This window comes from Streptomyces sp. NPDC107522, assembly GCF_055657525.1.
Genome location: NZ_JBVKAU010000030.1, coordinates 1 through 55,279 on the forward strand (window position 1 = coordinate 1; position 55,279 = coordinate 55,279).

Annotated in this window: 50 protein-coding genes and 11 pseudogenes (1 of these 61 cut by a window edge); 30 read left to right on the forward strand and 31 right to left on the reverse strand. The window is 68.5% G+C overall.

The genetic code is table 11. The features are described from left to right. Positions 1-97: 97 nt before the first annotated feature. From ACZ7L6_RS42310 to ACZ7L6_RS42325, 4 genes and pseudogenes are all read right to left on the reverse strand, one after another. Positions 98-314 (reverse strand): annotated as a pseudogene (locus ACZ7L6_RS42310) (helix-turn-helix domain-containing protein); the annotation flags it as partial. 131 nt (positions 315-445) lie between these two features. Then, the gene (locus ACZ7L6_RS42315; RefSeq protein WP_471933685.1) at positions 446-1,216 is read right to left on the reverse strand and encodes a methyltransferase domain-containing protein; all 771 of its coding nucleotides are present in this window, start codon (positions 1,214-1,216) and stop codon (positions 446-448) included. A gap of 505 nt (positions 1,217-1,721) precedes the next feature. Next, the gene (locus ACZ7L6_RS42320; RefSeq protein WP_471933687.1) at positions 1,722-2,201 is read right to left on the reverse strand and encodes an SRPBCC family protein; all 480 of its coding nucleotides are present in this window, start codon (positions 2,199-2,201) and stop codon (positions 1,722-1,724) included. A gap of 782 nt (positions 2,202-2,983) precedes the next feature. After that, complete coding sequence (locus ACZ7L6_RS42325; RefSeq protein ID WP_471933785.1) at positions 2,984-3,379, reverse strand: RidA family protein; 396 nt, start codon at positions 3,377-3,379, stop codon at positions 2,984-2,986. Positions 3,380-3,513: 134 nt separating this feature from the next. Here ACZ7L6_RS42325 and ACZ7L6_RS42330 point away from each other — a divergent pair. Further along, a pseudogene (locus tag ACZ7L6_RS42330) lies at positions 3,514-4,458 on the forward strand (helix-turn-helix transcriptional regulator); the annotation flags it as partial. Between the two features lie 229 nt (positions 4,459-4,687). Here ACZ7L6_RS42330 and ACZ7L6_RS42335 read toward each other — a convergent pair. Together ACZ7L6_RS42335 and ACZ7L6_RS42340 are read right to left on the reverse strand one after the other, a co-directional pair. Next, positions 4,688-4,873, reverse strand: coding sequence for a Mu transposase domain-containing protein (locus ACZ7L6_RS42335; RefSeq protein ID WP_471933689.1), 186 nt, complete (start codon positions 4,871-4,873; stop codon positions 4,688-4,690). A gap of 451 nt (positions 4,874-5,324) precedes the next feature. Continuing rightward, positions 5,325-5,595, reverse strand: a pseudogene (locus ACZ7L6_RS42340) (transposase); the annotation flags it as partial. A gap of 84 nt (positions 5,596-5,679) precedes the next feature. Between ACZ7L6_RS42340 and ACZ7L6_RS42345 the strand changes: the two are divergent. Beyond that, positions 5,680-5,803 (forward strand): annotated as a pseudogene (locus ACZ7L6_RS42345) (IS5/IS1182 family transposase); the annotation flags it as partial. Here ACZ7L6_RS42345 and ACZ7L6_RS42350 read toward each other — a convergent pair. Both ACZ7L6_RS42350 and ACZ7L6_RS42355 read right to left on the reverse strand, forming a co-directional pair. After that, positions 5,804-5,944 (reverse strand): annotated as a pseudogene (locus tag ACZ7L6_RS42350) (nickel-binding protein); the annotation flags it as partial. Positions 5,945-5,951: 7 nt separating this feature from the next. Continuing rightward, positions 5,952-6,785: a PIG-L family deacetylase gene (locus tag ACZ7L6_RS42355; RefSeq protein ID WP_471933691.1), complete on the reverse strand. Its 834-nt coding sequence runs from the start codon at positions 6,783-6,785 to the stop codon at positions 5,952-5,954. Between the two features lie 711 nt (positions 6,786-7,496). On the opposite strand from ACZ7L6_RS42355, the gene ACZ7L6_RS42360 reads away from it, so the two are divergent. The 3 genes from ACZ7L6_RS42360 to ACZ7L6_RS42370 all read left to right on the forward strand — a co-directional run bounded on the left by ACZ7L6_RS42360 (position 7,497) and on the right by ACZ7L6_RS42370 (position 8,871). After that, positions 7,497-7,955: a hypothetical protein gene (locus ACZ7L6_RS42360; RefSeq protein WP_471933693.1), complete on the forward strand. Its 459-nt coding sequence runs from the start codon at positions 7,497-7,499 to the stop codon at positions 7,953-7,955. A gap of 100 nt (positions 7,956-8,055) precedes the next feature. Further along, entirely contained in the window at positions 8,056-8,577 is a 522-nt protein-coding gene (locus ACZ7L6_RS42365) for a tyrosine-type recombinase/integrase (RefSeq protein ID WP_471933695.1), read from the forward strand. A gap of 120 nt (positions 8,578-8,697) precedes the next feature. Beyond that, a complete protein-coding gene (locus ACZ7L6_RS42370; RefSeq protein WP_471933697.1) occupies positions 8,698-8,871 on the forward strand; it encodes a hypothetical protein in 174 nt (57 codons plus the stop codon). A gap of 50 nt (positions 8,872-8,921) precedes the next feature. Here the strand turns inward: ACZ7L6_RS42370 and ACZ7L6_RS42375 are convergent, their stop codons facing one another. The 3 genes from ACZ7L6_RS42375 to ACZ7L6_RS42385 all read right to left on the reverse strand — a co-directional run bounded on the left by ACZ7L6_RS42375 (position 8,922) and on the right by ACZ7L6_RS42385 (position 11,482). Continuing rightward, a complete protein-coding gene (locus tag ACZ7L6_RS42375) occupies positions 8,922-9,470 on the reverse strand; it encodes a TetR/AcrR family transcriptional regulator (RefSeq protein ID WP_471933699.1) in 549 nt (182 codons plus the stop codon). Positions 9,471-9,495: 25 nt separating this feature from the next. Next, complete coding sequence (locus tag ACZ7L6_RS42380) at positions 9,496-9,969, reverse strand: nuclear transport factor 2 family protein (RefSeq protein WP_471933701.1); 474 nt, start codon at positions 9,967-9,969, stop codon at positions 9,496-9,498. Between the two features lie 922 nt (positions 9,970-10,891). After that, positions 10,892-11,482 carry a DUF4240 domain-containing protein gene (locus ACZ7L6_RS42385; protein WP_471933703.1) on the reverse strand — a complete coding sequence of 197 codons (591 nt, stop codon included), beginning with the start codon at positions 11,480-11,482 and terminating at the stop codon, positions 10,892-10,894. A 233-nt stretch (positions 11,483-11,715) separates the two neighbouring features. On the opposite strand from ACZ7L6_RS42385, the gene ACZ7L6_RS42390 reads away from it, so the two are divergent. Next, positions 11,716-12,408, forward strand: coding sequence for a hypothetical protein (locus ACZ7L6_RS42390; RefSeq protein ID WP_471933705.1), 693 nt, complete (start codon positions 11,716-11,718; stop codon positions 12,406-12,408). A 395-nt stretch (positions 12,409-12,803) separates the two neighbouring features. Here ACZ7L6_RS42390 and ACZ7L6_RS42395 read toward each other — a convergent pair whose 3' ends face one another. Beyond that, on the reverse strand, positions 12,804-13,298 hold the full coding sequence (locus ACZ7L6_RS42395) for a PaaI family thioesterase (protein ID WP_471933707.1): 495 nt from the start codon (positions 13,296-13,298) through the stop codon (positions 12,804-12,806). A gap of 90 nt (positions 13,299-13,388) precedes the next feature. Here ACZ7L6_RS42395 and ACZ7L6_RS42400 point away from each other — a divergent pair, with 90 nt between their 5' ends. Both ACZ7L6_RS42400 and ACZ7L6_RS42405 read left to right on the forward strand, forming a co-directional pair. Then, positions 13,389-13,859, forward strand: a complete 471-nt coding sequence (locus ACZ7L6_RS42400) for a winged helix-turn-helix transcriptional regulator (RefSeq protein ID WP_471933709.1) — start codon at positions 13,389-13,391, stop codon at positions 13,857-13,859. 341 nt (positions 13,860-14,200) lie between these two features. Then, positions 14,201-14,635, forward strand: coding sequence for a hypothetical protein (locus ACZ7L6_RS42405; RefSeq protein WP_471933711.1), 435 nt, complete (start codon positions 14,201-14,203; stop codon positions 14,633-14,635). Positions 14,636-14,824: 189 nt separating this feature from the next. Here the strand turns inward: ACZ7L6_RS42405 and ACZ7L6_RS42410 are convergent, their stop codons facing one another. Beyond that, positions 14,825-15,127, reverse strand: coding sequence for a hypothetical protein (locus tag ACZ7L6_RS42410; protein ID WP_471933713.1), 303 nt, complete (start codon positions 15,125-15,127; stop codon positions 14,825-14,827). Positions 15,128-15,832: 705 nt separating this feature from the next. On the opposite strand from ACZ7L6_RS42410, the gene ACZ7L6_RS42415 reads away from it, so the two are divergent. Both ACZ7L6_RS42415 and ACZ7L6_RS42420 read left to right on the forward strand, forming a co-directional pair. After that, the gene (locus ACZ7L6_RS42415; RefSeq protein ID WP_471933715.1) at positions 15,833-16,912 is read left to right on the forward strand and encodes a carboxylate-amine ligase; all 1,080 of its coding nucleotides are present in this window, start codon (positions 15,833-15,835) and stop codon (positions 16,910-16,912) included. Positions 16,913-17,437: 525 nt separating this feature from the next. Further along, positions 17,438-18,604 (forward strand): NAD(P)/FAD-dependent oxidoreductase, encoded by a 1,167-nt coding sequence (locus ACZ7L6_RS42420; RefSeq protein WP_471933717.1) that lies wholly within the window; start codon positions 17,438-17,440, stop codon positions 18,602-18,604. Between the two features lie 559 nt (positions 18,605-19,163). On the opposite strand, the gene ACZ7L6_RS42425 is transcribed toward ACZ7L6_RS42420, so the two are convergent. Next, positions 19,164-19,295 (reverse strand): hypothetical protein, encoded by a 132-nt coding sequence (locus ACZ7L6_RS42425; protein WP_471933719.1) that lies wholly within the window; start codon positions 19,293-19,295, stop codon positions 19,164-19,166. 733 nt (positions 19,296-20,028) lie between these two features. After that, a complete protein-coding gene (locus tag ACZ7L6_RS42430; RefSeq protein WP_471933721.1) occupies positions 20,029-20,748 on the reverse strand; it encodes a hypothetical protein in 720 nt (239 codons plus the stop codon). A gap of 92 nt (positions 20,749-20,840) precedes the next feature. Here ACZ7L6_RS42430 and ACZ7L6_RS42435 point away from each other — a divergent pair, with 92 nt between their 5' ends. Beyond that, a complete protein-coding gene (locus ACZ7L6_RS42435; RefSeq protein ID WP_471933723.1) occupies positions 20,841-21,413 on the forward strand; it encodes an ArsR/SmtB family transcription factor in 573 nt (190 codons plus the stop codon). Between the two features lie 310 nt (positions 21,414-21,723). Then, positions 21,724-22,766 (forward strand): annotated as a pseudogene (locus ACZ7L6_RS42440) (LLM class flavin-dependent oxidoreductase). Between the two features lie 256 nt (positions 22,767-23,022). Here the strand turns inward: ACZ7L6_RS42440 and ACZ7L6_RS42445 are convergent. Beyond that, complete coding sequence (locus tag ACZ7L6_RS42445) at positions 23,023-23,652, reverse strand: class I SAM-dependent methyltransferase (RefSeq protein ID WP_471933787.1); 630 nt, start codon at positions 23,650-23,652, stop codon at positions 23,023-23,025. Positions 23,653-23,828: 176 nt separating this feature from the next. Between ACZ7L6_RS42445 and ACZ7L6_RS42450 the strand changes: the two genes are divergently transcribed. Further along, positions 23,829-25,277, forward strand: a complete 1,449-nt coding sequence (locus ACZ7L6_RS42450) for a restriction endonuclease (RefSeq protein ID WP_471933725.1) — start codon at positions 23,829-23,831, stop codon at positions 25,275-25,277. A gap of 594 nt (positions 25,278-25,871) precedes the next feature. Here ACZ7L6_RS42450 and ACZ7L6_RS42455 read toward each other — a convergent pair. Both ACZ7L6_RS42455 and ACZ7L6_RS42460 read right to left on the reverse strand, forming a co-directional pair. Next, the gene (locus tag ACZ7L6_RS42455) at positions 25,872-26,540 is read right to left on the reverse strand and encodes a recombinase family protein (RefSeq protein WP_471933727.1); all 669 of its coding nucleotides are present in this window, start codon (positions 26,538-26,540) and stop codon (positions 25,872-25,874) included. A 177-nt stretch (positions 26,541-26,717) separates the two neighbouring features. After that, positions 26,718-27,185 (reverse strand): MarR family winged helix-turn-helix transcriptional regulator, encoded by a 468-nt coding sequence (locus ACZ7L6_RS42460; RefSeq protein WP_471933729.1) that lies wholly within the window; start codon positions 27,183-27,185, stop codon positions 26,718-26,720. An 88-nt stretch (positions 27,186-27,273) separates the two neighbouring features. On the opposite strand from ACZ7L6_RS42460, the gene ACZ7L6_RS42465 reads away from it, so the two are divergent. Then, positions 27,274-27,735, forward strand: coding sequence for an ester cyclase (locus ACZ7L6_RS42465; RefSeq protein ID WP_471933731.1), 462 nt, complete (start codon positions 27,274-27,276; stop codon positions 27,733-27,735). 12 nt (positions 27,736-27,747) lie between these two features. Here ACZ7L6_RS42465 and ACZ7L6_RS42470 read toward each other — a convergent pair. From ACZ7L6_RS42470 to ACZ7L6_RS42480, 3 genes and pseudogenes are all read right to left on the reverse strand, one after another. Further along, positions 27,748-28,472: pseudogene (locus ACZ7L6_RS42470) on the reverse strand (DUF4158 domain-containing protein); the annotation flags it as partial. 645 nt (positions 28,473-29,117) lie between these two features. Further along, positions 29,118-30,509 (reverse strand): amidohydrolase family protein, encoded by a 1,392-nt coding sequence (locus tag ACZ7L6_RS42475; RefSeq protein WP_471933733.1) that lies wholly within the window; start codon positions 30,507-30,509, stop codon positions 29,118-29,120. A 248-nt stretch (positions 30,510-30,757) separates the two neighbouring features. Further along, positions 30,758-31,513 carry an Atu4866 domain-containing protein gene (locus ACZ7L6_RS42480; RefSeq protein ID WP_471933735.1) on the reverse strand — a complete coding sequence of 252 codons (756 nt, stop codon included), beginning with the start codon at positions 31,511-31,513 and terminating at the stop codon, positions 30,758-30,760. Between the two features lie 460 nt (positions 31,514-31,973). On the opposite strand from ACZ7L6_RS42480, the gene ACZ7L6_RS42485 reads away from it, so the two are divergent. Further along, complete coding sequence (locus ACZ7L6_RS42485; RefSeq protein ID WP_471933737.1) at positions 31,974-32,276, forward strand: Atu4866 domain-containing protein; 303 nt, start codon at positions 31,974-31,976, stop codon at positions 32,274-32,276. A gap of 395 nt (positions 32,277-32,671) precedes the next feature. On the opposite strand, the gene ACZ7L6_RS42490 is transcribed toward ACZ7L6_RS42485, so the two are convergent. Both ACZ7L6_RS42490 and ACZ7L6_RS42495 read right to left on the reverse strand, forming a co-directional pair. After that, positions 32,672-33,547, reverse strand: coding sequence for a helix-turn-helix transcriptional regulator (locus ACZ7L6_RS42490; RefSeq protein WP_471933739.1), 876 nt, complete (start codon positions 33,545-33,547; stop codon positions 32,672-32,674). Positions 33,548-33,896: 349 nt separating this feature from the next. After that, a complete protein-coding gene (locus ACZ7L6_RS42495; RefSeq protein WP_471933741.1) occupies positions 33,897-34,097 on the reverse strand; it encodes a hypothetical protein in 201 nt (66 codons plus the stop codon). Between ACZ7L6_RS42495 and ACZ7L6_RS42500 the strand changes: the two are divergent. Continuing rightward, a pseudogene (locus ACZ7L6_RS42500) lies at positions 34,089-34,184 on the forward strand (IS5/IS1182 family transposase); the annotation flags it as partial. The gene ACZ7L6_RS42495 and the pseudogene ACZ7L6_RS42500 overlap by 9 nt on opposite strands. Here the strand turns inward: ACZ7L6_RS42500 and ACZ7L6_RS42505 are convergent. Then, positions 34,174-35,229, reverse strand: coding sequence for an SDR family oxidoreductase (locus ACZ7L6_RS42505; protein WP_471933743.1), 1,056 nt, complete (start codon positions 35,227-35,229; stop codon positions 34,174-34,176). The pseudogene ACZ7L6_RS42500 and the gene ACZ7L6_RS42505 overlap by 11 nt on opposite strands. A 336-nt stretch (positions 35,230-35,565) precedes the next feature. Here ACZ7L6_RS42505 and ACZ7L6_RS42510 point away from each other — a divergent pair, with 336 nt between their 5' ends. Further along, positions 35,566-35,979: a hypothetical protein gene (locus ACZ7L6_RS42510; RefSeq protein ID WP_471933745.1), complete on the forward strand. Its 414-nt coding sequence runs from the start codon at positions 35,566-35,568 to the stop codon at positions 35,977-35,979. A 17-nt stretch (positions 35,980-35,996) separates the two neighbouring features. On the opposite strand, the pseudogene ACZ7L6_RS42515 reads toward ACZ7L6_RS42510, so the two are convergent. Both ACZ7L6_RS42515 and ACZ7L6_RS42520 read right to left on the reverse strand, forming a co-directional pair. Then, positions 35,997-36,473: pseudogene (locus ACZ7L6_RS42515) on the reverse strand (transposase); the annotation flags it as partial. A gap of 63 nt (positions 36,474-36,536) precedes the next feature. Further along, the gene (locus ACZ7L6_RS42520) at positions 36,537-37,211 is read right to left on the reverse strand and encodes a TetR/AcrR family transcriptional regulator (protein WP_471933747.1); all 675 of its coding nucleotides are present in this window, start codon (positions 37,209-37,211) and stop codon (positions 36,537-36,539) included. 72 nt (positions 37,212-37,283) lie between these two features. On the opposite strand from ACZ7L6_RS42520, the gene ACZ7L6_RS42525 reads away from it, so the two are divergent. From ACZ7L6_RS42525 to ACZ7L6_RS42535, 3 genes are all read left to right on the forward strand, one after another. Next, positions 37,284-37,748 carry an ester cyclase gene (locus tag ACZ7L6_RS42525; RefSeq protein ID WP_471933749.1) on the forward strand — a complete coding sequence of 155 codons (465 nt, stop codon included), beginning with the start codon at positions 37,284-37,286 and terminating at the stop codon, positions 37,746-37,748. Further along, entirely contained in the window at positions 37,745-38,239 is a 495-nt protein-coding gene (locus tag ACZ7L6_RS42530; protein ID WP_471933751.1) for a DUF3237 domain-containing protein, read from the forward strand. The genes ACZ7L6_RS42525 and ACZ7L6_RS42530 overlap by 4 nt, the downstream gene beginning before the upstream one ends. 1,053 nt (positions 38,240-39,292) lie before the next feature. Further along, entirely contained in the window at positions 39,293-42,208 is a 2,916-nt protein-coding gene (locus tag ACZ7L6_RS42535) for a type 1 periplasmic-binding domain-containing protein (RefSeq protein WP_471933753.1), read from the forward strand. Positions 42,209-43,017: 809 nt separating this feature from the next. Here the strand turns inward: ACZ7L6_RS42535 and ACZ7L6_RS42540 are convergent. Both ACZ7L6_RS42540 and ACZ7L6_RS42545 read right to left on the reverse strand, forming a co-directional pair. Then, positions 43,018-43,224: a hypothetical protein gene (locus ACZ7L6_RS42540; protein ID WP_471933755.1), complete on the reverse strand. Its 207-nt coding sequence runs from the start codon at positions 43,222-43,224 to the stop codon at positions 43,018-43,020. Between the two features lie 23 nt (positions 43,225-43,247). After that, positions 43,248-43,976: an ANTAR domain-containing protein gene (locus ACZ7L6_RS42545; protein WP_471933757.1), complete on the reverse strand. Its 729-nt coding sequence runs from the start codon at positions 43,974-43,976 to the stop codon at positions 43,248-43,250. A 387-nt stretch (positions 43,977-44,363) separates the two neighbouring features. Here ACZ7L6_RS42545 and ACZ7L6_RS42550 point away from each other — a divergent pair, with 387 nt between their 5' ends. The 3 genes from ACZ7L6_RS42550 to ACZ7L6_RS42560 all read left to right on the forward strand — a co-directional run bounded on the left by ACZ7L6_RS42550 (position 44,364) and on the right by ACZ7L6_RS42560 (position 46,090). Next, entirely contained in the window at positions 44,364-44,726 is a 363-nt protein-coding gene (locus ACZ7L6_RS42550; RefSeq protein ID WP_471933759.1) for an STAS domain-containing protein, read from the forward strand. Continuing rightward, positions 44,723-45,655: an anti-sigma factor RsbA family regulatory protein gene (locus tag ACZ7L6_RS42555; RefSeq protein ID WP_471933761.1), complete on the forward strand. Its 933-nt coding sequence runs from the start codon at positions 44,723-44,725 to the stop codon at positions 45,653-45,655. The genes ACZ7L6_RS42550 and ACZ7L6_RS42555 overlap by 4 nt, the downstream gene beginning before the upstream one ends. A 210-nt stretch (positions 45,656-45,865) precedes the next feature. Beyond that, on the forward strand, positions 45,866-46,090 hold the full coding sequence (locus ACZ7L6_RS42560) for a hypothetical protein (protein ID WP_471933763.1): 225 nt from the start codon (positions 45,866-45,868) through the stop codon (positions 46,088-46,090). On the opposite strand, the gene ACZ7L6_RS42565 is transcribed toward ACZ7L6_RS42560, so the two are convergent. After that, positions 46,062-46,313, reverse strand: coding sequence for a hypothetical protein (locus tag ACZ7L6_RS42565; protein ID WP_471933765.1), 252 nt, complete (start codon positions 46,311-46,313; stop codon positions 46,062-46,064). The two genes, ACZ7L6_RS42560 and ACZ7L6_RS42565, sit on opposite strands and share 29 nt — an antisense overlap. Here ACZ7L6_RS42565 and ACZ7L6_RS42570 point away from each other — a divergent pair. From ACZ7L6_RS42570 to ACZ7L6_RS42580, 3 genes and pseudogenes are all read left to right on the forward strand, one after another. Next, positions 46,313-46,540, forward strand: a pseudogene (locus tag ACZ7L6_RS42570) (IS5/IS1182 family transposase); the annotation flags it as partial. The gene ACZ7L6_RS42565 and the pseudogene ACZ7L6_RS42570 overlap by 1 nt on opposite strands. 277 nt (positions 46,541-46,817) lie before the next feature. Beyond that, a complete protein-coding gene (locus ACZ7L6_RS42575; protein WP_471933767.1) occupies positions 46,818-47,771 on the forward strand; it encodes an alpha/beta fold hydrolase in 954 nt (317 codons plus the stop codon). A gap of 96 nt (positions 47,772-47,867) precedes the next feature. Further along, entirely contained in the window at positions 47,868-49,424 is a 1,557-nt protein-coding gene (locus tag ACZ7L6_RS42580) for a GMC family oxidoreductase (protein WP_471933769.1), read from the forward strand. A gap of 202 nt (positions 49,425-49,626) precedes the next feature. On the opposite strand, the gene ACZ7L6_RS42585 is transcribed toward ACZ7L6_RS42580, so the two are convergent. Both ACZ7L6_RS42585 and ACZ7L6_RS42590 read right to left on the reverse strand, forming a co-directional pair. Then, entirely contained in the window at positions 49,627-51,108 is a 1,482-nt protein-coding gene (locus ACZ7L6_RS42585; RefSeq protein WP_471933771.1) for a flavin-containing monooxygenase, read from the reverse strand. Beyond that, positions 51,105-52,055: a patatin-like phospholipase family protein gene (locus tag ACZ7L6_RS42590; protein WP_471933773.1), complete on the reverse strand. Its 951-nt coding sequence runs from the start codon at positions 52,053-52,055 to the stop codon at positions 51,105-51,107. Before ACZ7L6_RS42590 ends, ACZ7L6_RS42585 begins: the two co-directional genes overlap by 4 nt. Before the next feature lie 58 nt (positions 52,056-52,113). Here ACZ7L6_RS42590 and ACZ7L6_RS42595 point away from each other — a divergent pair, with 58 nt between their 5' ends. The 4 genes and pseudogenes from ACZ7L6_RS42595 to ACZ7L6_RS42610 form a co-directional block, all read left to right on the forward strand. After that, positions 52,114-52,707 (forward strand): TetR/AcrR family transcriptional regulator, encoded by a 594-nt coding sequence (locus ACZ7L6_RS42595; protein WP_471933775.1) that lies wholly within the window; start codon positions 52,114-52,116, stop codon positions 52,705-52,707. A gap of 315 nt (positions 52,708-53,022) precedes the next feature. Next, positions 53,023-53,637: pseudogene (locus ACZ7L6_RS42600) on the forward strand (integrase core domain-containing protein); the annotation flags it as partial. A 370-nt stretch (positions 53,638-54,007) separates the two neighbouring features. After that, the gene (locus ACZ7L6_RS42605; protein ID WP_471933777.1) at positions 54,008-54,976 is read left to right on the forward strand and encodes a hypothetical protein; all 969 of its coding nucleotides are present in this window, start codon (positions 54,008-54,010) and stop codon (positions 54,974-54,976) included. Next, on the forward strand, positions 54,973-55,279 hold the 5' portion of the coding sequence (locus ACZ7L6_RS42610; protein ID WP_471933779.1) for a hypothetical protein. 542 nt of this gene lie beyond the right edge of the window; 307 of the gene's 849 nt are visible here — the first part of the coding sequence; its start codon is at positions 54,973-54,975; its stop codon lies off the right edge, out of view. Before ACZ7L6_RS42605 ends, ACZ7L6_RS42610 begins: the two co-directional genes overlap by 4 nt.

A 55,279-nucleotide genomic window follows, 5' to 3' on the forward strand; every position in this document is an offset into this window, starting at 1 on the left:
TGGACTGGTACAACTACCACCGACCCCACACCGGCATCGGCGGCCACACCCCAGCCAGCCGCGTCACCAACCTGTCCGGTCAGCACACCTAGGCCTCTGCAGTGGGGACGGGGTAGAGCTCTGCGAGCTGCTTGAGCCTCGCGCTCCGGGCCGCGCGGCTCGGTCGGCTTCTTGACCGACTCCCAGCCGGACACCGTGGCCCGGCGCACCTTCAGTGCGCCGGCCACGTCGTCCAGCGTCAGGCCGTGTGCCTGCCGCAGCCGCTTGCGCTCCTCCGGGAGCGGCGAGCGGGACGCGACCAGCGCGTCGAACACCCCGGGCGGCCATGCACCAAACGGCTCGATCAAGTGGTCGTCGAGGTCGGCGAACCAACCCTCCCGGCGCCGTGGTGTGAGATCGGTGCGACCCCCAGCCCGCCGATTGGCAAGCGGAAGCCTTCTGAGGGTCAAGCCGCCTTTGCGAAGACAAGCACCTCCGTGAAGGCGACACCCATGGGCGCGAGGAAGCTGGCCTCCAGGCTGCAGCCGAAGGTCGCGAAGAGGTCCACGCATGTCCGGCGAGGCATGGCGGCCGGGTAGGAGTCGTGCCCCGCCCCACCCTGCGTCGCCCAGGCGCGTACCGCGGCCGGCTCCAGGCAGGCCTCAGTCATCACATCGAAGACAATCCGGCCACCGGGGCGCGTGACCCGCGCCATCTCGAAGAAGTAGCGGCAGGCACACAGGAAGGTCACGGTGTTGAAGACCTTATGGGCCTGGACGAGGTCGATGCTGCCATCGGGCGTCGGAGCGAGACTGCTTCCTGCAGTCGGCCGGGCGACCACGCCGAATGTATCCACCAGATAGTCGGCCCAGGACGCTGCCGTCTCGTAGACCTCGTAGCGCTCTGGTGAACACTCCTTCAGCGTCTTCTCCAGATACCGGCCCGACCCGGGCCCGATCTCCAGCACCGTGTCCGGTTCTGCCGCGAACACCCCGAGAGCACCTAGCTCATCGATGGTGAACTGGGTTGCGCCCGGCGTCCCGTTCATGACCTCGTCGATGTAGTCACCGACCGACAGACCGGCCGCCCGTGCAGCCCGCATCGTCGCCTCGAACGGCAGGAAGTCATCGACGCCACCCAGGTTGTTGGTGCTGCGCACGATGTCGAAACCAGCACGCCCCAAGAGCCCCTTGACACCCGACTTAAACAGGGACGTTCCCCTGCCTACTGCGCTCATCAGACATACCCCCCCAAGTCGTCTCCAGCCTCAGCATAGGATCACGGACACGGACGCGCAGGCAGACACCGAATCCGCCCCAATAAGTCCGCAAGTCGATCCAAACTGCCCGGCGCCAGAGCCACGGCCGGCAAGTAGGCCACCGACGCCCGCGCCCCTCCAACCACGCCCTCCCCCGCGACCAGTACCGCCTGCACCCGCTCGGACACCTCGTGCAGCCGCGCGACCTCCTCATGAACGAGTCGGACGGCTACCAGAGTTCGCGGCCCTGCGCTGGGACGAAGAGGGTTTCTGCCATGTTCGTCGTCTACTCGCGATGATGCCTGGTGACCAGCAAGACGCTTGTGTCGACAGCGCAGCCGAAGCCGAAGCCGTTCCCTGTTGACGCTCCGTAAGGGCTCCCCAAGATCCGTGACAGAGCCTCGATTTGGACCACCGGGCTGACGGGGCCGGGGCCTGTCCGGCCGATGATGCAACCGATCTCCTGGTGGACGTCGGCCACAGGTCAGGACGATGGCGTTGCTGCCCGCGCGATCCGGGTGAGGGTTGTGCGCATGCCGTGGCGGTTCACGGCGATGCGGCGCTCCGGGGTGGTGCCGGCGAAGACGACGCCGAGGAGGTCGGCAAGGCGCGCGCCGGGACCAGTGCGCAGGTCCTGCCAGGTCTCGGTCACGCGGGTGCCCGTCCCTTCGGCGGCGAAGCGATAGCCCCAGCGGGCGATCGGCAGCCCGAAGACCCCGACGTCGAACGTGAACTCCTCACCCACCCGCGCCGCCGAGACCCGGCCCGTTGTGAACCAGACGAAGGGCCCGCGCCGGTTGAAGCCGACGAAGCGCGTTCCTGTGCGCACGGGCGGGCGCAGCACCCAGACCCGGCGGCACTCGGGACTCCAGCGGCCCATGTCGGGCAGGTGCGCCACCAGCTGATAGACGGCCTCCGGCACGGCGTCCACCACGACGGACTCCTCAAGATTGCGCTGACGCACCGTCGGCGACCTCCCTGTCACTGCACACGAGGACCTTACCGGCGAGTAGGGTAGCCGACCTCGATCCCCAGGCATGTGACGTGTCACTCGACGCTGCCGGGCTCGGCGCCCGCAGGTGTCGAGTCGGCGATCTGCCTGCGGGGAGTCGCCGCGCTGCCCAGCCGTGCTCACGATGGCCATCGGCTTCTGCCGCTACTCGACCGCCAGATGCAGCTTGGCGGTCAGCCCGCCGCGCGAGGGTCCGAGTGCGTGGCCGGCCGACTCGACGGCGACCCCAGCGGGCCCTTTTTGGAGATCCCCCCTGTTTCCTCGCGCCGACGGCGTGTTGGTGGGCCCGGCAGATGGTGGAGTAGACGCTGATGTCCCAGGTGATCAAACTCTCGGCGTCCGGTCGGGCCTGCAGCGCGGTGACGATCCGCTGCCAGCGTCGGAACAGGGCGTCTGAGCGCACCCACGGCGCGAACCTTTCTCGGGCATGTCCTGCCAGGGGATGCCGATTGCGGACCCGCAAGCGTATGCCGCCGGTCAGCCCGCCGACGCGTCCATATCGGCGACCGGCCGGGCGTGTTGCCCATGGGCAACAGCTGTTCCAGCACCACCCACTGTTCGTCCGTCAGATCTCGGCGTGACACGAAGCAAGATCATTACAGAATATAGATCCACTTCCTGGGGCTTGACGCGGTGCTGCTCGGCCGATCGCCGGACGGTCAGCGAGCGGTGGCATGCTTGCGGGTCGCGCTCGGCACCGGCAATCACCCGAGCGGGCAGGCAGCGAGGTCGCGTCAGGCGACGGCGGTCCCCTCGACCTCAACCATCTGACCGGGGATCGCCAGCCGTGTCACCCCGAGCATCGTGGTGGCCGGTGCCACCCCGGCGGCACCCAACCTCGACGCCAGCACGCCGTAGTGCGGCAACAGCAGATCGACGTCTGTGGTGTAGACATTGAGCCGGACGAGGTTCGCGAGGGACATGCCGGCCTCGCCGAGCACGGCCTCCAGGTTGTCGAGGCTCAGCGCCAGCTGTGCGGCCATGTCACCGTCATGCTGCGGCTTGCCTTCGCCGCTCATCGCGGTCTGTCCGGAGCAGTACAGGGTCCGGGTGTGCCCGGAGACGATCTCACCCTGGTTGAACCCCATCTCCACGGACCAGGACACCGGATTGACTGCCGTTCGTTCCACTGCCACATCAGCTCCATGCGATTCGTTGGGAGTTACACATCCATCGGCGCGTCGGTCGCCATCGATGACGCCGATGCCCCGAGCCTCCCAAGAAAAGATGACACCCTTGGTCATGTATTCGATAAGGTCCTCGTATGCGCGCCGATCGGCTGGTCTCGCTGGTGCTGCTGCTCCGTCAGCGCGGTCGGCTGACCGCGGACACGCTGGCCCGCGAGCTTGAGGTGTCCACCCGTACCGTGCTGCGCGACATCGAGGCGCTGTCCGCAGCCGGCGTCCCGGTCTACGCCGAACGCGGTCGGCACGGCGGGTTCGCGCTGATGCCCGGTTTCCGGACCGAGCTCACCGGACTGAACCAAGACGAGGCCCTTGCCTTGCTGACCGCCGGATCGGGGCGTGGCGAGCAGGCATTCGGCCTCGGCTCAGCGCTCGCTTCGGCCATGCGCAAGGTGGTTGACGCGCTACCCGAAAGCCATCAGGCCCCGGCGAACGACGCGGCCCAGCGATTTCTCGTCGAGCCCGAGACCGACCTGCTCTCACGCCAGCCGGTCACCGAGGAAGTGCCCCGCACGACAATGATCGAGATCCGGCGCTCGGTGCTCGCCGGACACAAACTGCGCATCCACTACGCAGCCACGGACCAGGCACCACAGTGGCGCACGGTGGACCCGATCGGCCTGGTCACGGTACGCGACCGGGGTTACCTGCTCGCCACGAGATCCGGCGCGGACCGCACCTACCGGCTGTCACGGGTGCTCGCCGCCGAGGAACTCCCCGAACCGGCACAGCGACCGAACACGGTTGATCTGGACCGGATCTGGCGAGAACGCTGCGCACAGTTTCTGTCCGGCGACCATATCGCCGTGCTGGTACGGGTGAACCCCACGCGGCGGGAGGACCTGCTGAACACTGTGGTGGCCGTCCGCGCCGCAGAACCCGACACAGACGGCTGGCTGCGGCTGGAGGTGACGTTCCAGGACCTGCGACACGCCGAGTGGGCGCTGTGGCAGCTCAGCACGGACGCGGAAGCCTTGGCCCCGGCGTCACTGCGCACTGCCCTTCGCAACCGCGCCGCCACGATGCCACCCGCTACGAGGCCACAAACCTCGACACGACCCTCAACGAGTCGCTGTGACAAGCACATCCGAAACACGCCCTCGCAGGCCGCAGCCCACCACACATCGTGGACCGGGGTGAACATCCCTGCGGGTTTGGCCTGTTCGAGAGCGGTCGCACCCGGCAGGCCGCCCGGCTTGCGCACCAGGGCCTCCAGGCAGTAGTCCGGAGCCAGCCATTCCCCGCCTTTGGCGATCAGCGTTCGTGCCGGGCAATCTCCGTGCTGCCGTCGTAGACGGCGAGATCATTGGCATGCAGCACGGCTCGCACCCGGCGGCCGCTGTAACGGACCGGCATTGAACAGCTGTCGGTGCGAACCGAGATGCCGCTGCGCCGATCCACCAACAGCGCAAAAGTGCGGCTGGCGTCGAACGGCTCCACCGGCGGCCTCAGCAGAGGCTGCGCGACAGCAAAGTGACCAGGCGACTCACCTGGAAGGGGGCCGCCCCCAGCCGGGCCGGGGAAACCCGTGCTGGCCGACAACCGACCGGTGGAGGCCAGCTGGACGAAAGAAGCCTCAGCCCCCCCAACTTTTGCAGCGCCCCATCAGGCCTGGCCATGCGCCAGCAGGGCGGCGTGAGGCGAGATCAGTACACCGCCCGGACTTGTGAACTCCGCACACAACGACTCAAAGTGGTTTCTGATCTCGTCAATGACCAGCGGGTTCTGACTCGTCACGATCTGGCCGATCGTCGCCACTCCGGCGGCTGGTCCCCTCCACCACTCCTCAGGCGTCGTCTGGTGGCCCCAGGTCAGCGTGTCGCAGACAACCTCCGTCAGACCCGCCTCATCGAGCAACGCGGCGAAGCCTTGTTCAGCAGGAAGAAAGTCGCAGCACGGCCTCGTGCAGCCGCCCCCACACCAGTTCTGGACCAAATCAGGAACCGGCGGTGAGCGGTCGACTTCGATATCCCGAAGCACGGGGGCACAGCCCGCCAGGCACAACCACTGACCAACACGTAGACAGTCGCAGCGAACAGCGTCTCATCAGGCGTGTCCTGCGTCTCGCCGCCCTGCGGGCGCACCCACGATGGTGGGATCAGCGGCTTCGCGATCTGCCACAGCCCGTCCGGAACGATCCAACTCCATGTTCCCCGCCCCACACCGGAGTCAACGTCCGCCTCACCACGTAGGACGCGGTCTTAGGCGCCACTTCAGTTGGTGTGATCTTGCGACAGTCTGGGGCGATGACTGCTGCGCTTGTCGAGCGGATGGCGCCGGAGGACCTGTGGGAGCTGTTTCAGCGGGCGGTTCCGCCGGCGCCGGAAAAGACCGCAGGGCGGGGGACGGCGCCGGCAAGGTGACCCTGAGGATGCGCTGGACCGCGTCGGCCGAGGGGGCCTCGGAGAGGCAGTAGACGATGCCCGACTCGGGGTCGGCCCATGCCCGCTCGAAGTGCACGCGCTCGATCACGCGTGCGACCGATGAACTTGCCCGAGCTCCGCTCCGGATGGGTGGATCAGCGCAGTCCGGCAAAGAGATCGTTCTCGGGTACGGCCGCGCCGGTAGCGTCCCGGACACGTACGAAGGTCTCCATGCCCATCAACTCGCCGAACCTCTCCTTGCCCATCTTGAGGAAGAAGATGTTCTCGCTCTGACTGGCGTGTGCGGCCAGCGCGTCGAACTTCTGACCGCTGAACGCGGTGGTGTCCACCCACGTGGTGATCTCGTCGTCGGGGAGGCCGATTTCGGCCATCGCGGCGGCCTCGGCAGGATCCGGCTCGGGCATGTCCGGATGGAACTCGCGCATGATCTCCCCGAACCGCTGCATCCCCGAGCGGGGCATCGTGGTCCAGTACACCTTCGGTGTCAGCGCAGTCATCTCCAGCGCCGCCATCGTGATGCGGTGGGCCTGGATGTGATCGGGATGGCCGTAGAAACCGTTCTCGTCGTAGGTGACGACCACATCAGGTCGGTAATGCCGCATGAGTTCCGCGAGCCGGGCCGCGCCTTCCTCCACGGGGGTCTGCCAGAAGGATCCGGGAACGTCGTTGCTCGGCCAGCCCATCATCCCGGAATCGGCATAGCCGAGCATCTCCAGATCGCTGACCTTCAGGACGTCACAGCTCGCCTCGAGTTCTTGACGGCGCATCAAGGCGATGGCCGCCGGATCGTGTCCAGGATCGCCCGGCTTGACACCCCCCGGTCCGTCACCGCAACCGCCGTCGGTACACGTCACGAGAACCGTGCGGATGCCTTCCGCCGCGTGCCGCGCGAGGATCCCGCCGGTTCCGGTGGCCTCGTCGTCGGGGTGGGCGTGTACGGCCATGAGCGTCAAAGGCCGGTCAGTCATGAAACAGTCCTCCTGCAGAAATACGTCTTGGTCCGACCGCGCGGCGGGGTACCGCTCCTGGGACTCGGACCCTGGTGAGGCGGACGACCCTCTGGCCTCCGAAATTCCCCGCCCGTGCGGCGCCGGTCCCTCAGTCGATGCAACCGTGCTGGCAGGGCCGCCTGTTCCCGGCGCGGCCGCTTGGCCTTCCAGGCGTCGGCGTTTCACGGAAGTCTCGTCCGCGATGGATGGAGCACCGCCAAAATCGCTTGTTCGAGTCCCAGCCCCTCCTGGGCCGGCTCAACGGACCGGACGTCGTGGACGATCGGCCAGGCCGCTTCATTCCCCGGGGGCAGGTCCGCTCCTGCGGCAAGCCTTCCGCGTACCGGTCCCATTCCGCGTCGGTGAGCCCCTGCCCCGTCACTGCGCAGGCCGCCCTGATCGGGTCATCGACGACGGCCACCGCCTGCCGTATGTCCCAGTGGACGAGCTGCGCCGGGCGCACCTTCTCCCCTGCCCCGGACGAGTCGAGCTCGGTCGTCGCTTCACCTGCGGTGATCAGCCTGCGACGGTCGGGGGTGAAGAGAACGAGTTCCCCCATCGTCTCCCAGTCGCCCGCCACCGAGGCGAGGGTGAGCGGGCGAGCGGCGTCGGTGCAGTCCCATAGCAGGCCCGAGCCCTCTTGGGTATCGCCAGCTCCTCCGATTTGCTGGGATTCGACACAAGGGGCCGATGGCAAACGACACCGATGTCCTGCTTGAGCTGTTAAAGATCCAAAGAGAGGAGGCACGCCACACGGAGAACCAGCGAGCAACGCAGACCAACATCGTGATCGTGGCTACCGCGGCGGGCCTCGGGTTCCTCGCGCAGCAGGGAAGTCTCCGGACGTCCTGGCTTGGCGTGACACTGCCAATGCTCGGCCTCGGGGCGTTCGGGGCCGTCGCCTGCTGGAAATACGGAGAGCGGTTGAACAGCTACTACTCGCAAGTTCCGCCCGTCCTCCAGGCCATCGGACAGCGGCACGACTCGCTGGACTTGCCGACTCTTCAGCGCAGCGGCCTGGCCGAGCATCACACGCGGTTCCGGCACATCATGCCCGTGAAAATCTGGTGGCTCTGGGTGGCTCTCCACGCCGGAATCGCCGCCGGAGGGCTACTCCTGAGCCTCTGGATCCTGGCGGCCAATCCCTGACGAAACGCACAACCCTCAGGCTTCGATGGCGTGCGCTCAACGACGGCCAGGGACAGCGCCACACGGGGTCGTCAGCAGGCGCCGGGCGGGCCAGACTCGAATGTGCACGCCTGTCGCCGACGACTCAACTCGGGAACCGCTGCTCGAACAGGCGATCACCGCTTGGCAAGCAGTCCGCCCGAACCAGCCGAAGCAGACCGACAGGCAGACCGGAGAACAGGTCAGCTTCCTGTTCTCCCTCCGGGCCCGCGCCGTCTCCAGCGGCTACATCAACAGCACCATCATCCCGATGCTCTGCCGCAAGGCCGGCGCTCCGCCAACCGACCTCCGCGGCAGCATCACCAGCCACCGAGCCCGCTCTACCATCGCCAGCCAGCTGTACAACGCCAAGGGGCCCATGACCCTGTTCGAACTACAGGCCTGGCTCGGGCACCGCTCACCAGAATCCACGCAGCGCTACGTGAAGATCAGCCCCAGCACGCTGACCAAAGCGTACAAAGACGCTGGGTACTTGGCACGCAATGTCCGCACCATTGAAGTCCTCGTCGACCGCGAGGCAGTCGAATCGGGCGCGGCCACAGCTGGTGAACCGTGGCAGCACTACGACCTTGGCCACGGCTAGTGAACGTACACGTTCTTCGAACAGCGTCTGCCCCGCCTGGCCTGCGCGCGCTGCGACCTCCACACGCCGAAGGACTCCAGCAAAGGCCAGCCTCTCGAAGCGAAGGACAACCTCCAGCGCATGCTGGCCACGATCCCATTGACCGACGACGAACGGGCCGCTGTCGACGACGGCCAGACCGCACTCGACCAGCTCCTGGAACGTCTCGTGGACGCGCCTACTCCCTCAGGCCCCAAGCCGCGGGAGCTGCTGCCGATCGTCGAGGTCCGGCGGGACGCCGACGGTGGCCGGTGAAACGATCGCGTCTGACAGCGAGCACGGGGAAGCGTATCCCCGGGGGCGGGTCATCTGGCCGTGAGAACGTGCGCCCACGGCTCGTCGATGTCGGCCAGACCCAGCACGGCGACCACGTTGTCGAGCATTCCGGCGCCGAACCAGCGCCGCACGGCGTCGTCGTCGCCCAGCAGCTGCCGAACGGTGTCAACCTGCTTGGCGTAGCACCGGCGCACGGCCTGTGCCACCAGCGGCTCGCCGACGGCACAGTTCGCGTGCATGAGGAAACGCAGGATGTTCCGGTCCGCGACGAGCGCGGCGTAGGCGCCGCGTGCGGCATCCAACCTCGCCTCGGGCGAGAAGCCGGCCCCGCCCGACGCCGGCGAGTGAGCGACCAGCGTGTCGGTCATGACGACCGATACGTGGTCGACCGCCGCCGCGAACAGCGCTTCTTTGTTCGGGTACAGGCGGTAGAGGTACGGCTGAGAGACGCCGACCCACGCTGCGATCTCGTGCGTCGTCGTACCGTAGAAACCCTTTTGCGCGAAGCAGTCGACCGCGGCGGCCATGATGGCCCGGCGTCGTTCGTCGCTCTTCGTGCTGGTACCGGCGGCAGGCATGGGCGTCAGTCAAGCACGGCTCCCCTCAGCCCCCAAACGTCACGCTGAGGTCGGAGTCGGACGGCACGTCGTCGGGCGTGAGCGCCTCGATCGCCACCAGCGGGTTCCAGTAGTCCAGGTAGTGGGTGATGCGCCCGTCGTCATCGGTCCGCACGACGGAGATGCACGTCTGCTCGTACGGCTTGCCGGTCGGCAGCGCCGTGCCCTTCGAGCGGAATTCGGCGATCACCAGACTCGGATCGACCGTGTCGTGGAAGACGAGGTCGACGAAATCCACGTCGAAGGTCTCGGGAAAGTTGCTCATGTGCGCGACCAGTGCGTCGCGCCCGGTCACCCGCTGGGGCACGCCGGCCGGCGCGTACGGGAACTCGAGCACCGCGTCCGGGGCGAACAGCTCCACCCATTCCTCGACGCGCCCGGCGGCGGTGAGGCGCAGGTGCTCGGCCAGGGCGTGCTGAGCAGCGGCACGCCGTGCGGCGTCGCTTTCCTTGACTGTCATCTCAACTCCTACGTTAGTGGTCGACCTATAACCTACCACGTCGGCAACCGCTTGGGACGTGCAGGAGGTGACGCCAGCAGCCCGATCCGGTTCTTTCACGTAGAGGGGCCGTCCAGAAACCGCCCCCAGGCCGCAGGCGGCGGTCCGGCTCACGGCCCATAGCAGTGATCGTGACCGTCAGGTGGTGTCGGGTTGGGGGGTTGAGTGGGCCGGCCGCCGCTCTTCCGCCTTGAGGGCGGTCGGGGCGCGCGAGGCGCCGCTTCCTCCTCGGGGGAGGTCTCAGGACCTGTCGCCCACGGGCGCGGCGGTCCTCGCGACCGGAGGAAGCCCCAGTTCAGGACGTCATCTCCGCATCGGTCCCCGACGGGCCTTGGCGTCCGCGGCTCAGGTCGTCTGTCGGGACCTGTGCGGCAGGGAATCCCGACAACTCCGTACAGCCGCGGGACCCTGAGCCGCAGTGCAACGGCTCCGCCCCATAGGAGGTGTCCGCACTGCTCGACCGCGGCCTTCGCGTGTTCCAGACACAGAGGTGGCTGAGCCGTGAGGTATCCCTCCCAGCCGTCCGCCGTTAGATTCGGTCTGAAGCCTGGCGAGCAACAGGTGCTTCAGCGCGGTGCGGCTGGCTTGCTGCACACACATGGCACCGCAACTCCTCCCTGCACTCCCGCCGCCGTGAAGGGTGCACGTCCCGCCACCGCGGTCCTCCGACGATCGCGTTGCCGAAACCGGACCGGGAACATCGAGCCCAAAGCACACCGCGCTCGTCTCGGTCGCCCGGCCTTGGTCCACTTGAACAAGCCCTTGCCGCCGGGCCGTAGACGCAAATTCGAGACGGCTGACCTGCACACGCTTCCGCGAAAGCCATCCCGTTGACAACGCCAAAGTCTCGGCGTTCTCCATCGACAACGCTGCCCGTCGCGCCTCATGCATCGACACTGAGCGGGAACATGACGCTCAATCTTGGCAGCCTGCGAGCCGCCTCGTCTTCATCCCGAACATTCCAGCGCTGCCCCGCCAGGCCCTGACTGACCGCGTGCTCACCCCGCCGGGTCTCCACAGCCGCATAGAAAGCATCCCCGCACTCGTCGAGATCCCCAGTCACAAGCCCATGGGCTTCCAATGCCACATAGTCGAGCGATTCCCACCCGGGCCAGTCGTCACCCCATGTCCTCCAAGTTCGCCCCGCCAGGCGCAGGACCTCAGGAGTGTCGGCCAGAGCATCAGGGTCAAACACGGCTCGCCCGAATGCGTCTTGGCCCAGCCCGACCATCCAGAGGCCGAAGTAGCAGAAGTCGTCATCCGAACACCGGCCGCCGAAGATCCGCTCCGCCGCAGCCACCAGCTCCCAGGTGAAAGCCTGACGGGTCACCTGGTCCAGGCACATCTGGAACTCAACGATCTCCGCCAGCGACCTGCGCGACAAATCGGAACGAAGCCACGCAAGTCGCGCATCCCTGCCATCTGCCTGTCGGCGACACGTCTCTACAAGTTCCCAGAACTTCTCAAGGTTCACGAAGAGCACCCTCCCAGGCGCCACTGACAAGGACGAGCCACCTGGCGCCATCACCACTTCGGCGAAAGTCAGACCATTTGAGAACGTCACAAGCCCCACTCCCAGAACCTTTGGCACCTATGCAATTCAGCGTCACGTCAACTGCCGTATTGGCTGCGACAGGGCAGCAACCCAGCGGTGGGCACCGACACCCTGTGCGGACGCTTGTCGTACAGGGAAGACACAATCGGCGCATGTCTGAGACCTTCGTCGACCTGGGAACTGTCGATGCGCCGTCTGGTGTGCTGGTGCTTGGCATGGCCGGAGGGATCGACCAGTGGCGAGAACTGGGTCAGCCCCTGTCCGAGCGCGCAAGGACGGCTGCGGCAAACGGAGGGGGCCACCTTCGTGAGTGGTTGTGCGAGGCGGTTGCGGTCCCGGCAGCGGCCGACCGGCCTTTGAGAGTGCGGGCGAGTACCTCGCCGTCTCCGTTCGACGGGGAGCCGACGATCGCGACCTTGGAGATCAGCCTCGGTCTTCTCTGGCCCGAGACGACAAACCGGTCGATACCGGTCCGGCTCGGGGACCTGCCCGTCGACCGGTGTGGCATGGTGGTCGGCGACGCCGCAGGGCTGGACGCGTGGACGGGAATGGACGACGAGCCGGCCGACGGGCTCGCCGATGTCTTCTACTGGGGCCTGTACGCGGACGACGCGCATGCGCAGTTCGGTGGTGAGCGGATCGCACAGTACGGCGTCGACGGGCCACACGGGTGGCTGGACCTACCGGTGGCTGAGGCGGCCGCACGTGCCGTAGAACTCACCGCCTGGCGTGACCGCCTCGATGGCAAGGGCCTCACGGTCTCGGTCGACGAGCACACCGATATCCACCGCTTCCAGCGGGCCGGGTGGGACCATCCGCTCCACGTCGGCGCGATCGCGAGGTGATCGCGCGCGAGATCCCCGGGGCACGGCTGCTCGTCCTCGAGGGGGCCGCCACCGCGATCCCCGATGCGGCGGTCGGCGAGGTCACCGAGGCGATGCTCACGCTCGGCCAGAGGACGGCGGGTGCCCCGCGGGTCTGGCCTCCCCGCAGCAGTGGACGCCGGAGGAACGGCCAGAACCCCGCGGCGGCGTCCGCAGGTGCACCGCGTCGCACCCCGCCTGCCCCCCGGGTGCGGCTACGCCCCGCTCGGATCCGGCCCACCTGACGGCCATCGACGGCATCCCGTTCGTCAAGGACGTTGCGCAGGGCTGGTGAGCTACGGCGCGTACGGCGGCGGTCGTCATGGACGGTTCACCTGGAGTCGGGCGACGAACACGCGGTCGTGCTGTTGCCGCTGTCAGCTCGGCGGGATGGGGAAGAGCAGGCAACTGCTCGTGGCATGGGCGAGCAAGCGGTCCTCGGAGTCGAGCAGTTCGGCTTGTGCCAGGGCCGTGCGGCGGCCGTGGTTGAGAACGGTACCGACGGCACGGACCTTGCCGGTGTCGACGGTGACCTGGCGCAGGAACTTCACGCTCAGGTCGAGCGAGGTGTACCCCATGGCGACCGGAAGCACCGACTGCACCGCACAGCCCGCGGCCGAGTCGAGGAGGGTGGCGTAGACGCCGCCGTGGACGCTGCCGATGGGGTTGTAGTGCTCCTCCCCCGGCTCCAGGGCGAAGACGGCGTGACCGAACTCGACTTGCTCCAGCGTGAATCCGAGCGTAGCGGCGATGGGCGGGGCGGGCAGACGTCCGCTCAGCACGCCGCGCAGGAAGTCGAGGCCACTCTCCAGGCCGACGTCGGCCGCGGAGATGCTCGGATCCTGCCACTCGATCGTGCGTGACCTCGCCATGTGTCTCTTCCTCTCCAGCTGGCTTCAATATTCGAAGTTAGTGGTGTGAACAGCTGGCTGTCAATGTCGAAGTCAGCCTACGATGACGACATGACCTGGCTGGAGACGAGCACCGAGAACTGCACGGTGCAGCGCACCCTCGATCTGATCGGCGAGAAGTGGTCGCTGCTCGTGTTGCGCGACGCCATGAACGGCGTGCGCCGCTTCGACGACTTCCGCCGGCATGTGGGACTGTCGGAGGCGGTGCTGGCGGACCGGCTGCGCAAACTGGTCGCCGCCGGGGTCCTGGATACGGTCCCGTACCGCGAGCCGGGCCACCGCACCCGTCACGAGTACCGGCTCACCCGAAAGGGCTGGGATTTGTGGCCGGTGATGCTCGCCCTGAAGCAGTGGGGCGACCGCTACACGGCGGATCCGGAGGGGCCGCCCCTGGAAGTCCGTCACCGTGACTGTGGTGAACCGCTGGAGACGGTCGTCGTCTGCGCGGGCGACCACGGGCCTCTCGCCCCGCGGCAGGCTTACACGCGGCCTGGTGCCGCGGCGCACGTGACCACACGGTGAGGACGGTGCCGGGCGCCGCATGGGTGGGGATGAGTGCGGTCGGCGCGCTGCGCGGGTGGTGGTCTGTGATGTCGGCGCCGTGCCGTGTATGAGGTACGGCCCGGCCGGCGGCAGGCAGCGTGTGTGGTGGCTGGGCCGGGGCATGCAGATTGCCGGGTGGTCCACATTGCCGGGAGGTCCACATGGACACGAGTGCGTTGGCACGAACCGGTCGGGCTTGGGGCCCGGCGGGCGGCGCAGGGCTCGGTCACGGAGAAGGCTGGTGCTCTTCGATGTGTTCTCTTTCGCAATGGACCGCTGGCAACGGGTCTGAACCGCGTCCTACGGGAAACCCGAAGGGGATGAACGACTCCGAGATTCCATATGGCGACGGCCGGCCCGTGGACGTGTACCTGGACCTCCTCCGCTTGCAGATGGACGCGGAGGACTACAGCCGTCTGCTGCGCGCGGTGGCACCTGTGCTGAAGGCGATCGAAGAGGAGCGCCTCTTCAGGGTCGACCTCACGATCGACCCAGGGTCCGACGACGAACTGCCCCAAGAGGTGCGAGACGAGGCCGCCCTCGTCATCGCCACCGCAGTGACCGGCCGACTGGACAACGAACTGGTCGAGATCGACGTCGACGAGGCCGACCCGATCAGGATCGTCACGGACGCGAACACCGCTGCCGACCCGGTCCGCCTCGGCGAAATCGCCGACTACGTCAAGGAACAGCACAGGGAGAACCAGGAGCTGCGGGGCATCGCCGAGGCGAGCGGTCTGCCGACGGACTTCTGAGCGGCAGCGGCCTCCCGGCCGTGGCCCACAGGTCTCTGTGACGCGACCGCGTTGACCTCGGCAGTGAAGTCACCGGTCGTCATGATGGCGCCGCGCACCCGAGTGGCAAGCACCGTTCGGCAGCCGTCGCTCATCAACGGCGCGATCCGGCCGCGCCGCGCGGTTGCCCGCCCCGTGGGCCCCCTGTGGTCAGCGGCGTTCCTCGCACCGGAGCACACGAAGAGTGACGTCGTCCGTGCGCTGCGCGGTGGTGGCGGTCTTACTCAGCAGCGTGTCGATGAGGTGACCCAGGTCCTGGTCGATGTCAGGCAGGGGTGGGCGAGGCCGTGAGCGCCCAAGGTGGGCGTGATCTGGTCGGCGCGCAGGGTCGACGACGTCCTGGACCCCCGCGACCTCGGTCAGGCCGACGGCGAGATGCGTGAGGTGGTCCATTCCCGACCGGCGCAAGCCGGTGTGACGGTGCTGGTAGGTGAAGCGTTCCTCCAGGTCCACGGCACAGCCGCCGCCGGGCAGCCGCTCGACGAAGTCGGCGGCGGCCGACTGCCGGCCCGCCGCCCGTCGGCCGGTTCCGGCGCAGACAGCACGTGGCTGTTCACGGCTGACCGCGGCGCCCCGCTCGACGGTTCCCTCCAGCAGACGAGCCGGCCGTCAGCAACCGGAATTCGGGTTGCCGCACTCCCGCTTGGTCATGAACAGCCGGGCGCCTGGCCGGCTGGATCAGCACCAGGGAACCCCACGACCGCACGCCGGTCACCGGCGCGGCCACCAGCGCCGACGGGTACGGGAGGGCCACCGCGGTGCGCGCAGAGGAGCGAGCCATCTCCTCCTGGCTGCCGACCCACACCGGCCGGTCCTCGCGGACGGCGTCGGCCACGCGTGCGGGGAAGGCCGGCGGAACCTCGCCCGTGGTTCGGCAAACGCGGCATCCAGTGCGCCGACGTCAATGGTCGGAGCGTTCCTCGTCGCGCCGCCTTCTCCCGTGGCGGTCGTGTCAACCACTCCTTTCAGTGAGGTGCGGACGGCATGTGGTGGGCGGTGAGCACGACGGGATCCGAAATGCGGGTCAGCGAGACCGGTTTCTCCTGCGGTGATCGAGGCACTCGGTGCACCGGTGAGCGCGCACCCGTCGGGGGTGAGCAGGTGACCAGCACGGTGAGATCAGGACTCCGGCGACGGGGGCGGAACAGAAGGCGGCCGATGACGACGATCGGTGTGGAAGAGGAGTACCTGTTGCTCGACCCGGTCACGGGGCTGCCTGTGCCGCTCGCCGACAAGGTGCGCGCCACGGCCGGGCTCGCGCCGTTCGTGGCCGATGAGGAGGTGCAGAGCGAGCTGCTGCAGGCTCAGGTCGAAGTGGCCACCCCGGTGTGCGAGTCCCTGGAGGAGGTCAGGGGGCATCTGCTGCGGTTGCGGAACGCCGTCGGGACGGCTGCCGAACGGCACGGCTGCAGGCTCGCACCCTGCGGAACCTCCCCGCTGCGGCACAGGCGCCCCGTGGCCGTCACCGACAAGGACCGTTACCGCGCCATGCGCGCGCAGGCGCCGCAGCTGGTGGCCGACCAGCTGGTCAACGGCATGCACGTCCATGTCGCGGTGCCCAGCCGCGAAGAAGGGCTGCAGCTCATGAACCGGCTCCGGGTGTGGCTGCCGACGCTCACGGCCATGTCGGCGAACTCACCCCTCTGGGACGCCCATGACACCGGCTTCGCCAGCTGGCGCACGGTGATCTTCGGCCGTTGGCCGGTCAGCGGCATGCCCCCGCACTTCCACGACGTGGCCGACTACGACCGGCGCGTGCAACGGCTGCTGAAGAGCGGGCTGATCTCGGACATCGGGCAGTTGTACTGGCTGGCCCGTCTCTCGGCCCCGTATCCCACCCTGGAGGTGCGGTGCCTGGACGTCCAGTTGCGTGTCGATGACGCGGTGAAGCTCGCGGGCGTGGTGCGGGCCCTCGTCCAGACGGAACTCGACGCGGTCTCGGCCGACGCCCCCGCCCCCGAGTGCGCCCCTGAGCTGCTACGCGCGAGCCTGTGGCACGCCGCCCGTCATGGTCTGAGCGACACCCTCGTCGACCTGGACGGCAACACCCGCCCAGCCGGCGAAGTACTGCGCCAACTCCTCTTCCACATCACCCCCGCCCTCGACGCCTCCGGCGACACCCGGCAGGTGACATCCCTGATCGACCACCTCCTACAGCACGGAACCGGCGCGGACCGACAACGCACCGCCCTCACCGAGGGCGGCATCCGAGCGGTGACCGACCTCATCACCAGGTAGAACACGACGCCGCGCCTGCCCCGTTGCCCCTCGCAGTAGGCGAGGCTCCGGGCGTCGTGGAACTCGACGGGCCATCAACGCCCAAGCTGGGCGGGCATATTCGGACGCCATGCTCCGGGCGTGCTACCGCTGCTTAGTCGAAAGAAGGCGCGACGACGCCAAGCTCCATGGCGGCTCCACCACTCCAGCCAACGTAGAAGGCCCTCCCGGCAGGAGACCTCAAACGGGCGTCACCGGACAGCGGGCGACCTGGTGACCGCCGTTTCCCGTGCCCCTCATGAGACTCCGCTCCCGGGCGCGCTTGTCCATTTGCCGTGTTCGGTTCCATGCTGCCGCTATGGCAACGACGGTCGGTCAGGACGAAGTCCTCGACGTCGAGGCGCGCGCAGGAAGTTGCGTGCCAGTGACGGAAGCACAGTCGAGGTGGTCACGGCCCTCGTCCGTCCTGGGACCGCCGAGTAATTCGTGGAGCTCCCGTCCCGCTCTCTGAGCGGCCTGCCTTCGCCAGAAGGGAATACGCAGCCAATGAAGGTCATCGTCATCGGTGCCGGTGTGTTGGGGTTATGCGTAGCGAGGCAACTTGCCGTCGTCGGCGAGGAAGTTCTCCTGCTGGATCAGTGGGGAGCCGGCACCGGCACCACCGCGACCACCTTTGCCTGGACCAACTCAAGCCGGAAGCTCGACCCCGCTTACCACAGGCTGAACCTCGCGGGGATGGAGGAACACACCAGGCTCGCAGAGCAACTGCGTGGCGCGCCGTCGTACTTCCTCAGCGGAGCACTGCAGTGGGCGGACGTCTCGAACGAACAATGGCTCGCCGGCAACGTGGAGCGACTGCAGTCCCTCGGCTACCCCGCGCACTGGGTCACGCCCGAGGAGGCAACGCGGATCGCAGGCGCCGTCCGGATCCCGGTGCCCATCACGTCCATCGCCTACTTCCCCAGCGAGGGATACGTTCTGCCGGAAGTCTTCGTGGAGAACCTTCTGACAGAGGCCGAGCAGCACGGAGCCAGGTTGGTGTTGGGAGAGGCCGTCGCCATCGATGAAGGGCCTGACGCAGTGTCCGTCACCCTGGCCGGAGGCGAAATCCTCAGAGGCGATCGAGTCGTCCTGGCGGCAGGCCGATGGACCCAACAACTCGCCGCACGGACCGGCATCGACGTTCCCATGGTGACGGATACCAGTCGCGGATCGCAGACCGTGGGCCTGCTGGGGTACGCCAAGTCCCCGGAACTCGGCCTGCGCTGTGTGATCCATAGCCCTGGCCTCAACCTGCGCCCTGCGGCCGGCGGGCAGACCGTCGTGCAGGCTCTTGATCTGAATACGGAGGTCGATCCGGCAGCTCCTCCGTCCACGGACGGTGACCTTGCACGCACCATCGCTCGGCGATTCTCCGCACTGCTGACCGATCCCAGCCGTGCACCGGTGATCGACCTGCGCATCGGCTTCCGGTCACTGCCCGCGGACGGCCACACCGTCGCCGGCTACGCTTCGGGGCCGTCCCGCGTCTACTGCCTCGTCTCGCACAGCGGGATCACCCTGGCGCCGATTCTGGGACGGCTGGCCGCGACCGAGATCACTACCGATCAGGAGCAGGACCTCCTCCGGCCTTTCCGACCCACACGATTCATTGGCGTACGGCGCTCGGACGTCGAAGTCGACCAAAGCGCCACCACGCTGGGTGAGCAGTAGCAGACAGCCCCAGCCGCGATTCCGTTTTCCGAGAGCGCTTAGGCGTCAGCCGAATCCGATTCGATGGGCCAGCCCAGTTGGCTTCGGGGCTCCCGGCCCGTAGGAGCGCCTCTCGTAACCATCGCAGAGGACACCGACGCCTGAGCTGCCTCCACCATGCGATCAACATCTGTATGTGCCCACCCGAGCGCGATCCAGGCCAGCGCCTCCGGCCGATCGGAGTCCGCCAAGCCCTGTGCTAGCGATTGTGCTTGTTCGAGCAGGCTGAGGTGACGCTCTTCGGACTCGGCGGACGCGGTGGCCAGCCGGGCAAGTGTCTGAACTCGGTCGGTAGGTTCAGGAATCCCATCGACCATGCGGTCCGCGTCGGCTGGCTGGTCGACCATCTCGTATTCCAGGGCCAGGCCCTGTAGCGCCTCCACGCGAAGGGATTCATCGGACACTTCGGCGAGGCAGCGCTCGGCCTTCTCATCCTCTTGCGCCTCGCGCTCTATCCCTGCGCCAGCGGCCGCCAGGCCCGGCTGTCGGATGACGAACCTATCGCCTCTACCGCCTTGTCCTACTGACCTGACTGGACCACGGACCGGATGATCTCCAACCACGCACGGCCCCGGACTCCGTTGTCGGCGATCTGAGCCGACAGCTGCTCTGCCTCCTTCACCCGCCCCTCGCCCGCCAGGAACTCCGTCATCTCGCGGAGATTCCAGTGCCGGTAGTGGCGCTGACCATGAAGCGGCTCGGTGCGGCCCAGTTGTAGCGGTCGTCAGGGATCGCGGCAGCCTGCTCCTGCCTGCTCCAGCTGGACTTGCCCGCGTGGATCGCCTACTTCGAGCATTGTTTGGCCCAGCAGGGCACTCCGGTGGGTAGGAGGATGCCGTCCACCGCTTCCGCTGCAGCATCAAAGATGTCCCTTGAGTGGGAGTCCTCCGCCGCTGTCTCTCTACGGACGCCCCCGCACGGCGCCTTGTCGGCACCCGCTGCCACATGAGGTCCCCTGAGCCACATCATCACGATGACCACCGCCAACCAGAACCGCGTCGTGTCCTACCTGCAAGGCGAACTCGACGCGACCCACCAGCGCCTGCTCCGCGATCACTTACGCAAGGACGCCCACACGGACCAGCTCAGCCTCGAACGCCAAGGCATCGTTCCCGGTCGCCGCGTAGCCGCCCCACCTCACGCCGCTGCGCGGCCCGGGCCGCGAGCCCGCCGATGCAACCAACGTCGGCCTCGGCGCCTGGATCAACAACGTGTGCGCCGGCAAGCCAGCCACCCCCACGACTTGAAGGACACGCTCACCGCGCTGGGCATGCGCTGGTAGGGAGCCGACCGTGGTCATCTTTCAGGTGAAGCGGCATCCGGTCGTCACTTGCCCGCCGAAGGCCCCCGACCCAAGGGTATGGACAGTCACTCACCGAGCCGATCTACATGTAGGGCCGGATGGCCACTGTGACATCCATGTCGAAGGCATTCGCCCCCGCCGCGGACGGCAGGCCCAGGGCCCGGTCGAGCACGCGACTCAGCCGGCCGCAGCCACGAGTGCCCGGGGCAGCGAACTCCGCGTCCTGCGCGCCGAAGGCGACGACCAGGGGGTCCCTGGATATCACCCGGGTGGGATCGGTGTCCTTCAGCACCAGGTGCACCGCGTCCTCATCGCTGCCCACCGAGCAGCCCGACGACGGCCGGGCCGCCGGCCCGTGCGCCGAGCCGATGGCGAACTTGATGTCGAACTCGCCGCGCCGGGTGTCGTCGGACAGGAAGTCCGCGTAGCCGCCGTACTGCGGAGTCAGGGTCAACGGGGTGCCTCCCACCCGGATCGGCGCAGCGGTCATCTCCCCGAAGACCTGGCGGAATTCACCGTCCACACGGCCTTCCGCAAAGGTGATCTTCATTGACTCGGTGAGCGGCTCGTCGACGGCGCCCATGCGCAGATGCCCGGTGGCGTGCATGACCTCGCAGCGCCAGGTCCCGGGGTCCGCCCCTGCGGGCAGCTCATCGACGGTCGGACAGGCGGAGAAGTCGAACTCGGGCAGGTCCGCGGCCGGTTCGGTTCCATGCGCGGGTGCGGCACCCAGGGCGAGTCCGGCAAGGAGAGCCCCCGCGACAGCACTTGTGAAGCGGCGGACTGTGTGATTCAGGGTCACGCGGTTCGGCATCATACACGACAGTATTGCAGAGATTTCTCTGCAGAGAAAGCCCTGCAGAGAAAATGCTGCTCTCCGGCTAGACTGCCGCCATGACGAAAGAGCGCAGAGCGGCGGCCGCAGGGCGGCGCACCGTCGACAGCCCCGAGGTACTCAAAGCCCTCTCGCATCCCCTGCGCCTGCGTATCCTGCGCCAGCTCGGCGCAGCGGGCCCGGCCACCTCAACCACCCTGTCCGCCGCCCTCGGCGAGAACACCGGCACGCTCAGCTACCACCTGCGCATGCTGGAGCGCAGTGGTCTCATCGAGGACATCCCCGAGCGCTCCACCGGGCGGGAACGCTGGTGGCGCGGAGTGCGCGGCCTCGACATCCGCAGACCGCCGCAGGACGAGCTGACGGAGGCCGAGCGCGCCATGTCGGCCGAGCTGGACCGGATGAGGATGGAGGAGGACGTCGAGCTCGCCCGGCAGTTCACCGCCGGACAAGCGCACTCCGAAGGCTGGATGCGGGGTTCACGTAGCCTCATCCACCTCACGAAGGACGAGCTGGACGCATTCCATGACGACTACCTGGCCCTGCTCGCACGCTACGCCCGCGGCCCTGAGGACGCCCCCGCCGACGCACGACCCGTACTCCTGCGCTGGTTCGGCCTGCCCGCTGACTGACCGGGAGCCGGCCGACCAACTGTCTGATCAGCCGACCGACCATACGGGTGAGCCGAAGAACGAGAACTCAGCCCGGGCCGACGTCTCCACGGGCAGCCACCAGCCCTCAACCGGGCAACGCCTTACACAAGCAGCCCCAGCACGAGCGACCGTATCCGTCTGGTGGGGCCAACTGAAGCCGTCCCTCCACAAGCGGCCCGCCTCAAGCCGTCCTGGTGGTTCCGTCAATGGCGTCACGGCCCATGGGCTTCAGCCCTGGGACCTGCCAGCATGAGCAAACTCGATCCGATCCTCGTACCTCGGAGGTCTGATCCGTGCAGGCGTCGTGGTCGCCGCGCACCCCGGTGTGGAGGATCTCGCCGTGCAGGCTGAGGAGTTGGGCTTGCGCAGCTTCTGGGTCAATGACACCCCCTATGGTCCACGGTGACCCCTTCATCGCCTTGAGTCTGTGTGCGAAGGCCACCCGTCGCATCCGGCTCGGCATCGGCGTGACCTCACCGGCGTTGCGCTCGGCCCCGGCCGCAGCGAGCGGGTTCGCCAGCCTCAATGCCCTGGCACCGGGCCGGATCATCTGCGGGGTCGGGACCGGAAACACCGCTCGGCGCACTCTGGGCATGCAGCCGACCACGGCGGCTGCGCTGGAGAACTTCACCGCGGCACTGCAAGATCTGTGTGCCGGGCGCTCGACCGAGTACCGCGAAGGAGATCGGGTTCGCGACATCCGGTTCCTGCACCGGGGCGCACGTGAACACCACCGATCCGATCGAGTTCGTCGTGGCCGCAGTGCACGGCCCCAAAGCCGCCGCCGTCGCCGGCCGCCGCGGCGCCGGCCTCGTCTCTTTCGGCCTGCTCGACCCCACCGCCTGGCACGCGCTGCACGCCGCCCGCCGCCAAGCCGCCCACGGCACGCTCCGCGCCCCCGACTCCTACGTGGTCACCGCGCTCCACCTGCTGCGCGACAACGAGAACTCCGACAGCGACGCGGCCCGGGACACGACAGGTCACCTCGTCCTGTCACTGCTGGACTTCGCCGCCGACACACCCGCCTTCGCCAGGCAACTCGGCCCCGACCAACGCGAGGCGGTCCGACAACTCCTCGACCGGCGTGGCACCACCGCAACCGCGCCGGACCGGTACACCAAGCTCTACCCCAACTATCTCGGACGCATCGCACCACACGACCGGGACCTGATCCTGCCCTCGCTGATGAACAGCGTGGCCCTCGTCGGCACCCGCGACAACCTCCGCACCCGCATCACCGCCCTGGAACAGGCAGGCGTCGATGAGCTCCTCATCCAACCGGTGATCGACCCGCCCACCGAGATGGCCCAACTCGCCGAACTCCTCACCTGAGCGCCCGCTTGTGGAGCGACGGCTTCAGCCGGCCCCACCGAACGCGTGCAATCGCTCGTGCCAGGGCTGCTTCGTGCCGTCATTGATCTTCACGAATCGGGTCCAGTCCGGGCCGTCACGCAGTGGCCGATTGACGACGTCAAAGCCATCACAGCTACTGGCACCGACGGTAGTTCCGCCTGATCAGGACGTGCAGTGCGCAGTCATCAGCAGCGTGTCGTGCAGTGCGTGGCCCTTCGGTCGTGGCGGGCAGCACTCAGATGGTGATCCCGGTGAACCCGGCCACGTCGAGCAGTTTGGTCCACACGTGCTCCTGCAGCACCCAGCGGCGCATCGTGGCCTCCTGGACGTCCGGCGTCTTGGCCGGCACCTCGGCCGCGACCACATCCGGCTGGGCAGGTGCCCCGCCCAGGTAGTGGGCGAGCGTGGCGAACACCAGCCGGCCGCCCGGCCGCAGCGCGGCGGCCGCCGCCGGCAGCAGCTCACGTGGATCGGTGAAGTCGATGGCGCCGAAGACGCTGTACAGCACGTCGTACGTGCCGCGCATCGCATGCAGGTGAGAGACCACATCGGAGTGCACGATGCGCAGGCGCGGTGCGAGATACCCGTACAGTTCGGTTGCCATGGCGTACTGGGCGGGCGAGGCGTCGACCGCGGTGACCCGGGCCGGCTGGTGCTGAACCGCCGGGTGCGCGGCGTGCCGGGCGGCCCCGGCGCCGAGATCGCCCACACAGCGGCCGTTTAGCTCGCCCAGGAGTTCGACACTGGGCCCGGCGTCCTGGCCCCAGTTCCAGTAGAAGGTGCCGGGAACGGCGCGGTCACTGGCGGCTCGGGCGCGACCGTAGTGGTGCCAAAGGTCTGGAGTGCTGGTCGTCACCCGCCCCATCCCGGCGGCCGCGTCTCGGCGACGGGCGACTTCACCGAAACGTCGTCCTCGCGCGACGCCCTGAGGGGCTGCACCGGTCATTGGGAAGCGGGCTCCTGACTGACACGCGATCCACTACGCTCCCGCCTGGCCAACGCCGCAGATCACTCCGCGCTGGCACAAACGGGAGGAGGCCCATGGCGGCGGGTGACGGGAACCGGGTGAGGGCGGGAGGTTCCTCCCTGCTCGCGGACTTCAAGCGGCTCGGGGCGCTGTCGTCCGCGCACAAGCGGGGCTACCAGCTGGAGGTGTTGCTGGAGCAGCTCTTTCGGCGGGCACACTTTCGTGTCGACCGCAACGCGTCCATTGCGAAACCACGACAGACGGACTTGGTGGCCCGCTACGGGGACACCTGGTACTTGATCGAGGCCAAGTGGCACAACGAGCCGGCCGACATCGACGTCTTCGACAATGTCCGGTCCCGGATGCAGCGGGCCGGATCATCTGCCGTCATCGGCGTCATCATCAGCGTGAACGGTTTCACCGACTCAGCGGTGGAGGATATGCGGGTGCGGCGGGACCGAGGGCCGATCCTGCTGTTCGGCGAAGACGAGCTGACGCAGGTCCTGAGCACGCCGAGGTCGCTGGTCAACCTCCTGCAGGTGAAGCGGGAGGAGCTGATCACCCACGGCCGGGTGCACCTGGCCGCTGCCCCGAAGCCCCGGTGCCGACGCCGGCCGTCCACGGACTTGCCGGGTGCCGACGTGCGGCTGCTCGACACCGACCGTCAACCTCTGCCCTACGTCACGTCCGGCGGCGGCTTCGGGGAGTTCGTGTTCGTGCAGGAGCTGCCCAACGTGGACTGGGCGTTCGGCAGCGGCAGTGGCGTCTCCCTCGACGTGCCGGTCAGGCCGTACGACGAGGCCGGCATCGTGGAGCTGCTGTATGGGCTGGACTCGATGGGGTGGACCAGCGCCGAGCCGCGATGGAACATCCAGCAGTCCCGAGCGAACTGGCATGGCGTCGGCGCGCGGGAGTTCGTTCAGGCGCTGCGTGCTTGGAAGAAACGCGGAAAGAGCCTGGACGACGCGCACCACACCGAACTGATCACCTACTTCGACACGTGCCAGGGCGGAGGCTTCTACACGCTCATCGGGAACGTCGCCGTCCATGAGGCGCGGTCGGTCTACGACTGTCACCTGTCGTTCCAACTGCCCGGCGTCCCCGTGGACTTCCAGCCGATCCGGCACCTGGTCGAGCAGTTCGGCGCCGCCGAGTTCAGCTTCAGCTACTTCCGTCCGCTGAGCAGCCCGGCAGTCGCCAAGCATCACCCCCAGGACAGGGTTGCGCTGGAGGTGGTCGGTTACGTCGTCTCGCACAGCGACCTGGACCTGGAGGACGAAAATCCCGACAGTGCGCCAATTGAGTGGGTCACTGGCCTGGTGACGAGAAACCCGCACCGCCGCGTGGCGGGTAGTCCGACCTGCGAGGAGTGGCCGGGCCGGGCCGAAGAGAGCGAACTGCTCGTCTGTGCCTTGCGGTCACACCACCCCCTCAACGAGCCGAAGACGGCGTACCACCTGTACTGGTGGGAGTACGCACGCACCTCTGACGCGCTGGTCCTGCGGCCGGTGGCCGACTGGTAGCGAAGCTCGGTGCACATGCGGGGCGGCTGGCCTCATCGGCCCCATCCGAGACGGCCGGGACCGATGAGGCACTGCGATGCGCGCTGGTCAGTGCGAGTCGTTCCCGGGGTGGCACGCGCGGGGCGGGGCCGCACTCGGCGGCGTCCGCCCACAGCGACAGGTCGACTTCCCAGCCGTCGGCCGTAACGCGGCTCAGGGTTTTCATCACAGACCCGTCGTTCTTCATGTCGACCTTGGGCACGTGGTGCAGAAACTCCCCGCCGTGGTACCTCTCGCACAGCTCGGCGCACGCCACGGTGTCCAGGATAATCGTGGGCACACCGATGTCGACGAGCTTGCTCGGCACGAACCCCAGCTTCTCGCCTCGGTGGTTCATCGCGGTCAGCACGTACGCGTATCCCTGGCCGAGGGCCCGGGCGGCCCCAGGTTCTGCCACAGTGCGGCTGGCACGACCTCCCGAGCGGAGCCGACCGGACCGGTCGTGGGCCTGCGACCTGGCGGGATGCAATCGGGGCGGCCTCGCCCACTGGTTGCTCGGGTGTGAGTAGTTGAGGTACAGGAAATCCCGGTGAGAACGATCTTGCTGGGGTGCACCTACCTCGTACGAGCTTCGAGCTGCTGGGGAACGGCACCGACGCGCAGTTCGCGCAGGTCGGGGATGTGGTTGTAGAGGGTGCCCGGTGAGACGCCGAGGAGCTTGGCGATCGAGGTGATGGAGCGGCCGGGGTCGGGCAGCAGGTCGCGGGCGGCCTTGATGACTTCCTCGGTGGCGACGGTGGGGCGCCCGCCGACGCGGCCGCGGGCGCGGGCGGCGGCCAGGCCCTCGTTGGTGCCGATGACGATGAGCTCGCGGATGAACTCCGCCAGGGCGGCGAAGACGTGGAAGACGAGCCGGCCGCCGGGGGTGGTGGTGTCCAGGTTCTCGTGGAGCGTGGTGAAGCCGATCCCTCGGTCGCGCAGCTCGGCGACCATGTTGATGAGGTCCTGGAGGCTGCGGCCGTAGCGGTCGAGCGAGGGCACCAGGAGGGTGTCGCCCGGGTCGAGGAAGGCGTGGCACGCCTTCAGCTCCGGACGGAGCGCGTTCTTGCCGGACTTCTTGTCCGCGAAGATCTTCCGGCATCCGGCGGCGGTGAGCTCGTCGAGCTGCCGTTCGAGCTTCTGCCCGCCGGTCGAGACCCGGGCATATCCGATCTTGATTTCGGTGCGGATGAGCGGCTCGGCGACGAGGAGGTCCAGCCCGCCGGCCGGTTCGGGGGCGGTCATGGCTCCGGATCACGTCAAAGAACGACGATCTGAGGTTGTTGAACACACCAGGCTTTTGAAGGGGTTTTGAAGGCTCTGCGAGGTTCGCGTGGCCCTTGCAGGGCGCTCTTCAGAAAACGAAGGTTTTCTGAAGAGCGCGTGCGGATGCCCCCGGAGGGCGACCGGGCGGTTGTCGGGTCAGTCGGCGCGCAGGCGTGCGGTCTGTGCGGTGCCGACATCGGTGGCGCGCCGCAGGTATCGCTCGATGACGGTGAGCTCGTCGTCGGTGAAGTCCTCCAGTACCTGGTCGAAGGCTTTGCCGGGGGTGTCCCATGCGGCTTCGATCTCGGGGGTGCGGCCGCGGGTGAGGGTGACGAGCATCTTGCGCCGGTCGTGGGGGTCAGGGTGGCGTTCGGCGAGGCCGGCTTTCTGGAGGCGGTCGACCAGGCGGGTGGCCGATCCGGAGGTCAGACCTGTCAGGTCCGCGATCTCCCCCGTGGTGCGGGGGCCGGGTTCCAGGGCGAGCAGGCTGACGCATTGCAAGTCGGTGGGGTGCAGGCCGAGGTGTTCGGCCATGGCCTGGTTGAACAGGGTGTAGGCGGCGTGGTGGCGCCGGGCCGTCGCGGTGACCGCCGCGACCAGGTCCCCACGGGTTCGGTTTGACATGGAATCACCCTCGTGTCCTACTTATATCTGCGTGACGCAGATAATGCGTGGTGCAGATCCTTTGTAGCACGACCCCTTGGGAGAACCCATGACCACCCACACCCCCGACCAGCTGCGCACCCTCTACGGCCGTTGGAGCGAGCTGTGGCGCGGCGATTTCAGCCACGCCGAGGAGATCCTCGACCCCGGCTTCGTCGTCCACCAGGCCCGCCCGGACGGCAGCGACTCCGAGGCCGTCACCGGCCCCGAGCGCCTGCTGCCTGAGATTGAGCAGACCATGGCCGCCTTCGGCGACATCAGCATCGCCGTCGACCTCGGCCCGATCGTCGACGGTGACCTGATCTCCGCACGCTGGACCATGCGCGCCACTTACACCGGCGGTATCCCCCAGGCCACCGCCCCCGTCGGCACGAAGATCTCCTTCTCCGGCAACGACATTCTGCGCGTCTGCGACGGCCGGTTCGTCGAGTACTGGACCTGCACCGACATCCTCGATGGTCTGTCCCAGCTCGGCGCCATCTCCGGCCCCAATGGCCCCGCCCACCACTGAACAGGCAGGACCGGAGATCTCCTCCACCCGCTCCATCGCCCGCATCATCGCCGTGCCCGTCGACTTCACCGGAGGCGTGCGCAGCCGCTCCAGCTCCGAGATGCGCCTGCTCTCCGGCACCACCAGCAGCTCCGCCAAGGCCGGCGCGAGCGTCGCATCCGCCCGGACCGTCGCCCGGGCCACCGCCTCGTACAGGCGCCGCTCGGCCGCCGTACGAGCCTCCGACACCTGCCGGGCCAATACCGAGACACCCGGCAGCAGCACCCGGTTCTTCCGCAGCCACGTCACCGCGTGCTTGAACAGCGCCACCGCCCCCTCGGCGTGCGTCCACGCCCGCCCGTACAGGAAGCCGCGGAACTCCCGCCCCCACTTCCGGTCGGTGAAGTCCCGGTACTTGAACCGCCCCTGGATCTCGGCCGCGTGCTCGTACACCGTCGAGCGCCGCTCGGCGTACCGCTTCACGCACGAGGCGTCCGCGATGCCGAGCTGCCCCGCGAGGCACTCCACGGTCTCCACGGCACCGCGAGCGGGTCCTCGCCCAGGAACCGGCCGACGTAGCGGACTGTGCAGATCTGCACCGCCATGCCCAGCCGGTGTGCGTCCGTACGACGCACCGCGATCAGATCGCGGTCGTCATCATCGAGGAAGAAGAACCGCTCCAGCTCCGGGCGCGTGGGCACCTCGGTGAACGTCCCGTACGCCTCGGCCTGCTCATCAGTCAGAAACTCCACCGGCACGAGGCGGACCGCAGCCAGAGCCGATACCCACTCGACGATCTTTCCGTGAACCTCAGCGAGGCCGCAGAACGGTGTGCTGGCCGACCAAGATCAATCTCACCGGGATTTCCTGTACCCCAACTACTCACACCCGTTGCTGATGACGGGCGTTCATGCCGTGCGCGCGGTGCTCGGCCTCTTGCAATGAAGGATCGCGCTGCCACGGGCACCGACGTCGCGTGCTGCCAGGCCAGCTCCTGCGAGCTCCCACCCCTGGACCGCCGGGCATTGCAATCCGGCGGCGTAGGCGAGGCCGAACGCAGTCGCCGTCCAGGTGGCTTGCCCCGGCGTGGTGCCGAGCGTGGTGACCACGGGGTGCAGCAGCGACAGGACGGTGTATGTCTGGCCGATCATCAGGACGCCGAGCGCGGTCAGCAGGACGGTGGTCGGGGCGGCCGGGGCCCAGCCCGGCGGTCGGTGGGGCGTGCTGCTCTGGCTGTGTGCCTGGGGGTGTGGTTGCGGTGGGCTGGGAAATGGGAACTCCAGAAAGGGCGTCTGGTAGCGGCCCCATGTGTGTGCGACACGATCAGCCCACGGCACCGCCGGGGCGGTGGGTGCCCCGGCCGGGGTGGGGCACCGGCCCGGGGGGTCAGTGAACGGCGATGCTCAGGCAGCCGGGGTGTTCAGCACGTACTCGCGCGAGGCGTGGACCTCGCGGCGCAGTGTGGACAGGTCGACGTCGAGGACGTGGCCGTTCCATTTGCGGGGCTCGCCGTTGACGAGGACGGCGCTGATGTTGCGGGCGTCGGAGCCCAGCACGACGGTGCCGATCGGGTCGTTGAGCGGCATGTTGTTGAGGTCCTCGGCCTGGATGACCAGCAGGTCGGCCTTCTTGCCCGGGGTGAGCGAGCCGGTGACACCGGTTAGGCCGTTGGTGCGGGCGCCCTGGAGGGTGGCGAAGTCCAGGACGTCATGGCTGGTGATGCGGGAGGGCTGCCCGTCGGTGCCGTAGGCGGCGTTGACGGCGCGCATCCGCTGGATGGCGTGCAGGGCCCGCATCTGCGTGAACATGTCGCTGGCCAGGGCGACTTCGACGTCGATGCTCAGTCCGGGGCGGATGCCGACGGACAGGGCCTCGTCGACGGCGGGGATCGCGCTCTCCAGGCCGATCTGTGCGTCGGAGGTGGGGGCGAGCGCCACGGTGGTTCCGGTCTCCCCCATCGCCTTCCACGCCTCGGGGGTCAGTCCGGTGGCGTGGATGAGGGTGACGTCGGGGCTGAGGATGCCGTCCTTGGCCCAGCGCAGGATCGCCTCCGAGGAGGACGTGCCGAACACGGCGTCCACGCTCACTCCGATGCCCAAGTCCTTGGCGACGCGGGCGAGTTCAGGACCGTAGGCGAGGGCCGGTCCGGCGATCTCGTCGGTGGCGAGCGTCGCCAGGCGCAGAGTCAGCAACTGGTCGTCGCTGCTGAAGTGCTGGTCTTTGATGCGTGTCAGATCGCCGGGCCACTGCCGATCCCAGTTGCCGAAGTGCGGGCCCATGGAGGCGTGCACGCCGCGGATGCCGGTGTCGCGAAGGGCCTCGATGGCGGCGTCGGAGTGCTCTCGGGTGCGGGAGTTGTGGGAGAAGTCGAGCATGGTCGTGACGCCGCTGTCGATCGCGGTGAGGGCGGCCAGTCTCGTGCCGATGTACATGTCCTCGGGCCGGTAGACCGTGGCGTAGCCGGCAAGCGTGGCCATGACGTAGCCGCCGAGGTCGTCGACGTCCGGCATGATCCGGCGCAGCTGAGCCTCCCAGGCGTGCCGGTGGGTGTCGACGAACCCGGGGCTGAGGATCGTGCCGGTGGCGTCGACGACCACGGCGTCGCCGGCGCTGAGGTGGGGGCCGACGGCGGTGATGGTGTCGCCCTCGACGAGGAGGCCGCCGCGGTCGATGACGCCGAGGTCGGGGTCCATGGTGACGATGGTCGCGCCGGTGAACAGGATGCGCCGTTCCTCTGCGGGGCGGCGCCGGAGCTGTTCGAGGACGGCGGCGCTGGTGGTGTCGTTGACGTCCATGAGGGGTCTTCTTCTTTCCGTACGTCGGAGGGGGGTGGTGGGCTGCTTCCGGGGGCCCCGGTGGCGCTCGGCTTCCAGCCTTGGCCGCCCCGGCTACGGCAACCAGGCCGCCGTTTCCCCAGGTGTCGCGCACCCAGGATCAGGACGTGCACCGGCGGCGCGGCCCTGGAGCCGGTCGCCTGTGGGCTGCACGGGAGGGGCGGGGGCCGGGTCGCTGTGTGTGCGACACGGCATCTGCCGATCGGCGGTCAGCTCAGCTTCATGACGTAGCCCGCGTGGTGCAGTTCGTCGCCCTTGAACTCTCCGTAGGCCCAGAAGCCGAGGTCGTCCAGGTAGTCGATGCGGTCGCCGTCGATCCAGAACCGGCCCTGGTAGGCGTGTGGGCGACCGCCCCGGGTCTCGTCGTAGCGGCCGTCGGTGGTGAGCTCCTGGTGCAGGAAGTCCTTCCGGTCGATCCAGACGCCGACGCGTGGGCTGCCGGTCAGGTCCGGTACGGCCGGGATGCCCGTCTCGGGGGCGGTGGCCCGGCCGAGGGCGTCGGTGCCCGCCCACAGGACGGGCCGACCGGCCGCGACCAGCGCGCGGACCTGCTCCGGACGGGACATGAGGGTGGCTACCGCGCTCGGCACATCGGCGGCGAGTTCGTCGGGCACCACCAGGAAGTCGGTGGTGTTGCCCGGGGTCAGCGTCGCGACGTACTCCGAGCGGCTGCCGCGTTTGCCGGCCAGCGCGACGGTGTCCACGACGGCGGGGACGACGGTCATGCCGGTGCAGTCGACGACGATGGCGTTGTCGTCCCCAGCCGCGGTGACGATGGCTGGGCCGACGCCCACGATCAGGGAGCCGACGAACAGGATGTCGGCGCCGGTCATGGTCCCGATCAGCGGGTCCATCGTCACGATCCGGGCGTTGGTGAACAGGACGGGCCGGCCGGCGTCGTTCGAGACAAGCTCGTCGAGGACCTTCGGGTTCCAGCTCACGGCCTCGGCGTCGGTGATGGTCATGGTGCTCCTCAGGGGAGTACGGCTCATCGGTCTGCCCGACGCACGATGCGAGCGCCGGTGCAGGTAGGAGGCAGGTGCACGGGGGTTACGGCAGCTGCGTGACCATCAGGTTCGTAGCGCGGCGGATTCGGAACCAGGCCGCCGTATCCCCAGGTGCGCGGCACCCATGAACGGCCCTGCTGCTCGCAACGGGGGCCCGTGGGACGCCCTCGGACGGGCTTGAGCAGTGCGGAGAACGACGAGTCGGGTCCGCCATCCAGTGGTCGTGATGTCGCAGCCGCCGGCGGGTCACGACCTTGGCAGGTTCCGGCTTCGCCGCATCCGGGAGACTCGCCTGTTTCGGCACCCTGATTTCGCTGCGCCGTTCCGCTCGCGACGGTGGGTGCGCCGCTCCCAGGAGGCCCGCACCTGGGGAGACGGCGGCCTGGTTGCCACCGGCCGCCGGGCCAACCATGGACCCATGACCAGCAACGACACGCCACGCGACCCTCACCCGTACGTCGGGATGTGGGTGACCGCGGACGGATTCATCCGCCAGGAATTGCTGCCGAACGGCCGCTACGACGAGGCCCGCGGAAACCGCCAGAGCGCCTATACCGGCCGCTACGCCATCACCGGCAACCACATCGACTACGTCGACGACACCGGCTTCACCGCCACCGGCGACGTCCGCGACGGCGTTCTCGTCCACGAGCACCTGGTGCTCTACCGCGTGGGCGACGAGCGCGCCCGGGACGGAGGCATCCGTCGCGCGGCTGACTAGTCACGCGGAAGTATTGTCGGGGCTGCTCGTTCGAGGCACTGGCGCCGGGTATGGGGTGCCGACGGCGCGGGTTGCAGGACGCCGCCTCGATGCGTCGTACAGCAGCTGCGCCGCCGGGGAGGAGCCCTGTGCTCGCGCCATCGATCTGCCCACAAGCAGAGATTCCCGCCGTCATGCCAGATCGAGCCACCAGCAGGGTGCCCACGAGCTGAGACGGGGAATGCGGAGGCAGAGCTGCGGGTGCAGCAGCGGCGGGGAAGCCGGCTGCCGCCAGGGCCCCTCGACTGGGCCGTCCCGCCCCTTCGGGTGACGGGCGGTGTCATCAGCTCGCATCGGGCGGGGCCGATTCTCCTTGGTGGTCGTGGGCCCATTTCGTCGGCGCGTCAAGGGGGAAGTCAGGTGTGGCTGTGAGCCCGGCCGGATTCTTCCTGGACCACCTGTGTGGATTGCCCTCGGTCGGCGCGGGACCGGAGTTCGGCGAAGGCAGCCGCGGTGGCACTGGACGGCTCGGCCCGGTAGACGACCAGCTGCTGGTGCGGGGCACCGTTGACGGTGAACGCCGAGAACTGGATCTCCAGAGCGCCCACCTCGGGGTGTGCGAGGTTCTTCGCCTGCTGGGTCTTGCGCTTCACCTCGTGCCGTGCCCACAGGTCGGCGAACTCGGGGCTCTTCGCGCAGAGCGTGTCGACGACTTCGGTGATCCGCGGGGAGTCGGGGTCGTGTCCGTAGGCCGCGCGCAGCTCGGCCACGCAGGAGTTCGCGGCCTTGTCCCAGTCCTGGTAGAAGGCGCGCCCTGCCGGATCCAGGAAGATCATGCGGGCCAGGTTGTCGAACCGCTGGAACCCGCTGTGCAGGGCCGCGGCGAGCGCGTTGTGCGCCAGGATGTCCAGGGCTGGTCCCAGGATGAAGGCGGGGGTGTCGGGCCAGCTGTCGATCAGCTGCAGAAGCTCGGGGCTGATCCTGCTGTGACCGGCGGGAATGCCGCGGCGCTCCTGGGGCGCCCGGGTGAGTCTGCGCAGGTGGTCGTGTGCCTCGTCGTCGAGGTGGAGGGCGGCGGCGATCGCGTCGATCACCTGGGGCGACGGGCTGGTCTCCCGGCCCTGTTCCAGGCGCATGTAGTAGTCGGAGCTCACGCCCGCGAGCATGGCGACCTCCTCGCGGCGCAGCCCCGGCACCCGCCTGCGCCCGTGCTCCGGCAGGCCCACGTCGCGCGGTTTGAGGGCTTCGCGCCGTGCTCTGAGGAAGTCTCCCAAAGGAGTGCTGTCGCTCATGGCCCCAACCTAGTGGAGGGACATGCCGGCCGTCGGTGGACGGGACGTCCAAGCGTCCGGCCATGCCGTACCCGCGGAGTCGTCCGTTTACGGCATTCAGGCCACAGGCCCGGTCCGAGGTGCCTGGCGTGATGGGAACCTCACCGCGCGGCCCTGGCATGCCCCGCCGAAAGACCGCCAGCACTCCTGCCCAGGCCGGGGCGAGCCGGCCGAGGCACACACGCAGCGACTCTCCCGGCTCCACCGTCTGGGGGCGTGGCGTCATGCTCCTTCGCGTCCACCGGGGTTGCGGAGCGGTGAGCCCAGCTCTGGCACACCCCAGGAAACGGGGCCGGGACCGGGTCGTTTCTCAGCCGCGAGTGCTCATCCAGTCGGAGACGGCGCCCGTCGCCGTGTCGTGTGCGGGCAAGGGGCCGGCACTGAGCGAGCCGAGCAGGGCGAGGGCGTCGGCGGAGGCGGTGCCCGGTTCGGCTTGGTAGACGACGAGCTGCTGCGTGGCGGCGCTGTTGACGATGAAGGACTCGTCGTGCAGTTCCAGGTCCGCCTGCACCGACGCTACGAACGCAAAGCCACCCACTTCCTGGCCTTCACCAGCATCGCCTGCACCCTCATCTGCTACCGCCGGCTCACCCGATGAGACCGTTCCTTGCGCCTGTCCGCGGATTCCGCGCAACTCGTCGATGTGAGCAAAACAGGTCAATGTGCTCCCGCACCCAGTCGTCATAGGTCCGCAGTGGGCGGCCGATGATGTCCTGCACGGATGGCCGCTGGTCATGTGTCCACTGAGCGAGTTCGGCGAAGCGGACGCCATACTCCTCCAAGGCGTACAGCGTCACGTCGACCGCGCCGTCGGGCCAGCCAAGACGTTGCCAGACCACGCGGCTCTCGTCAGCCGTCAGCTCGACCGTATCGATGTCGCGCTTCAAAGCAGTGGCGATGCTCCGTATCCGTGATCGGGTACTCAAGGGCGGGGCCACCGCCTCGATGACCATCCCGGTAAAGCCATCGCAGGTCAGGGCTGCGGTCACTACGGCGGCGAGGTCCTCCTCATGGATGAAGGGGTAGGGCCCCGTGCTGAGGAGAGCCTCTCGGACCACCCCCTGGGCGCGAACAGAGTCGGGCCAGTCCGACCCTGTCGCCGGGTAGGTCCCCTCAATGACCGCACCCATCACGGCCGACGGCCGTATGTGGGTCCACGGGATGCCCGATCCTTCCACCGCCTTCTCGATCGCCAGCCAGAACCACGTGTCGGGCGGATACGCCTCCTCGTACTCCGGTCCGTGAGACGACAGCAGGACGACTCTCTCGACGGCCGCGTTCCGCGCGAGGATCAGGACCTCCTGAACCGTCGACGGATGAGCGCCGGCGAGGAACACGGCCTCGACACCGTCGAATACACGCGCGCACTCCAGCGGGCGGGTGATGGAGCCCGCGACGACTTCCACCCCGTCAGGCCAGCCACCGCACTGGTCCGGTTCGGCAAGCACCCGCACCGTCCGGCCCCTGACGAGCAGCTGTCGTGCCAGGCGTCGGCCGACAATTCCTGTGGGACTGCTGCCTTCGCCCTTGCGTGCGCTGACAACGGTCAACAAGTGGACACCAGTGGTATCTGACACTTCTTCGTGACGCTCGACGCAATTCACGGCAAGACCTTTCAACGCGTGTTCGCGGAGATCTTGCACTTGCCCCAGGTACCGGACGGCTTCTGCCGTACGCGACTACCGTTGGAACAAGCTGCGGATCGAAGCCGATCACCGCACCAGAGGAAGCCCAACTGGTGGGACAGCTCTACTCAGCCTGACGATCAGCCAATCCAAATGAGATGGCTTGTTACTCAACTTGATTGGGTGATGTCCGGTGGCGTGGGCCATCGGTCACCTGCGCCGGTGACCGCCGACCCACATGGGCCGGCCCTCGGTGTGCATACTGTGACCGGCAGAGGGGCCGTCGTCCGACCGAACGGCGATGGGTGGGCCCGATAGGCCACGGGCCGGGCCGGACGATCAAGGAGACCAGCGATGGATGTCGAGGAAAGCTGGCGCCGCTACGGGCTTCGCCCCGTCGGCGCGGACCTCGACGAGATCCGTGCACTCCTCAGAGAGCACACGGCGCGTGAACGACGCGCCCAGGGCACGGGCGACACTGAGCTGATGAGGCTCTGCTGCTTCCAGCTGTTCAACAGCGGCGACCTCGACGACGTGCTCCTGATCTGGAGTGCGAAGCAAGCCAGCTTCGACGCAGCGTGCTCGATCGACATCGAATTCCTGCTTGGGCACGGGCTCGACGCGACGAAGGCCCACCTCTCGGCCAACCGTGCACCTTCTGCGACGGCGGCACTGGATCGACTGCGCGAGCTCGAGGCAGACGGTGAATTCGAGGGCTTCTCAGTGGAGGAGCGCTCCGCCGACTACGACCGGTACTACGGCGACTGACGAATCTGCAGCGTCGGTCAGTCGTCCGTGATGAGGCCGGTGCCCGCAAGGCAGCTGTCGACGAAATCCGGGCGATACTGGATCTGCTTGAGCCTGCTCTTCACGGCCCTGGTGATCTGGCCCAGGTCGGCTGCGGCGAGGTTGCCGAGGTCGCGTTTGACCAGCGACCAGATGCCCTCCTGCGGGTTCAGGTCCGGCGCGTAGGTGGGGAGCTGGAACACGGTGAGCCAGGCGGCATGCGCGGCGATGAACTCCCGCATCCCGGCGGTCAGGTGGAGGCGGACGTTGTCCCAGACCAGCACGATCGGCCCGCCGAGCTGGATGCGGGCACGCACCAAGAGGTCGCGGAGGTCCCGCCAGCCGAAGCTCTTCGGCTCGCCCTTACGCCCTCGGTACTCGCGGATGGCGTAGATCAGCCGGACGCGTGTCCCGTCTCCACCCAGGCCCTCCCCCGCTCCTCGCGGCTCTTGTCCTCGTCGGCGGCCTTGCGGCGGCCTCCGCCACCGTGAAGCGCCACGCGTCGAGCGTCGAGGCGCCTCTCGTGCGGGCGTCGCCTGTCAGCGCGGAGGTGCAAGGAACCCGTCGACCACGCAGCGAACCTTTGAGACCGCGTCACTGTCACCCAGGCGCAGCGCGGTGTTTGCTGCGTTGAGCACGGCGTCGATCTGAAAGACCGTGAGGTCCACGTCCTGGTGGGCGACCTCCCCGGTGTTCACGGCGCAGTCGAGTTCGCCGGCGAGAAGAGCAAGCCAGGTGCGGCGGTGGAGCAGCAGGGCGTCACGGACCCTCCCGGGCCGGCTGTCGAAGTCGGGGAGGCAGGCCGCCCAGAAACAGCCTCCGGCGAACAACGGTGCCTCGACATAGGAGATCCAGCGTTCCGTCAGTGCGCGGAGCCGGGCAGTGCCCGGCTGAGCGGTCTGTGCAGGGCGGATGACCGCTTCAGTGAACTCTTCGCGCGCCGACTCCGCGACCGCGAGCTGCAGGTTCTCCTTGGTCTTGAAGAGCGTCTGGATGCCGCTCTTGCTCAGTCCCAGGTCGGTGGCCAGACGGCCGATGCTGAGGCCGTTGAGCCCTTCCAGGGAGGCGACGTCGACGCCATGGCGCGTGATCTTGTGCCGGGTCCGGGCACCGCGGACGAGGCGCTGGTCCGCCACGGTCGCGCCTGCTGCTTCCGTTGAAGACACGGCCACTTGTCCCCCTCGGTTCCCTGGGTGCTCGTTCATCGACACCATCCTGTCATGCGCTTGCCCAAAGCATACGACCGATCGTACGTTTACTTCGCAGGCATGCTGAAGGAGGCACCTATGCACGAACAGCGCATGTTCGAACTGGCGCAGGCACTCGCCGCCGCAAAGAGCCGACAGGACGTTCCCGCCGCCCTGCGGCTCTTCCACCCCGACATGGTCCTCGAGACCCCGGCCTTCGGTACGACCTCTCGGGGGCTGGCCGAGAACGAGAAGGCGTTACGGCGGTTCTTCGCCTCGTTCCCCGACGACGACGTCGTCCTGCACGGCCACGCGAACAACGGCGACACACTCGTGTGCTGGGGTACAGCGCGGCTGACCATGACGGGCAACCGGTTCGGTGCCGCCCCCAACGGCGAACGTGCCGAGATACCGGTGTTCATCCAGTTCACCTTCAAAGACGACCTGATCGCAGGAGAACGCTTCTTCTTCGACCTGGCGACGCTGTGCGCCCAGTCGGGAGTCTCCACGGACGCGGTCCAACGGAGACTGTTCCCCGCGCTCGCCGGAGGTGACGCGGCATGACGGCAGACCCGCGTGTGAAGGACGTCGGCGAGATCTGGACAGCGCACCTCTTCGACATGGTCGTCGACCTGAACCCCCGCCTGCCCATCGGCAGCGGCCCGTTCGGTCGGCGCGTCCTCTTCGGGGCGGCAGGCGGCACGTTCCACGGCCCCAGGCTGAGCGGCGACGTACTCCCCGGCGGGGGAGACTGGGCGCTGTTCGCCCCTGACGGGGCGATGACCCTGGACGTACGCCTGACACTGCGCACCCACGACGGCGCCCTCCTGCACATGACCTACGGCGGCCGCTGGGTCACCCCACCCGAGGTGCGCGATGCCCTGGCCGACCCCGACGAGCGGTACCGGATCGACCCAGCCCACTACTACTTCCGGACCAACCCGCTTTTTGAGACGGGGGCAGAGCCTTACGCATGGCTCAACGACACAGTCTGCGTCGGGTCGGGATACCTCGTCGAAGGCGGCATCGCCTACAAGGTCTTTCAGATCCTGTGACGAACCGTCATGGCGGGGATAGGGACTCCGAGAACCGGGCCTCGACCTCGAAGAACTTCCGCATCAGACAGAAGCCCGGTCTCGTCCCCCCGGTCTTGTCGACACGAGGTTCCAGTCGTCCTCCACCAGCGTCCAGCTTGCCAACAGCTCTTCCGGAGACCACTCCTGTCGCACAACCGCCCCTTGTCGTTGACGCTCTGGGCATTCACCCGGAGCGCCCAGCGAGGCCCCGGCACCGGGAAGCGCCAGAGAGGTCAACGCTGTCACCCTTGGCATCGCCCCTACCGCGAGTTCGGCGACGTCGGGGAGTTCGAGGCGCTGAAGCGGTTCACCCAGCGCGTCGAAGACCACGCAACAAGCAGCGCCGCCGACGGCAGTTGGACCAGCCCGCCGACCGGGCCCTCCAGCCGGCCGCCGACAGCCTGACGGCGAAGCGTCTACCGGCCGCGGCCGCCGCACTGTGGGCACTGGCCGCGCTCACTGTCCTGCTTACCCCCGCCACCGCACACGCCGCACCCGCCGACACCCTCGTCATGCCCGTCCGCGACGCTCTGGCCGCCCTGCCGGTCCAGGATGAGGACCGCACCGGCTACTCCCGCGACAAGTTCCGCCACTGGATCGACGCCGACCGCGAGGCTGCAGCACCCGCAACGAGGTCCTCCTGGAGGAGGCCGTCAGCGCTCGCGAACAGGGCGCCGGTTGCCAGCTCAGTGGCGGATCCTGGTTCTCGCCGTACGACGACACGTAGCCTCGCCCTCGCTAGGACGCCTTGAAGAGGCGCTGGGTGCTGTTCCGCCGCGGCCTTCGGCCATGCCGGCGGCCTCGTCGCGCGGCCTGAGTGCGGCAGGCAAGCGGCCGCACCGGCGCACGCCGTACAGACACCGGCGTGGACGTCGCAACGCCAGAAGTCCACAACACGAAAACCTGGGAATGGGCCGGTGCCGTTGAGCCTCTGGGTAAAAGTCAAAAGATCGCTGGATCGCCGATTCACCCACCCAGCCCATCTCCAGCCGCTAATCTCTCCGATCACTTGACGTGAACGGGGGGTTACCCATGGCAAATGCAGGCCGTGTGCCGGACTGTTCTGGAGGCCATCGCGGCCTGCCGGTGACCGGCGCCGGGGTCCACCTTCAGGATCAGCTCGAGATCCTCATCCAGGACTTCCGTACAAGCGCCGATCCGCCGATGCCGGCATTCGTCCTGCACGCGCAGGACAGCGCTGACGACGGCGCGGTGGCCGGTCTGGTCCGGCAGCTGTACGCGGGTCAGGAAGCGCACGGCACGCGGTGCGCAGTGGCGCAGGATGCCTACGACGGCGGCACGGAGGTCCGCCGGGCCGCAGCCATGGTGCGCGCCCTGAGCGACCCGAAGAAGTGGGGCGGCCCGAAGGCGGTCTACCGGCGGTACACGTTCCCGCGGTTGCGACTGGTACACGCCATCGACGACGCGGTCGCGGAACTCGGCGACAGCTGGCCCGCACCCGCCCTCGGCAGCCCTGAAGCCGGGCAGGACCAGCGGCAGCGGTTGCTCGACCAGCTGGCCCGGCAGCGCTGGCGCCCGAAGGGCCGCGGGCGCTGGAGCCCGGGCCTGCAGCTGTCCGACATGGCGCACATCCTGCCGGCGAGCATCGTGGCCGGGCTCGCCGCGCTCCTCGCCCGCACCGACTGGTACATGGCGGTGGGTGCGGGCCTCGCCTTACTCGTCCTGCTGACGGTCTTCAGCTCCGTCCTGCCGGGGCGGGCACCGATTTTCCTGTGGCTGCGCCGGGAGAGCCGCTGGTTCCTGACCACGACCTTCCTGCGGGCCGCGGACCAGGAGGACCCGACCGAGGTCTCGCTGCTGCGCCCGGTGCGGTCCTGGAAGGCGATCGCGGCCCGCGCCTACGACGTGGCCGAGGCGCTCAAGGCGGGCGACGACTTCCATCTCCAGCTGTGCGTGCTGGCCCTGCGGGAGGACCTGCGCGACAACCACCGCCGCTGGAGCTGGGACCTGCGTGGCTTCAAAAGGCCCCGCCCGCCCATGCTGTTCCTGCCGCACGCGGACGTCTACAACGGCGGCATCGAGCTGATCCGGGCGGTCAGCGACGTACGCTGTCGGCGCAGCGAGCTCGACCCCCTGGTCGTCGTCGCTGCGGTGCGCACCCAGGACGTGGCGCGCCTCGAGCGCAGCACGGTTCGTACGACACCCGACCCCGAGTCCTCGCAGCGCAGGTTCAGCGACCAGTTGCGCACCTGGTACCGGGAGTGGGCCCGCAACCTGCGCGCCGGGCAGTCGCCCAGCCGCGAACGGCCCGTGCTGCCCTGGGTGATGAAGATCCCGCTCCCCCACGACCAACTCGGGCCCGTCGAGGACCGGCACCGGCACCTGCGAGCGTCCACCCGCCCGACCCTTGCCCGCCTGGTGTGGTCCTTGCACACAGTGGTCCTGGTTCTCGCCGTCATGACGACCGGCACCGTCATGCGGGCCGACGCGCTGCACGAGCGGTACTGTTCGGCGGCCGTACTGACCGCCAACCGGGACACCCGGCGCCAGGCGGCGCCGGACGGCGGCACGGAGTGCATCGGCGTCGCGACGGGCGACGTCCGCTTCGCCGACTGGCTACCGAAGGCCGACCCGGGCGACGATCCCAAGACGCTGGTCGGCCGGGGCGAGACGCCATGGACCGTGAAGCAGTTGGAAGACCTCATCGGCGAGCAGAACGCGGACGTCCTTGCGCACCACGCCGACAACCACGTCACCGTGGTGTACGCCGGGCCGCTCAGCCACGACCCCGACGGCTCCTCACTCGTGAAGGGCGCCCAGGAACTCGCGGGCGTGTACCTGGCGCAGGCCGTCATCAACGAAGGCTCCAGCGTCAGGCTCCGCGTGCTGGTCGCCAACGGCGGCCTGGACCTCGGCCGGCAGGTCGGAATGGCGAAGGCCATCGCCTCGTACGCCGCGCACGACCCGACCGTGGTGGGGGTCGTAGGCGCCGGCCGTGACCTGAAGTCAAGTCGGGAGACCACCCGCATCCTCATGGAGGCCGGCCTGCCGGTTGTCTCCGGCACCAACTCCGCGACCTACCTGCCGCGGGAGTACGCCAACTGGTTCAGCCTGGCCGCCCCGGACCAGTGGCAGGCACGGCAACTCGGTCTGATCGCAGCCCAGTTGCGCACACCGGGCGCACCGCAGCACGCACTGGTGCTGGCCCGGGACACGACGAAGACCCCCGATATGTACACCGACGAGCAGGCGCGCCACGGCCAGGACATGCTCGAGGACCACGGCTTCACCGTGCCGCCGAAGCCGCGCCGCTACACACGCGACGGCGGCAGGCCCGAACTGCGCCGGCATGCCCGGGAGATCTGCCAGGACGGCACCGTCCCCTCCGTGATCTACTTCGCCGGCCGGGTCGAGGACCTCGATCCCCTCATGAACCAGCTGAGCCGCGAGCCCGGCTGCTCCGGAAAACCCATCGCCATCCTCACCGGCGACGACCTCTCCAAGGCCGACTTCCTCCGCGGCCGGAACAGAGTCGCGCCCGAGGTCACCCTGTACCACGCGGCACTGGCCGAACTTGAGAAGGCGGCCCTCCGCACGGACTTCTACGCAGACGCCGCCCGGCACCTCCCGGGTGTCACGGGACAGCGACTGGACCCCGACAGCCCCGCTCTGGCCAGCGGCCAGACCGCACTGGCGCACGATGCGACGCAGGCTCTCTACGAGGCGGCCAGCCGGGACGACAAACCGCAGAGCCGCGCCCTGACTTGGGTGAACCTGCGCACCGTCCAGGTCCCGGACATGGCCACCGGCACCATCGACTTCACCACGGCCCCGCTGTACGGCGACCGCACCGGCCACAGCATCGTCATAAAGAAGGTCCGCCGCAACGCCGACGGCACCGCCGAGCCCCGCGTGCTGTGCAGCCGCGTCGCGGGCGACACGACCGCCCTCACCGAGACGAAGTGCGACATCGAGGACCCCAAGTGAGCTTGTGCTTTAACCTCCGTTTCGGTGACGGGCTCGGATCTTGTCTTCCGGCATGTACTCACTCGTGCGGTCTCTGGCAATGCCCGCGCGCTGAGCGTGCGCATCGCGCGGGTCTGCCGCCCGACAGCCCCGCGATGGCCGCGTCGGCATGCTGTTCCGGCCAACCCGGCTGGCGCCCGGTGAGCCTGGCGGTAGTCCTCGGATGCCGACTCCCTGGTCCTTACCGGGCCCTTGGACGCGTCCATCGCCTGCGAGGCGTGATCGTCCAGCAGATCGGACACACGGTCAGTCGGCAGGACCCCGGGGCGTAGCCGACAGCGACGACATGCCCAGCCAGCTCGAGGGCGCGGCTACGACGCCGACTCCGGCTGGCTCACCGAGTGCCCAGAGTCGGCGGCACGGGCGACGAAGCTGTGCCTGGAGCGGGTTTGCGTCATCGTGGCCGCGAACGCATCGACAGGCCGCACGGTCGTGCGCGCCTTTTCGTGAGGGTGGATGAAGGATTCGCTCTGTCGGCGCGAACTCGAAGTACCGCCGGAAAGCGCGCCTTGGCTATCCCGTAGTTCAACGCGAGGGAGGTGTAGCCATGGGCGTTCGGGCCGCTGAACGGCGTGTCGGCGGCCCGCTGCGGATCGCAGTGCACCCAATCTTTTGTCCCGAGCCAGCCGCGTCGTTATGATTCCCCGTCCATCGTCGGCAAGTCCGACGTGTGCGTGGCAGGCACCGTGACGCAGGTGAAGGCGTCTGTCGTCTCCATCCGCCAGGCAGTCGCTGGAGCGTCGCTGTGCGCGGTGCCACCTTGCCGACAGTCAGCGCCGCGCTCGGCAGCCCTGTTGTGCCGTGGTTTTCACCGGTTCGGCGGTCATGACCCTCACCGGGTCGGTGTCGGCCGGGCTGTGCCACTCGGCCCATGGCTCCAGGGCCGTACAGCAGGCGGTCGACGTGTGGCAGTCCGGCCAGGTCCAGCTCTCCACCGGGCCGTAGCGGCGCGCCCAGAACGCGGCTGCGAACCCCAAGCGGTCCTTCACATGGTCATCGCTCAAGGCGCGCGGCGGACTTGGCGTTTCACTGCGTCGCGCAGCGCCGTGCGCAAGGGTTCGGCGGGAGGGGGGCCACTGGTGGTGGCGGCGACGAGGATCGCGGCGACGCTTCGCAGTTTGATGTTCGTGTGCTGCGAGGCGTCGCGCATGATGTCCCAGGCTTGTTCCGCGGTGCAGGATTCGACCGCCATGAGGACGCCTCGCGCTTGATCGATCACCGGCCGGGACTCCATGGCCTGCTGCAACTGCTCAATCTCGTCCCGCAGTTGCTGCACTGGCTCTGCACGTTCCGCAGCTACTGCCGTAGCCGGAAACCCTTGGTCAGAGGGCACGGAGGCCAGGGCGGGAAGGGGCGATGCAGAGGAAGGGGCGACGGGGTCGGACTCCGCGGCAGGGGTCGACAGGCCGGTGATCTCCAGGATCCGACGGGGCTGGCCGCTCCAGTTGAGCGTCCGAACTGGGATGCAGCTGAGGCTGCCGTAGTCCTCCAGACGCTCCAGGAACTGCAGTCCTGCGGAGTCCATGAAGGTGACGTCCGCCATGTCCGGGATCAGCCCGTCCGTCTTGTCCGGGAGCTTGTCCAGCGCATGATCGAGCACAGTGACACAGCAGTAGACGATTTCGCCGCGAGGCGCCAGGACCGTGGTGGCGCCCCGCGTCTCGCTGTGGATGACCAACGGGACGATGCCGGCCGACGCCACCACCGGATGAGTGGCGACTGTAGACATTGCCTCACCTCGGTCTGGGATCCAGTGCACTTCGGGTGTCCGTGCCGAACTACACGCTCCATGCCGCCCGCGGCCATTGCGCCCATGCACCTTCCCTGTCCGTGACGGCCTAACCCGGATATCCAGCGTCGAGATGACGACCAGGCCAGTGGTGTCCGGTATGCCGGCAAGAGTCGCGCGCTGGCATGGATTCATGAGGGGCAGTACTTTTTCCCGAGCCCATCGGGCACGACGGCGCGGGCGGAGCGCCCACGGTGCATAGCTGCGACAGGACGGGGCAGGTGTAGCCGGCAGCGTCGTAAGACGAAGTACGCACCGGCCACTTGGTCCGGGCGAGCACGGAACAAGGAATACTGGCGCGCAATCGGCACACACCGGGGTGGTGGCATGGACACTTCGCGAGAGGCGGATGTAGCGGCAGCAGCGCCGCTCGCCACCGGACACGGATTACAGCTGCGCCCGCTGACGGACCGCGCGGGATGGCGGGCGGCCGGCGAGATCACTTTGGCCACGTGCCCGGCATGGGAGCAGGCGCTGGAGCAGCTGGCGCTGCGCAACGAGAAGGTGTGCCACCTGGAGATGTCCGCTGTGACCTTCATCGACGTGGCCGGCGCCTCGGCCCTCGCGGTGGCCGCCCAGGAGCTTCCCGCCGGGCGGCGCATCGTGGTCAAACAGCCGCCTGCCACCTTGCGACGGCTGCTGGACATGTTCTGGCCGGATCTGTCCGCGATCGAGGTGGTGGCCCGATGACTGCCCCGACGACCACTGAGGCATTTGTGCACCCCGCCCTCTTCTACCGGGGCGAGCAGGAGTACCTGCACGGCACAGTGCCCTTCATCCAGGGCGGCCTTGAGACCGGGCAACCGGTAGCGGTCGCCGTGCCCGGCTCGAACCTGGCCCTTCTCAAGGAGAGTCTGGGCCAGGACGCCTCAGCCGTGCACTTCCTCGACATGACCGAGGCAGGCCGCAACCCCGGCCGGATCATCCCGAACGTGCTACGGGCCTTCGCCGACGCCCACCCGCAGACGCGGGTGCGGATCATCGGGGAGCCGATCTGGCCCGGCCGCAGCAGGCTGGAGTACCCGGCCTGCGTACAGCATGAGGCGCTGATCAACCCGGCCTTCCGGGGCAGGGACGTGACCATCCTGTGTCCGTACGACGCCGACCGCCTCGACGAGAAGGTGCTCATCGACGCGTACGCCACCCACCCGGTCGTCGTCTCAGACAGCCGTGAGCAGCCCAGCACCTCTTATGCACCCTGGCAGGTCGTCGCGCAGTACAACCAGCCGCTCCTGCCGGCTCCCCCCGTGGCCGAGTCCCGGATGTTCGCGGTCCACGAGCTGTCGGCCGTCAGGCATTTCGCGGTAGAGCGGGCCGCACAGCTGGGTCTGTCCCCAGTCCGTCTGGAGGATCTTGCGCTGGCCGTGGCCGAGCTGACCACCAACAGCGTGGTGCACGGCGGCGGCTCGGGCAGCCTGCGAATCTGGGCCGAGGATTCCCAGGTCGTGTGCGAGGTCCGCGACCAGGGGCATCTGAGCGACCCGCTCGCCGGGCGCCGTCCGGTCCCCCGGGATCAGCGCGGCGGCCGGGGCCTGCTGCTGGTGCACACCGTCACCGACCTCGTCCGCGTATACACCGGCCCCGACGGCACGGCCATCCGCTTCTACATCGACCACTAGTCGGCCGCTCCCCCAAGGCCCCCGCGAGCGCCACGCCCACCGAAGTGCGGCGCTCGCAGCAACCTTCAAGACTTGAGCGTCATTCCTGGCTGCAGCAGGCAACGGCAGTCGCTCACGGCCGCACTCCCGCCGCGGCGACGTCCTCGCTGATGTCCGCCGCGGTGGCCAGGGGCGCGTCCCGATAGCGGGCGATGGTGGCTTCGTCGTGGTGTGAGGTCGTCGAGACGTTTCACCGCGGCCACCACCGAACCCAACTGCTGTCCCAGCGAGGACATGATCGCGGCGGAGATCAACGCCCGGCACCGGCGCACGCTGCGCCGTATCGCCCTCACCGATGGCCCCCGCGGCATCCGCCGCACCGGCATGGGATGCAGCAGCAGCCAATGCCAGCATGGCGCGGACATCCTCACCGTGGAGTTCCTGCCCACCCGTTGACCGTGGGACAGTCCCGGTCGCACTCCCCGCCGGTGCAGCCCCACAACACCTCGCTCAGCCAGTGCAGGCCGCAGTCCACGCCGCAGCACGTGGACCCCAGCACGAGGGCGGTGACGGTGATGGTGCGCGCCGCGCGGGCCGGGCCGATGGCGCCGCCGCCGGCGACTCCGCCCGTCACGGTGCGCTGGACCGGATGGCCGTCCAGGCCCTCCACGTTGAGCACAAGGAGCCCGGGGCACGATCCGCGTGCCCTACCGGGGCCGCTGGAGCACGCTCCCGGCCGGCAAGCGAGCGGTGAACTCCTCCCAGGCCGAGATCCGCGCCATCGGCGAGCCGGCCAACGCCACTCTCAAAGGCTGGCGTCTCCTACGCAAACTCCGTTGCAGCAACACCCGCATGACCGACATCGTCAAGGCTGTCCTTGCCTTGCAACTCCCAGCGTCGGCCTGAGACCGGCAAGGCCGCTCACAGTGCGAACGAGGAAAATAGCGACTGGACGCCGAAGGCGCATGAAGCAGTCGAGCATGGCAATCTCGGCCACCCTGCCGCGCTCTGCCGCAGATTGGAAAAGGCTCACTACAAGCACCCGCCTCAAAGCAGGAAAGGCGAGTCCCAGCCAAACCCTGGCACTCCGCCGTCCACATCCACACGGCAATACACAATGGGCGCCGTCAGTGCGCACCGGCCCGGGGCCGGCGGAACACGAGAACAAACCCAAGGGATTTCGATGAAATCTAAACTGGCCTGGGGTGCTTTCGGGGTCGGCGCTGCTGCCCTCGCCGCGCGGGCGGTAGCCGCTGGCATAGAGCGTCAGCCGGATCCCGTGCCCCGCGAAGTGCTGTGTCGTGAGCCCGAGGGCGAGGAGGTCTTCCTGTCCCGGCCCGACGGGACGGTGTTGCGCACCGTCGTCGCGGGTGAAGGACCCCCTGTGGTGTTGGCCCACGGCTACGGTGTCTCGCTCCTGGAGTGGAACCTGGTGCAGGCCACCCTGGTGGCGAACGGTCACCGTGTCATCCTCTTCGACCAGCGCGGCCACGGGGGCTCCACCTGCGGTGCGGACGGCATCGGCTCCCGCCCGATGGCGCAGGACTATTTGGCGGTCCTGGAGCATTTCGACGTTGGGGACGCAGTGCTGGTCGGGCATTCCATGGGCGGGTTCGTCGCGCTTCGCGCTGTGCTCGACCATCCCGGCGTCGCCCGGCGGCTGCGCGGTCTGGTGCTGTTCGCGACCTGGGCGGGCCGCATCTACGACGGAGCACCGCACAACCGGCTGCAGATCCCGCTGCTGCAGACGGGCGTCCTCCAGCAGTTGGCACGCACCCGGACCGGCGGAATCCTCTTCGGAGCCGCCCAGTGCGGAAAGCGCCCCTCTCCGGCCATGATCGACATCTTCCTCGACGTCTTCCTACGCCAGGACCACGCCTTGCTCGTGCCGATCGTCCGGGCCTTCTCGCGCGAGAACCACTATCCGCGCCTGCCCGAGATCACGGTTCCCACCGTCGTCATGGTCGGCTCGGCCGACCGCAGCACACCGCCGAGCCACGCCCGGCGCCTCACCGCGGGGATACCGGGCGCCCGGCTGGTCACCGTGCCGGACGCCGGACACATGCTCAACTGGGAGAACCCGCGCGCCCTGGTGGAGGCCGTCGCCTCCCTGCACGAGGTCGGCCGCGCCGGCTGACACCCCCTCGACAATGGCCGAGAGCACGGTGTGATGCCCCGGCTGTTAGCGCTTGGGTGAAGGGATCGAGCAACCGGGTGGGGCGAGGGGGCAAAGGTGTACGACTACATCATCGTGGGCGCTGGATCGGCCGGGTGCGTGCTGGCGGACCGGCTCACCGAGGACGAGAACACGCGTGTACTGCTGCTCGAGGCAGGACCTGTGGACGATGCCGCGGAAATCCACGTTCCGGCGGCGTTCAGCAAGCTCTTCCAGACAAAGTACGACTGGAGCTACCTCAGCGAGTGCGAACCGGGGCTGGACGGCCGCCGTCGCTATCTGCCCCGCGGCCGCATGCTCGGCGGCTGCTCCTCGATGAACGCGATGATCTACATACGCGGCAATCGCCGCGACTACGACGCCTGGGCGGCCGGCGGCGCCGACGGTTGGAGCTGGCAGGACGTCCTGCCGTACTTCCTTCGCGCCGAGGACTTCACGGGCGCCACGTCACCGTGGCACGCCACCGGCGGGCCGCTCACGGTCAGCGAAGGCCGCTCCCGACATCCGCTGATGAACGCCTATGTGACGGCGGCACAGGAAGCCGGCCACCCCTACACCGGCGATTTCAACGGCCCCGAACAGGACGGCGTCGGCTACTACCACCTCACTCAGCGCGATGGTCTGCGCTGCAGCACGGCCGACGCATATCTGCGGCCGGCCCTGTCCCGGCCGAACCTCGAGGTGCTGACCGGCGCCCAGTGCACCCGCGTGCTGCTCGACAGCGACCGTGCGACCGGCGTCGAGGTGGACCGGGACGGCGAACTGCTGTGCCTGCGCGCCGAACGGGAGGTCGTGCTGGCGGCCGGTGCCTACAACTCTCCGCAGCTGCTCATGCTCTCCGGTATCGGCCCGGGCGGTGACCTGGCGGCCCGCGGCATCACGCCCCGCATCGACCTCCCCGTCGGGGAGAACCTGCAGGACCATCCCCATGTCGGGCTGTGCTACCTCACCGACACCGAATCGCTGTTCACCGCCGAAACACCGGACAACCTCCGCCTGCTGGAGACCGAGGGCCGCGGCCCGCTCACCTCGAACCTGGGCGAGGCCGGCGGGTTTCACCGCACTCGTGAGGGCCTGGACGCCCCCGACATCCAGGTGCACGCCACACCGGTGATGTTCCATGAAGAGGGCATCAGCCCCGTGACCGACCACGCCTTCATGTTCGGTGCGGTCCTGCTCGCCCCCACGAGTCGGGGCAAGGTCTCCCTGCGCTCGGCGCTCCCCAGCGCCAAGCCGCACATCCTGCACAACTACCTGACCACCGAAGAGGATCGCGCCACGATGATCCGGGCACTGCGGATGCTGCTCGACATCGCCGACCAGCCCAGCCTGGCCAAGCACCGCCGGGCCGACTTCCACGTACCACGCTCCACGGACGACGCCGACCTTCTCGACTTCGCCCGGCGTGAGCTGCAGACCCTCTACCATCCGGCGGGCACATGCTCCATCGGCCCGGTCGTGGATTCCCGGCTCAGGGTGCACGGCGTGAGCGGCCTGCGGGTGGTGGACGCCTCGGTGATGCCGACCGTGGTGCGGGGCAACACCAATGCCCCCACGATCATGATCGCGGAAAAGGCTGCAGACATGATCCGCGGTCTTCCGGCGCCGGTGTGACGGCAATGTCACGCACGGACCGGTGCGACGTCCTGGGCCAGGTCGTCACACGGCGTCGTGTCTGATCCGGCTTACGGGTGCCCGCTAACTCAGTCGGTAGGTGCCGTCCGGTCCCGTTTCCCACCGAGGTCGATGACGCTGTCGGGCCGGACTTTGTTCGTCTCCGCTCTGTCGGCGCCGCGCATGTCGACAGAAGGGAATCTCATGGGCTGAGCTCCTGCCGGTCGGTGGGACGGATGACGGTGAAGTCGCGGGCGTCGAAGCGTGCCACCTGCGTGCGGAGTCGGTCGGTGGACCAGGGCCAGCTGAAGCTGTTGCGGCCGTTGGCGTCGAGGTAGTAGCTCCGGCATCCGCCGGTGTTGTAGACGGTGCCCGCGAGGGCGGCCTGCAGTTCGGTGTTGTAGGCGCTCTGCACGTCCCGGCGTACCTCGACCGACGCCCAACCCTCGGCGCGTGCTGAGCGGATCGCGCCGAAGGCGAGATCGAGTTGGGCTTCGAGGATGGTGAACGCGGAGCTGTGTCCGGTGCCCAGGCCGGGACCGAGAAGCAGAAACGCGTTGGGGAACCCGGCGGTGACGGTACCGAGGTACGCCTCGGGGGAGCCCTGCCAATGGTCGGCGAGGGACCGTCCGGCGCCGTCGTGGATGACGTTCGACAGGGGCATGTCGAGAATGTGAAAGCCCGTGCCGAGGATGATCGCGTCCACTTCGGCGCTGCTGCCGTCGGCGCCGAGCACGGTGCTGCCGTCGACCGTTCGGACGGCGCAGGCGTGCACGTCCACATTCGGGCGGGTCAGGGCCGGGTAGTAGTGGTTGGAGAACAGGATCCGCTTGCAGCCGATGGTGTAGTCGGGGGTCAGTTTGCGGCGCAGTTCACGGTCGCGGACGGTGGCACGCAGGTGTGCGCGTGCCACGGCCTGCACGCCGCGCAGCAGCGAGGGCCTGCGGAATCCACGGCCCAGCAGCTCCATGGCCCGGTACTCCACCGCGGCCAGCGCGGCCCGGGCGCCGGGCACGCGCCGCATCACCCACCGCTCGGCCTTCGGTATGCGATGGTCCGGCTTGGGCAGCACCCACTGGGCAGTGCGCTGGAACAGGTGGAGCCGGTCGACCTGCGGGGCGATGGCCGGGACGAACTGCACGGCCGATGCCCCGGTGCCGAGCACCGCGACCCGTTTGCCGCGCAGGTCGTAGTCGTGGTTCCAGCGCGCGGAGTGGAACACCTCGCCGGGAAACTCCGCCAGGCCCGGGATATCGGGTATGAGTGGCTCGTTCCACGGCCCGGCACCGGCGATCAGGAACCGGGCGGTGAACTCGCCGGCACTGGTGCTGATCCGCCACCGTGCCACGTCGGGCTGCCAGTGCGCCTCGGTCACCCGCACGCCGAACCGGGTGTGCTCGCGCAGCCGGTGCCGGTCGGCGACCCCCTTCACATAGGCGAGGATCTCCGGCTGATGCGCGTACACCCTCGCCCAGTCCGGATTCGGCGCGAACGAGTAGCTGTAGAGCCGGGACGGCACATCGCACTGGCAACCCGGATAGGTGTTGGCCCGCCACGTGCCGCCGAAGTCGTCGGCGGCCTCGATGATCAGAAAATCCCGGATCCCGGCCTCGCGCAACCGGACACCCGCGCCCACCCCGGAGATGCCGGCGCCGATGACGATGACCTCGAAGTGGGCGCTCATGACGTTGTGCTCCTGTCGATGGCTCGCGAGACACGGTCGGAAGCGGTACGCAGGGAGACGTCGAGGGTGGCCGGGCGGCGGGCGACGTCCATGAAGTTGAAGCCCATGACTGCCAGTTCCTCGACGCCGGGCTCGATCCGGACGATGCGGGTCCCCGCTGCCCGAAGCAGGTGTTCCTCCGCGTCGAGGGTTCGGGTCATCCAGCGCCTCACCACACGTTCGAGGCGGCTCAGTCCGCTCGCGGGCGCGCCGCCGGACGTCGTCATCGGGGCGACGATCACCACCTCGTCCAAGCCGAGCGGGGCAACGAGGTCTGCCGACGTCGGCGACAACACCCCGCCGTCGAGGTAGGCGCGCCCCTCGATCCGTACGGGAGGGAACCAGCCCGGGATCGCCCACGACGCGGCGATCGCGCTGCCGATGTCGGCGACCGGAGCGTCGGGCGAACCGAAGGCGACCCGTCTGCCGGTGCGCGTCTCGGCCGCCACCAGCCACGTACGTGACGAGGCGAGCCACGTGTGGCCGTCCGCGAGCGCGGCGCCGAAGCCCCGCAGCCACCCCGCATCCCCACGGCCGCGCGGCAGGAGGCCGAGCAGCCCCGACCCGAGCGGCACACGGCCGCGGGCTGCCGCCGCCGTCAGCCCGGCGCCCGGCAGCCCCGGCCACGGAACCGGTGGCAGGGCGCCCGGATGCGCGCCGACGTGCCGCAGGAGCAGCGGGTCCGCGTCGGACTGGCCCTGCAGTGCGGCGAGCAGGTCGGAGACCGACCGGCCGGACCCGAGCACGGACACGACCTCCGCCCCCGCCGACGTCCCCACCAGTACCTCTGCCGTGCGGACATCCCAGTCGAGTTGCTCCTCCACCGCGGCCAGCGCCGCGACCGCCCATGCGAAGCCGAGGGGCCCGCCGCACCCGACGACCAGCCCGCGCCGCTGACAGCCCGCCATAGATTCTCCCGGTATTGGAATTCCAAGGGAATCCGAAAGCTAGCGGTATCCTGCGGGGGTGGCAAGACTGACCCGGGCCGAGAGCCAGGCCCGCACCCGCGAACACGTCCTCGAGACCGCGTACGCGCTCTTTCTGAACGACGGCTTCACGGCAACGTCAATGGAACGTGTCGCCGAGGCGGCGGGCTACTCGAAGGGGGCGGTGTACTCCAACTTCGCCACCAAGAACGAGCTGTGCCTGGCCGTGCTCGACCGCATCGCCGCGGAACAGGTGACACAGCTGGCCGCCGCGATGGGTGACGCGCCCCACTTCGAGGACCGGATCGCAGGATTCGCCCGCTGGGCCGACGAGACCATCGGCGACAGCTCGTGGACCTCGCTGGAAGTCGAGTTCGCCACCGCCAACCGCCGCGACAAGCGAGTGTGCGAGCAACTCGCCAAGCGTCGGCGCACCGTCACCGGCACCCTCGCGGACCTGATCCGGGCGCAGGCGGACGAACTCGGCATCACACCTGCCCTGCCCGCCGACACCGCCGCCCTGACCCTGCTCAGCCTCGGCATCGGGCTCGGCGTCCAACGCGCCTTCGACCCGACCGTCCCGGTGCAACCCATCGTCGACCTGCTGCGCAGCGTCATGAGCGGGCGCCGCTGAGGGCCCCATGCTGCTGCGCTGAAGGTGCCGGCGCCCGGTCGGAAGGGGCGACTTGGAGTCGAGCGGGGCGATCGGCGCGAAAGCCGTGTTGCCGAGGGGCGCTGGGGCGTTGCACCGCTCACCGAGCCGTCGCCGACCCGCAACCCCTGCAGGCGGCCTTCGCGCGCCACACAGGGGCTCGCTGTACGGCCAGCAGGCCGGGCATGCCGAATGTCGCCTGGCCCCGCCCCACGTACTCCAGGGCAGCCCCGTCAAGACTGCTTAGATCACCCGCATGACCCCAACTCTCGCCACGGCGGCTGAAGTTGTGACCGCTTGGACCCGCCTACCGGCGGCTCATCCGCCGCTACGAACGCGACCGACCCGGCGAACTGATCCAAATCGACGTCAAGAAGCTCGGACGGATCCCCGACGCCGGGAAGGCCTTGGGCCGCCAGGCCAGCCGCGCCCGCCGCCGCAACATGGCCTTCGACTGCATCCACTCCGCCGTGACGACCACAGCCGACTGGCCGACAGCGACATCCACGCAGGCGAAAGGCCGCCACCTGCGCACACTTCCTGCGCCGGGCCGAGGCCTTCTTCGCCGCCTCGGGCATCGACCGCCTCGAACGGGTGCTGACCGACAGCGCCTGGCCCTACCGCAAGAGCGTCGCCTGTTGCCAAGCCCTGGCCGACCTCGGTGCAGCCGGCAAGCTCACCCGCGCCTACCGGCCGCAGACCAACGGCAAGGTCGAATGCTTCCACCGCACTCTGCTCACGAGCCCGGCCTACCTGCGGACATCCACCGGCAGCACCGAACGCACCGACGCCCTGGCAGACTTCCTGCACACCTGAAACAACCATCGCCGCCACACCCCACTCGGCGGCCAGCCACCGATCACCCGGGTGACCAACGCCACGGCGCATCGGCATCGTTCACCCGCGTGGTGACCTCGAGATCTGCCGCACGCACGCCGATATTCACCGCCGCACGCGCGCCATACGACGAGCCGCCGAGGCATCGGCACGGTGCCCACCTCGCCAGCCAACTCCACTACGTCCCGCCCGACTTCGGCCTCCAGCACCGCGGCGAGCTTTGGCAGGCCCCCACGCACGGTCGGCTCGACCAAAGATCCGCACCGGTGGAACCATCGGCGTCCGCTCCCCGGAGCCCAAGCGTGCCTTGTTTGGACCGTGCGTCCAAGCCAGGGCCCCTGGGTCCGGGCCCAGCCGGTTTCACTCCACCTTCATCCCCACCTGCTCGGGTGATCCAGTCGGCAGCGGGGCGTGGCTCCGAGCTATCGAGCGAGCGGGGTGGAATGTGACTGGTCCGGAATCCGTACAGGGTCCACAGCTGGACGACGGGGCGAAGCCGGTGGGGGTGCGGCCGTGGTGGCGGCGCTGGAGACTGCTGCTGGCCGGCGGGGTCGTCGCCGCTGTGTCCATAGTCGCTGCGTCACTGCTGCAAAGTGGTTCGTCGTCGCAGGAGGCGCGGGAGTTGGCTCGCAACCGCGCCCCTTTCAACCAGGCGATAGCCGCCCTGGCCGAAGCACCCGGGATCCGGTACAAGGACACCTCGGCGAGCAGCCGACAGCAGCGTGAGATCACGGCGACCGCGTACGGAGACAAGTTCGGGACGACGGGCTGGCGCACGCTGCAGAACCTTGACCGCGAAGTGCTGCGTGTCGGCGGCCGGAACTTCTACCGGCACTCCGCCGGCACATCCAAGGACGGGAAGGCACCGAGCGGCAGGCCCGTGAGCCAGTGGTCGACCAACGGGCCGGGACAGGACGCACCCCTCGACCGGATGTTCGACACGTTTGCGTCCCCTCCCCTGCTGGCCCACAGGCTCTCAGCCGCACTGGATGCAGATCCCGGCTTGCCATCACTCGACGACCCGCAGGTCCCTGTATTCAAGATCAATGGGGTTCGCGCGCTGCGGGCTGACACCACCGAGGGGTACCTGTACGTCTCCAAGGACGCGCCGCACCAGGTTCTGCGGCTTGAGCCGCCCAATATGAGGTCGAAGTTGCCGTCGCCGATTCCGACGGCGACTGCTGATTTGCCACGATCGATGACGGCGCATCGCGCCCTGGTCGACTCCACGGGCATGGACATTGCCGTGCTATCGCAAGCCGAAGGCTCGCGGATGTACGAAACGTTGGAGCAGCACACCAGGGAACTGGCGCAGGCCCGGAACGAAGGAGTCGGCTTCGATCTGAAGATCGCCGGTGATCTGAAGTGCAGTGCGGCGGGGTGCCTGATCAACGAAACTTCACAGGTACGGTGACGCCGAAAGAGAAATCCCGTATCGCCACGGGCCGGTTGACGGTCGTCATGACAGTGACTGACGTATCGGTGGGCGGGATTCCCGCCAGCGGGTGCATCAGCGGACAGAAGACCGTCCCCATCGTCGGCAACACCGCATCCGGCACTATCTCGTGCCGCGACACATCAGCCGGAGCGGCCTTCGTCCAGGCCGACGCGAAGGCCGCTGCGGAGGCGCAGCAGCGGGCCAACGCGTCGGGCGGGCGGGCCACGGTCAGGTTCCAAAGCTTCGCCACCGCCTATGTCGATGCCCTGGCGATCGGCA

Bases quoted from the DNA above. Each gene is read 5' to 3' on its own strand.
- ACZ7L6_RS42315 (WP_471933685.1), bottom strand. From the start codon at position 1,216: ATGAGCGCAGTAGGCAGGGGAACGTCCCTGTTTAAGTCGGGTGTCAAG.
- ACZ7L6_RS42355 (WP_471933691.1), bottom strand. From the start codon at position 6,785: ATGACTGACCGGCCTTTGACGCTCATGGCCGTACACGCCCACCCCGAC.
- ACZ7L6_RS42360 (WP_471933693.1), top strand. From the start codon at position 7,497: ATGGCAAACGACACCGATGTCCTGCTTGAGCTGTTAAAGATCCAAAGA.
- ACZ7L6_RS42365 (WP_471933695.1), top strand. From the start codon at position 8,056: ATGTGCACGCCTGTCGCCGACGACTCAACTCGGGAACCGCTGCTCGAA.
- ACZ7L6_RS42370 (WP_471933697.1), top strand. From the start codon at position 8,698: ATGCTGGCCACGATCCCATTGACCGACGACGAACGGGCCGCTGTCGAC.
- ACZ7L6_RS42375 (WP_471933699.1), bottom strand. From the start codon at position 9,470: ATGCCTGCCGCCGGTACCAGCACGAAGAGCGACGAACGACGCCGGGCC.
- ACZ7L6_RS42380 (WP_471933701.1), bottom strand. From the start codon at position 9,969: ATGACAGTCAAGGAAAGCGACGCCGCACGGCGTGCCGCTGCTCAGCAC.
- ACZ7L6_RS42390 (WP_471933705.1), top strand. From the start codon at position 11,716: ATGTCTGAGACCTTCGTCGACCTGGGAACTGTCGATGCGCCGTCTGGT.
- ACZ7L6_RS42395 (WP_471933707.1), bottom strand. From the start codon at position 13,298: ATGGCGAGGTCACGCACGATCGAGTGGCAGGATCCGAGCATCTCCGCG.
- ACZ7L6_RS42400 (WP_471933709.1), top strand. From the start codon at position 13,389: ATGACCTGGCTGGAGACGAGCACCGAGAACTGCACGGTGCAGCGCACC.
- ACZ7L6_RS42405 (WP_471933711.1), top strand. From the start codon at position 14,201: ATGAACGACTCCGAGATTCCATATGGCGACGGCCGGCCCGTGGACGTG.
- ACZ7L6_RS42415 (WP_471933715.1), top strand. From the start codon at position 15,833: ATGACGACGATCGGTGTGGAAGAGGAGTACCTGTTGCTCGACCCGGTC.
- ACZ7L6_RS42420 (WP_471933717.1), top strand. From the start codon at position 17,438: ATGAAGGTCATCGTCATCGGTGCCGGTGTGTTGGGGTTATGCGTAGCG.
- ACZ7L6_RS42425 (WP_471933719.1), bottom strand. From the start codon at position 19,295: ATGACGGAGTTCCTGGCGGGCGAGGGGCGGGTGAAGGAGGCAGAGCAG.
- ACZ7L6_RS42435 (WP_471933723.1), top strand. From the start codon at position 20,841: ATGACGAAAGAGCGCAGAGCGGCGGCCGCAGGGCGGCGCACCGTCGAC.
- ACZ7L6_RS42445 (WP_471933787.1), bottom strand. From the start codon at position 23,652: ATGGGGCGGGTGACGACCAGCACTCCAGACCTTTGGCACCACTACGGT.
- ACZ7L6_RS42450 (WP_471933725.1), top strand. From the start codon at position 23,829: ATGGCGGCGGGTGACGGGAACCGGGTGAGGGCGGGAGGTTCCTCCCTG.
- ACZ7L6_RS42455 (WP_471933727.1), bottom strand. From the start codon at position 26,540: ATGACCGCCCCCGAACCGGCCGGCGGGCTGGACCTCCTCGTCGCCGAG.
- ACZ7L6_RS42460 (WP_471933729.1), bottom strand. From the start codon at position 27,185: ATGTCAAACCGAACCCGTGGGGACCTGGTCGCGGCGGTCACCGCGACG.
- ACZ7L6_RS42465 (WP_471933731.1), top strand. From the start codon at position 27,274: ATGACCACCCACACCCCCGACCAGCTGCGCACCCTCTACGGCCGTTGG.
- ACZ7L6_RS42475 (WP_471933733.1), bottom strand. From the start codon at position 30,509: ATGGACGTCAACGACACCACCAGCGCCGCCGTCCTCGAACAGCTCCGG.
- ACZ7L6_RS42480 (WP_471933735.1), bottom strand. From the start codon at position 31,513: ATGACCATCACCGACGCCGAGGCCGTGAGCTGGAACCCGAAGGTCCTC.
- ACZ7L6_RS42485 (WP_471933737.1), top strand. From the start codon at position 31,974: ATGACCAGCAACGACACGCCACGCGACCCTCACCCGTACGTCGGGATG.
- ACZ7L6_RS42490 (WP_471933739.1), bottom strand. From the start codon at position 33,547: ATGAGCGACAGCACTCCTTTGGGAGACTTCCTCAGAGCACGGCGCGAA.
- ACZ7L6_RS42510 (WP_471933745.1), top strand. From the start codon at position 35,566: ATGGATGTCGAGGAAAGCTGGCGCCGCTACGGGCTTCGCCCCGTCGGC.
- ACZ7L6_RS42520 (WP_471933747.1), bottom strand. From the start codon at position 37,211: ATGGTGTCGATGAACGAGCACCCAGGGAACCGAGGGGGACAAGTGGCC.
- ACZ7L6_RS42525 (WP_471933749.1), top strand. From the start codon at position 37,284: ATGCACGAACAGCGCATGTTCGAACTGGCGCAGGCACTCGCCGCCGCA.
- ACZ7L6_RS42530 (WP_471933751.1), top strand. From the start codon at position 37,745: ATGACGGCAGACCCGCGTGTGAAGGACGTCGGCGAGATCTGGACAGCG.
- ACZ7L6_RS42535 (WP_471933753.1), top strand. From the start codon at position 39,293: ATGGCAAATGCAGGCCGTGTGCCGGACTGTTCTGGAGGCCATCGCGGC.
- ACZ7L6_RS42545 (WP_471933757.1), bottom strand. From the start codon at position 43,976: ATGTCTACAGTCGCCACTCATCCGGTGGTGGCGTCGGCCGGCATCGTC.
- ACZ7L6_RS42550 (WP_471933759.1), top strand. From the start codon at position 44,364: ATGGACACTTCGCGAGAGGCGGATGTAGCGGCAGCAGCGCCGCTCGCC.
- ACZ7L6_RS42555 (WP_471933761.1), top strand. From the start codon at position 44,723: ATGACTGCCCCGACGACCACTGAGGCATTTGTGCACCCCGCCCTCTTC.
- ACZ7L6_RS42575 (WP_471933767.1), top strand. From the start codon at position 46,818: ATGAAATCTAAACTGGCCTGGGGTGCTTTCGGGGTCGGCGCTGCTGCC.
- ACZ7L6_RS42585 (WP_471933771.1), bottom strand. From the start codon at position 51,108: ATGAGCGCCCACTTCGAGGTCATCGTCATCGGCGCCGGCATCTCCGGG.
- ACZ7L6_RS42590 (WP_471933773.1), bottom strand. From the start codon at position 52,055: ATGGCGGGCTGTCAGCGGCGCGGGCTGGTCGTCGGGTGCGGCGGGCCC.